The sequence below is a fragment of the Streptomyces sp. ADI96-02 genome (assembly GCF_003846185.1).
Classification (GTDB): Bacteria; Actinomycetota; Actinomycetes; order Streptomycetales; family Streptomycetaceae; genus Streptomyces.
This window is the reverse complement of the sequence record NZ_ML123034.1, coordinates 4,626,250-4,679,414: the sequence shown is the minus strand read 5'-3', so window position 1 is coordinate 4,679,414 and position 53,165 is coordinate 4,626,250. Positions and strand designations below refer to the sequence as shown.

General features: G+C 73.6%; 41 protein-coding genes, 1 tRNA gene and 1 pseudogene. 26 read left to right on the top strand and 17 right to left on the bottom strand.

All coding sequences use genetic code 11. The features are described from left to right. Positions 1-337: 337 nt before the first annotated feature. From thrC to EES43_RS20770, 5 genes are all read right to left on the bottom strand, one after another. Positions 338-1,408, bottom strand: coding sequence for a threonine synthase (gene thrC, locus EES43_RS20790; protein WP_124270102.1), 1,071 nt, complete (start codon positions 1,406-1,408; stop codon positions 338-340). 7 nt (positions 1,409-1,415) lie between these two features. Next, positions 1,416-2,717, bottom strand: coding sequence for a homoserine dehydrogenase (locus EES43_RS20785; RefSeq protein WP_206430092.1), 1,302 nt, complete (start codon positions 2,715-2,717; stop codon positions 1,416-1,418). A gap of 96 nt (positions 2,718-2,813) precedes the next feature. Next, a complete protein-coding gene (gene lysA / locus EES43_RS20780) occupies positions 2,814-4,205 on the bottom strand; it encodes a diaminopimelate decarboxylase (RefSeq protein WP_124270101.1) in 1,392 nt (463 codons plus the stop codon). Positions 4,206-4,227: 22 nt separating this feature from the next. Then, positions 4,228-5,376 carry an ArgS-related anticodon-binding protein NrtL gene (gene nrtL / locus EES43_RS20775; RefSeq protein ID WP_124270100.1) on the bottom strand — a complete coding sequence of 383 codons (1,149 nt, stop codon included), beginning with the start codon at positions 5,374-5,376 and terminating at the stop codon, positions 4,228-4,230. Positions 5,377-5,431: 55 nt separating this feature from the next. Continuing rightward, complete coding sequence (locus EES43_RS20770; RefSeq protein ID WP_124270099.1) at positions 5,432-5,845, bottom strand: response regulator; 414 nt, start codon at positions 5,843-5,845, stop codon at positions 5,432-5,434. Between the two features lie 209 nt (positions 5,846-6,054). Here EES43_RS20770 and EES43_RS20765 point away from each other — a divergent pair. From EES43_RS20765 to EES43_RS20760, 3 genes and pseudogenes are all read left to right on the top strand, one after another. Then, positions 6,055-6,126 (top strand) — tRNA-Arg (locus EES43_RS20765). A gap of 60 nt (positions 6,127-6,186) precedes the next feature. Further along, a pseudogene (locus EES43_RS31475) lies at positions 6,187-6,396 on the top strand (hypothetical protein); the annotation flags it as partial. A gap of 395 nt (positions 6,397-6,791) precedes the next feature. Beyond that, the gene (locus tag EES43_RS20760) at positions 6,792-8,303 is read left to right on the top strand and encodes a hypothetical protein (protein ID WP_124272084.1); all 1,512 of its coding nucleotides are present in this window, start codon (positions 6,792-6,794) and stop codon (positions 8,301-8,303) included. 20 nt (positions 8,304-8,323) lie between these two features. Here EES43_RS20760 and EES43_RS20755 read toward each other — a convergent pair whose 3' ends face one another. After that, complete coding sequence (locus EES43_RS20755; protein ID WP_124270098.1) at positions 8,324-9,976, bottom strand: serine/threonine-protein kinase; 1,653 nt, start codon at positions 9,974-9,976, stop codon at positions 8,324-8,326. A 263-nt stretch (positions 9,977-10,239) separates the two neighbouring features. Next, complete coding sequence (locus tag EES43_RS20750) at positions 10,240-11,472, bottom strand: non-homologous end joining protein Ku (protein WP_124270097.1); 1,233 nt, start codon at positions 11,470-11,472, stop codon at positions 10,240-10,242. A gap of 78 nt (positions 11,473-11,550) precedes the next feature. On the opposite strand from EES43_RS20750, the gene ligD reads away from it, so the two are divergent. From ligD to EES43_RS20705, 9 genes are all read left to right on the top strand, one after another. Continuing rightward, on the top strand, positions 11,551-12,441 hold the full coding sequence (gene ligD, locus EES43_RS20745; protein WP_124270096.1) for a non-homologous end-joining DNA ligase: 891 nt from the start codon (positions 11,551-11,553) through the stop codon (positions 12,439-12,441). A 277-nt stretch (positions 12,442-12,718) separates the two neighbouring features. Next, entirely contained in the window at positions 12,719-14,887 is a 2,169-nt protein-coding gene (locus EES43_RS20740) for a HEAT repeat domain-containing protein (protein WP_124270095.1), read from the top strand. Next, entirely contained in the window at positions 14,884-15,186 is a 303-nt protein-coding gene (locus EES43_RS20735; RefSeq protein WP_124270094.1) for a zinc-ribbon domain-containing protein, read from the top strand. Before EES43_RS20740 ends, EES43_RS20735 begins: the two co-directional genes overlap by 4 nt. 130 nt (positions 15,187-15,316) lie before the next feature. Beyond that, a complete protein-coding gene (locus tag EES43_RS20730) occupies positions 15,317-16,027 on the top strand; it encodes a hypothetical protein (protein WP_124270093.1) in 711 nt (236 codons plus the stop codon). Further along, complete coding sequence (locus tag EES43_RS20725; protein ID WP_124270092.1) at positions 16,024-17,394, top strand: sensor histidine kinase; 1,371 nt, start codon at positions 16,024-16,026, stop codon at positions 17,392-17,394. The genes EES43_RS20730 and EES43_RS20725 overlap by 4 nt, the downstream gene beginning before the upstream one ends. 116 nt (positions 17,395-17,510) lie before the next feature. After that, positions 17,511-18,008: an SH3 domain-containing protein gene (locus EES43_RS20720; protein WP_124270091.1), complete on the top strand. Its 498-nt coding sequence runs from the start codon at positions 17,511-17,513 to the stop codon at positions 18,006-18,008. A gap of 134 nt (positions 18,009-18,142) precedes the next feature. Continuing rightward, complete coding sequence (locus tag EES43_RS20715) at positions 18,143-19,522, top strand: FtsW/RodA/SpoVE family cell cycle protein (protein WP_124270090.1); 1,380 nt, start codon at positions 18,143-18,145, stop codon at positions 19,520-19,522. Next, positions 19,519-20,976 (top strand): penicillin-binding transpeptidase domain-containing protein, encoded by a 1,458-nt coding sequence (locus EES43_RS20710; RefSeq protein ID WP_124270089.1) that lies wholly within the window; start codon positions 19,519-19,521, stop codon positions 20,974-20,976. Before EES43_RS20715 ends, EES43_RS20710 begins: the two co-directional genes overlap by 4 nt. A gap of 41 nt (positions 20,977-21,017) precedes the next feature. Next, complete coding sequence (locus tag EES43_RS20705) at positions 21,018-22,145, top strand: amidase family protein (protein ID WP_124270088.1); 1,128 nt, start codon at positions 21,018-21,020, stop codon at positions 22,143-22,145. Between the two features lie 24 nt (positions 22,146-22,169). Here EES43_RS20705 and EES43_RS20700 read toward each other — a convergent pair whose 3' ends face one another. Then, a complete protein-coding gene (locus tag EES43_RS20700; RefSeq protein ID WP_124270087.1) occupies positions 22,170-23,276 on the bottom strand; it encodes a ferritin-like domain-containing protein in 1,107 nt (368 codons plus the stop codon). A gap of 307 nt (positions 23,277-23,583) precedes the next feature. Between EES43_RS20700 and EES43_RS20695 the strand changes: the two genes are divergently transcribed. The 5 genes from EES43_RS20695 (at position 23,584) to EES43_RS20675 (ending at position 30,000) form a co-directional block, all read left to right on the top strand. Next, the gene (locus EES43_RS20695) at positions 23,584-24,519 is read left to right on the top strand and encodes an AurF N-oxygenase family protein (RefSeq protein ID WP_124272083.1); all 936 of its coding nucleotides are present in this window, start codon (positions 23,584-23,586) and stop codon (positions 24,517-24,519) included. 51 nt (positions 24,520-24,570) lie between these two features. Beyond that, positions 24,571-25,347, top strand: a complete 777-nt coding sequence (locus tag EES43_RS20690; RefSeq protein WP_124270086.1) for a TetR/AcrR family transcriptional regulator — start codon at positions 24,571-24,573, stop codon at positions 25,345-25,347. Between the two features lie 4 nt (positions 25,348-25,351). After that, on the top strand, positions 25,352-25,627 hold the full coding sequence (locus EES43_RS20685) for a hypothetical protein (protein ID WP_124270085.1): 276 nt from the start codon (positions 25,352-25,354) through the stop codon (positions 25,625-25,627). Between the two features lie 87 nt (positions 25,628-25,714). Continuing rightward, positions 25,715-28,453 (top strand): outer membrane protein assembly factor BamB family protein, encoded by a 2,739-nt coding sequence (locus EES43_RS20680; protein ID WP_124270084.1) that lies wholly within the window; start codon positions 25,715-25,717, stop codon positions 28,451-28,453. Between the two features lie 209 nt (positions 28,454-28,662). Beyond that, the gene (locus tag EES43_RS20675; RefSeq protein WP_124270083.1) at positions 28,663-30,000 is read left to right on the top strand and encodes a C40 family peptidase; all 1,338 of its coding nucleotides are present in this window, start codon (positions 28,663-28,665) and stop codon (positions 29,998-30,000) included. A 70-nt stretch (positions 30,001-30,070) separates the two neighbouring features. Here the strand turns inward: EES43_RS20675 and EES43_RS20670 are convergent, their stop codons facing one another. The 5 genes from EES43_RS20670 to EES43_RS20650 are packed head-to-tail and all read right to left on the bottom strand — an operon-like array spanning position 30,071 to position 36,053. Next, positions 30,071-31,306 carry a styrene monooxygenase/indole monooxygenase family protein gene (locus EES43_RS20670; RefSeq protein ID WP_124270082.1) on the bottom strand — a complete coding sequence of 412 codons (1,236 nt, stop codon included), beginning with the start codon at positions 31,304-31,306 and terminating at the stop codon, positions 30,071-30,073. Positions 31,307-31,329: 23 nt separating this feature from the next. Further along, on the bottom strand, positions 31,330-31,980 hold the full coding sequence (locus EES43_RS20665) for a GTP-binding protein (protein WP_124270081.1): 651 nt from the start codon (positions 31,978-31,980) through the stop codon (positions 31,330-31,332). Beyond that, entirely contained in the window at positions 31,961-32,377 is a 417-nt protein-coding gene (locus EES43_RS20660) for a DUF742 domain-containing protein (protein ID WP_015611323.1), read from the bottom strand. The genes EES43_RS20665 and EES43_RS20660 overlap by 20 nt, the downstream gene beginning before the upstream one ends. Then, positions 32,374-32,853: a roadblock/LC7 domain-containing protein gene (locus EES43_RS20655; RefSeq protein WP_124270080.1), complete on the bottom strand. Its 480-nt coding sequence runs from the start codon at positions 32,851-32,853 to the stop codon at positions 32,374-32,376. The genes EES43_RS20660 and EES43_RS20655 overlap by 4 nt, the downstream gene beginning before the upstream one ends. Beyond that, a complete protein-coding gene (locus EES43_RS20650) occupies positions 32,850-36,053 on the bottom strand; it encodes a sensor histidine kinase (protein WP_124270079.1) in 3,204 nt (1,067 codons plus the stop codon). Before EES43_RS20650 ends, EES43_RS20655 begins: the two co-directional genes overlap by 4 nt. 364 nt (positions 36,054-36,417) lie before the next feature. On the opposite strand from EES43_RS20650, the gene EES43_RS20645 reads away from it, so the two are divergent. Next, positions 36,418-37,209 (top strand): hypothetical protein, encoded by a 792-nt coding sequence (locus tag EES43_RS20645; RefSeq protein WP_124270078.1) that lies wholly within the window; start codon positions 36,418-36,420, stop codon positions 37,207-37,209. 70 nt (positions 37,210-37,279) lie between these two features. Here the strand turns inward: EES43_RS20645 and EES43_RS20640 are convergent, their stop codons facing one another. Further along, on the bottom strand, positions 37,280-37,762 hold the full coding sequence (locus EES43_RS20640) for a MarR family winged helix-turn-helix transcriptional regulator (RefSeq protein WP_124270077.1): 483 nt from the start codon (positions 37,760-37,762) through the stop codon (positions 37,280-37,282). A 256-nt stretch (positions 37,763-38,018) separates the two neighbouring features. On the opposite strand from EES43_RS20640, the gene EES43_RS20635 reads away from it, so the two are divergent. After that, entirely contained in the window at positions 38,019-38,783 is a 765-nt protein-coding gene (locus EES43_RS20635; RefSeq protein ID WP_124270076.1) for a polysaccharide deacetylase family protein, read from the top strand. A gap of 170 nt (positions 38,784-38,953) precedes the next feature. On the opposite strand, the gene lon is transcribed toward EES43_RS20635, so the two are convergent. After that, a complete protein-coding gene (gene lon / locus EES43_RS20630) occupies positions 38,954-41,374 on the bottom strand; it encodes an endopeptidase La (RefSeq protein WP_124270075.1) in 2,421 nt (806 codons plus the stop codon). Positions 41,375-41,824: 450 nt separating this feature from the next. Here lon and EES43_RS20625 point away from each other — a divergent pair, with 450 nt between their 5' ends. From EES43_RS20625 to EES43_RS20600, 5 genes are all read left to right on the top strand, one after another. Beyond that, on the top strand, positions 41,825-42,541 hold the full coding sequence (locus EES43_RS20625) for a spermidine synthase family protein (RefSeq protein WP_124270074.1): 717 nt from the start codon (positions 41,825-41,827) through the stop codon (positions 42,539-42,541). A gap of 231 nt (positions 42,542-42,772) precedes the next feature. Beyond that, positions 42,773-43,510, top strand: coding sequence for a response regulator transcription factor (locus EES43_RS20620; RefSeq protein WP_124270073.1), 738 nt, complete (start codon positions 42,773-42,775; stop codon positions 43,508-43,510). Beyond that, positions 43,507-44,583 (top strand): HAMP domain-containing sensor histidine kinase, encoded by a 1,077-nt coding sequence (locus EES43_RS20615; protein ID WP_124270072.1) that lies wholly within the window; start codon positions 43,507-43,509, stop codon positions 44,581-44,583. The genes EES43_RS20620 and EES43_RS20615 overlap by 4 nt, the downstream gene beginning before the upstream one ends. Before the next feature lie 270 nt (positions 44,584-44,853). Continuing rightward, entirely contained in the window at positions 44,854-48,690 is a 3,837-nt protein-coding gene (locus EES43_RS20605) for a multifunctional oxoglutarate decarboxylase/oxoglutarate dehydrogenase thiamine pyrophosphate-binding subunit/dihydrolipoyllysine-residue succinyltransferase subunit (protein WP_124270070.1), read from the top strand. A gap of 101 nt (positions 48,691-48,791) precedes the next feature. Beyond that, complete coding sequence (locus EES43_RS20600) at positions 48,792-48,974, top strand: DUF6104 family protein (RefSeq protein ID WP_005312030.1); 183 nt, start codon at positions 48,792-48,794, stop codon at positions 48,972-48,974. A gap of 79 nt (positions 48,975-49,053) precedes the next feature. On the opposite strand, the gene EES43_RS20595 is transcribed toward EES43_RS20600, so the two are convergent. Beyond that, complete coding sequence (locus EES43_RS20595; protein ID WP_124270069.1) at positions 49,054-49,932, bottom strand: hypothetical protein; 879 nt, start codon at positions 49,930-49,932, stop codon at positions 49,054-49,056. A 153-nt stretch (positions 49,933-50,085) separates the two neighbouring features. Between EES43_RS20595 and EES43_RS20590 the strand changes: the two genes are divergently transcribed. Beyond that, complete coding sequence (locus EES43_RS20590; protein WP_164493213.1) at positions 50,086-50,940, top strand: DUF4097 family beta strand repeat-containing protein; 855 nt, start codon at positions 50,086-50,088, stop codon at positions 50,938-50,940. 1 nt (position 50,941) lies between these two features. Next, positions 50,942-51,979, top strand: a complete 1,038-nt coding sequence (locus EES43_RS20585) for a PadR family transcriptional regulator (RefSeq protein WP_124270068.1) — start codon at positions 50,942-50,944, stop codon at positions 51,977-51,979. Between the two features lie 111 nt (positions 51,980-52,090). Here EES43_RS20585 and EES43_RS20580 read toward each other — a convergent pair whose 3' ends face one another. Continuing rightward, entirely contained in the window at positions 52,091-53,059 is a 969-nt protein-coding gene (locus EES43_RS20580) for a zinc-binding dehydrogenase (RefSeq protein WP_124270067.1), read from the bottom strand. Positions 53,060-53,165 lie beyond the last annotated feature (106 nt).

Sequence of the window (53,165 nt, the reverse complement as noted above, 5' to 3'; positions counted from 1 at the left end):
ATACGTGGGGGCGGGCGGGCAAGGGGTGCGGGGGCGTGGCGCGCGGGACGCTCCGGAGGCGCGGAGGTCCGTGGCCGGCCCGATGGCCTCGGCGGCGACCATGCCGCGGCGGCCCCCTCGGGCGGACGTCGGGCGGGCAGGTACCCAGCTTATCGAAGGAAGGTTCTGTGGCGACATAGGGCGCACAGGAGGCGCACGATGCGTGTCGCCCGCCTCCTATGCGCTCTCCGCCCCGAAAAGGGCTGGTTGAGCCGGTTGTCGCGATCCTTCGGACCGGTCGGAATCCCTCGGACCCGCCGGAACCCTTCGGAGGACCCGTCGGAACCCTTCGGACCGGTCAGACGAGTCCGAGCTTCCGCGCGGCGGCGGCCGAGTCGACCGGGACCGTCACCGGCTGCGGGGCGCCCGCGACGGCCCAGTCGGGGTCCTTGAGGCCGTTGCCGGTGACCGTGCAGACGATCCGCTGGCCGGGATCGACCCTGCCCTCCTCGGCGGCCTTGAGCAGACCGGCGACGGAGGCGGCCGAGGCTGGCTCCACGAACACGCCCTCCTGCGAGGCCAACAGGCGGTAGGCGGACAGGATCTGCCGGTCCGTCACCTCGTCGATGGACCCGCCGGACTCGTCGCGCGCGGCGAGCGCGTAGTTCCAGGAGGCCGGGTTGCCGATCCGGATCGCGGTGGCGATGGTCGAGGGGTCCTTGACGACCTCGCCGCGGACGATGGGCGCGGAGCCGGACGCCTGGAAGCCCCACATGCGCGGGGTGCGCGTCGAGACGCCGTCGCCCGCGTACTCGGTGTAGCCCTTCCAGTACGCGGTGATGTTGCCCGCGTTGCCGACCGGCAGGACGTGGATGTCGGGGGCGTCGCCGAGCGCGTCGACGATCTCGAACGCGGCGGTCTTCTGGCCCTCGATCCGGACCGGGTTCACCGAATTGACCAGCGCCACCGGGTAGTTGTCGGAGAGCGAGCGGGCCAGCGTCAGGCAGTCGTCGAAGTTGCCGTCGACCTGGAGGATCTTGGCGCCGTGCACGAGCGCCTGGCCCATCTTGCCGAGCGCGATCTTGCCCTGCGGCACGAGGACGGCGCAGACCATGCCCGCGCGCACCGCGTACGCCGCGGCGGAGGCGGAGGTGTTGCCGGTGGAGGCGCAGATGACGGCCTTGGCGCCCTCCTCCTTGGCCCGGGTGATGGCCATGGTCATCCCGCGGTCCTTGAACGAACCCGTGGGATTGGCGCCCTCGACCTTGAGGTGCACCTCGCAGCCCGTGCGCTCGGAGAGGACCTGCGCCGGGACGAGCGGCGTGCCGCCCTCACGGAGCGTGACGACCGGCGTCGTGCTCGTGACCGGGAGCCGGTCCCGGTACTCCTCGATGATTCCGCGCCACTGGTGGGTGCCCTTGCTGGTCATGGGTCCTTTACTCCCCTTCAACACGCATGATGCTGGCGACACCGCGCACGGTGTCGAGCTTGCGCAGCGCCTCGACGGTCCCGGAGAGGGCGGCGTCGGGCGCGCGGTGGGTGACGACGACGAGGGACGCCTCGCCGTCTCCGTCCGGACGGCCCTGCTGGCGCACCGTGTCGATGGATACGCCCTGCTCGGCGAAGACCGTCGCGACCTGGGCGAGCACGCCCGGCTTGTCGGCCACGTCGAGGCTGATGTGGTAGCGCGTGACGACGTCGCCCATGGGGCTGACGGGCAGGCGCGTGTAGGCGGACTCGCCGGGGCCGGTGGCCTCGCCGAGCTTGTTGCGGCAGACCGCGACCAGGTCGCCGAGGACCGCGGAGGCCGTGGGGGCGCCGCCGGCTCCGGGGCCGTAGAACATCAGCTGGCCGGCGGCCTCCGCCTCGATGAAGACGGCGTTGTACGCCTCGCGGACCGAGGCGAGCGGATGGCTGAGCGGGATCATCGCCGGGTGCACGCGGGCGGTGACGGACCGGCCGTCGGCGGCGCGCTCGCAGATGGCGAGGAGCTTGACGGTGCAGCCCATCCGGCGCGCGGAGGCGATGTCGGCGGCGGTGACCTCGGTGATGCCCTCGCGGTGCACGTCGCCGATCCTCACCCGCGTGTGGAAGGCGATGCCGGCGAGGATCGCGGCCTTCGCGGCGGCGTCGAAGCCTTCGACGTCGGCGGTCGGGTCGGCCTCGGCGTACCCGAGGGCGGTGGCCTCGTCGAGCGCCTCGGAGTAGCCGGCGCCGCTGGTGTCCATCTTGTCGAGGATGAAGTTGGTGGTGCCGTTGACGATGCCGAGCACCCGGTTGACCTTGTCGCCGGCCAGCGACTCGCGCAGCGGTCGCACCAGCGGGATGGCTCCGGCGACGGCGGCCTCGTAGTAGAGGTCGCGGCCGTGTTCCTCGGCCGCCGCGTGGAGGGCCGCGCCGTCCTCGGCGAGCAGCGCCTTGTTGGCGGAGACGACGCTCGCCCCGTGCTCGAAGGCGGTGGTGATGAGCGTGCGGGCGGGCTCGATGCCGCCGATGACCTCGATGACGACGTCGATGTCGCCCCGCCGGACCAGGGCGGTGGCGTCGGTGGTGACCAGTGCGGGGTCGATGCCCTCACGCACCTTGGAGGGGCGGCGCACGGCGACGCCCGCGAGCTCGACCGGCGCGCCGATGCGCGCGGCGAGGTCGTCGGCGTGCGTCGTCATGATGCGCGCCACCTCTGAGCCGACCACTCCACAGCCCAGCAGCGCCACCTTCAGCGGACGCGTACGCATCATCCGACCTCGTTTCTCATCCATGCTCATGTGTGGACCAGTCTCACTCACCGGACGGGGGTTTCTGTCCGTCGTCCGGATCCTGAGACGAATATTTCGTCAGCCGACATCGAGACGCAGAAGATCTTCCTCCGTCTCGCGCCGGACGATGACGCGCGCCTCTCCGTCCCGCACGGCGACGACCGGCGGGCGCAGGGCGTGGTTGTAGTTGCTCGCCATGGACCGGCAGTACGCGCCGGTCGCCGGGACGGCGATGAGGTCGCCGGGGGCCAGGTCCGCGGGCAGGAACGCGTCCTTGACCACGATGTCCCCGCTCTCGCAGTGCTTGCCGACGACCCGGACGAGCATCGGCTCGGCGTCCGAGGTGCGCGAGACGAGCGCCACGCTGTACTCGGCGTCGTACAGGGCGGTGCGGATATTGTCCGACATCCCGCCGTCGACGCTGACATAGGTGCGCAGTCCTTCGAGCGGCTTGATCGTGCCGACCTCGTAGAGCGTGAACGCGGTGGGCCCGACGATGGCCCGGCCCGGCTCGACGGAGATGCGCGGGGTGCGGAGCTTCGCGGCCTGGCACTCGCGGACGACGATGTCGCTGAGCGCCTTGGCGATCTCGTGCGGCTCGCGGGGGTCGTCCTCGGAGGTGTACGCGATGCCGAGGCCGCCGCCGAGGTCGATCTCGGGCAGTTCGACGCCGTGCTCGTCGCGCACCTGGGCGAGCAGCTGGACCACGCGCCGGGCGGAGACCTCGAAGCCGGCCATGTCGAAGATCTGCGAGCCGATGTGCGAGTGGATGCCGACGAGTTCCAGACCGTCGAGCGTGAGGGCGCGGCGCACCGCTTCGGCGGCCTGACCGCCGGCCAGCGCGATCCCGAACTTCTGGTCCTCGTGCGCGGTGGCGATGAACTCGTGCGTGTGCGCCTCCACGCCGACGGTGACCCGGATCTGCACCCGCTGGCGCGTGCCGTGCCGCTGGGCGATGTGGGCGACGCGGACGATCTCCTGGAAGGAGTCGAGCACGATCCGCCCGACGCCCGCCTCGACGGCGCGCTCGATCTCGGCGGCGGTCTTGTTGTTGCCGTGGAAGGCGATGCGCTCGGCGGGCATCCCGGCGTCCAGGGCGGTGGCCAGCTCGCCGCCGGAGCAGACGTCGAGGTTCAGTCCCTCCTCCGCGAGCCAGCGCACGACGGCCCGGGAGAGGAACGCCTTCCCGGCGTAGAAGACGTCGGCGTCCGGCCCGAAGGCTTCGGACCAGGCGCGGCAGCGGGCGCGGAAGTCGCTCTCGTCGAGGAAGTATGCCGGGGTGCCGAACTCCTCGGCGAGCCGCGCGACGGCCATCCCGCCGACGGTGAGGGCGCCGTCCGCGTCGCGGGTGACCGTACGGGACCAGACCTTCGGGTCAAGGGCGTTCAGGTCGGCGGCGGGAGCGGTGTAGTGGCCCTCGGGGAGGACGTCGGCGTAACGGGGGCCGGCGGGGTGAGCGGATCGGCTCATGGTGGTGGTCTCTCGGATTTCGTCAGAGGTGTTCGGGCGCGTCGATACCGAGCAGGGACAGGCCGCCTGCCAGCACCGTCCCGGCGGCTTCGGCGAGGGCCAGCCGGGAACGGTGGGCGGCCGAGGGTTTCTCGTCGCCCGAGGGCAGCGGCGGGCACGCGTCGTGGAAGTCGGAGAAGGCGTGCGCGACGGCTTCCAGGTGCCGGGCGAGCCGGTCGGGCGCGCGGTGGCGGGCGGCGGCGAGGAGGACGCCGGGGTGGTCGGCGATGAGGTCGAGGAGGGGACGGGCGGCGCTGTCGTACGAGACGCGGCCCGCGCCGTACGCAGCCGTACCGGCGGGTCCGTCCACGGCGGAGGCGTCACCGTACGCAGCCGTCCCGGCGGGCTCGGCCGGCTCGGCGGCGAAGCCGAGGAGGCCGGCCCCGCGGGTCAGGGCGCGCACCCTGGCATGGGCGTACCGGACCCGGAAGAGCGTGTTGGCCTCGCCCTGGACGAGCAGCCCGGGACCGAGGTCGGCCCGGTCGTGCCCGGCGGTCCGCAGCAGCCCCCAGCGGGCCGCGTCGGGCCCGAGCCGTTGCAGCAGCTCCCCCGCGGTGGCCCCGGCGGGGACGGGCCGGATCTCGGCGAGCGGGCCGGGGGCGGTGCCGTGCGCGTCGACGGTGACGCCCAGGCGGGCCCAGTCAGGGTCGGACGCGGCTGCCCGGCAGCTGATCCGGACCCGGGCGCCCTGGGCGGCGAGGAGCCGGCGCACGGTCTGAGCGGTGACAGCGGCGCGGACCTCGGACGCGTGCTGGAACTGCAGGACCTCGGCCCGGAGCGCGTCTCCGTGCCCGTACGCGGGGCCCTGCCGCCGTACGGCGTCGAGGAGGGCCCGGTGGCGGTCGGCCGGGGCGCCGAGGGTGAGGCTGAGGAATCCCGGTCCGGTGATCTCGACCCGTCCGATGCCGGGCTCGGCGGCGACGCGCTCCCGCAGGATGCGCGCGACCTCCAGGGCGGGCAGGGCGGCGGGCCCGGCGAGCTGGAGCGCGACGGCGCAGGCGTAGTCGCCGGTGCCGCCGGGCCGTGTCCTCTCCACCCGTACGCGTGCGGGCACGGGCGCGCGCAGCGCATCCTCGTCGACCGCGCGGCGCACGGCGTGCAGCACGGTTCGGGAGAGATCGGCGGGGGTCACGGGACAAGCGTAGGCGAGGCCGGGGGGCACTCCGCGACCCGGTTCCGCCATGCGGTCAGCCGGCCGTGCTGCCCGCCCGTCCGGCCCCCCGGCGGCCCTCCGCCACGGGCCACTCCTCGCCGGTCACCAGCCGGCGCATGATCCGCACCAGCTCGCTCGGCTCGAACGGCTTCGCCAGGAACGCGTCCACCCCGGCGGACACCCCGGCGTCCACCTCGTACGGGGTGCAGGCGCTGATGACGGCGATGGGCAGGCTGCGGGTGCGGGGGTCCGAGCGCAGCCGCGACGCGGTCTGGAGTCCGTCGAGCCGTGGCATCGCGACGTCGAGGGTGATCGCGTCGGGGCGGAACCGGTGGACCAGGTCCAGGCACTCGACGCCGTCGGCCGCGGTCATGACCTCGAACCCCTCAAGTTCGAGATTGACCCTGATCAGCTGCCGGATGACCTTGTTGTCGTCGACAACAAGCACGCGGCCGTACACCCCTGACACCCTTCGAGGGTAGGCGGGCCGCCGCGGTCGCGTCCGGGTTTTGCCCACTTCCGCCCCGGACGGGTGGCCCCCGCTTCCGCCCCCGCCGACCGGGAGGAAACGGCGCGGCGGCGGGGCGGAATACCTGTTCACGGACACCCTGCGGGAGCTGGTAGTGTTTCACCCGTCGCAGAGCAACACCGCGACACGCCCCCGTAGCTCAGGGGATAGAGCATCGGCCTCCGGAGCCGGGTGCGCAGGTTCGAATCCTGCCGGGGGCACTTCGCAAGAAGTGCCATTGAGGCGCTGACCAGCAGAAATGCCGGTCAGCGCCTTTTTTCATGCGAGAAGACGCACTGCCTGTCCGGCTGTTGCGTTTTCCCACGGACCTCCCCGACCCGAGCACCTGGTTTTCACGTGCCCGCTCAGGCGCCCCGGTGAGCGTGATCACCTCTGCCGCCACCCTCGTCGACGTGGTCCACCCCCGCATCGACCGCACGGCACTGGAATGGACGCTCTCCCGACTCGTCATGGAGCCGATCACCGAACCGCACGCCCCGAACCTTCTATGGCGCCGTATCTTCTGGCTTCCCTGAACAGCTCGGCCTCTTCGGAAACGGCCGGAACCTGCGGAGGACGGTGTCGCGATCGCGCGTGAATCGTGACGGAATCGGGCAGAGTCACAGGGACCTTGAGGCTCGACGGTGGGGGGACCGTTATGGAGTCCGGTGATCGGTTCGAGGGCTCGTCGGACAGCGCGGCGGACGGTGGAGCCGCACCCGGAAGTGGCGGGCCGCCCGGGGGCGGGGTGCCCGGGGGCGGGGTGCCCGGGGGCGGGGTGCCCGGGAGCGGGAGGGCTGTTCCGCCGCCTCCGGGAGTCGGTGCGGCCGTTCCGCCGCCTCCCTCGCGGCCACCCGTCGTCGGGCCGCCGCCGACCGGTGCCGCCGTGCGGGCCGTCGGCGTCGCGCTGCTCAACCTCACCGGGCTCGGCCTCGGTTACGCGCTGCTCGGGCGGTGGGCGCGGGCCGCCGTCTGCTGGGCGGCGACGGCGGCGCTGCTGTGGGTCGCGCTGCCCGCCGATCCCGACGGGGTGCCCGGCGGTCTGCTCGCCGGGTATCTGATCGTGCTCGGCCTCGCCGCCGCCGACGGGGCCCGGATCGCCCGCCGTTCGCCGAGGGCCCGGGCGTGGCGGCCGGCCGTGGCGGTCGGGCTGGGGGTGGTGCTGCTGGCCGTTCCGGTCGGCGGGGCCGCGTTCTACGTCTCGGCGCGGGCCGAGGCGCGGGAGCAGATGCTCCTGGACCGGCTGGAGTCCGGTGACGAGCGGGTCGCCGCCGCGTCGCTCCGGCCGTTCGGCTCGGCCCGGGGCGCGTACGCGTCCGCGCTCGGCGTGTACCGCGGGCTGGCCGAGGACCATCCCGGCTCGCGGGCGGCCCGGCTCGTTCCGGACCGGCTGAAGGCGTACTACGACGCGGTGGCCGCTCCGTACCGGAAGAAGCAACTCTGCGAGGCCGTCGCGCCGTTGACCTATCTGCGGACTCTTCCCGGCACCGTCGGCCGCAAGCTGCTGGGCCGCCTCGCCGACTGGCCGGACGAGCCGCTGGCCGAGTCGCTGTACGGCTGTGGCGTCTCGCGGCTCGGCGGCGTGGGCGGGGGCGGCGAGGAGTTGGGCGAACTGCTGCGCACATTCCCCGAGTCGGCTTCCGCGCGGCGGGTCGGGCCGGCGATCAGCGAGCGGATCGCGGACCAGGTCGCGGCGGTGAAGGGCGACGAGCCGTGCGCCGCCATGGACGTGCTGCGCGGTCTCGGCGCCACGGCCTCGGCGCTCCCCGCCGCCGACGTCTCAGCACTGCGCGCCGACGCGGACCGGGGGGTGCGGGACGGCGTGTACGCCTGCGGGGTCGACCAGTTCGAGGAGAAGAAGTTCACCGAGGCGCGGGAGACCCTGACCCGGTTCGCCCGCGCCTACCGGGGCGACGGGCGGGCGCGGCATGCCCGCGACATAGCCATCGCGGCCGAGATAGCCGACGACCGGCCGTCGGCGGGCAGGCGGCTTCCGCCCTCGGGCCGGCCCGGCGGACCCCGGATGGACCTGGTCATCAGCAACGACGCGCCGAACACGGTCGAGGTGCTGTACACCGGGCCGGTCACCGGCTCCGTCACGCTGAAGGCGTGCGGCGGCTGCGAGCGCTACAGCGCTGCGAGCGGTTCGCGGCTCGCCTGCAAGGCCGGCCGGGACTACCCGAAGGCGCGGCTCCGGCTCCCGGCCGGTTCGTACCACTTCCTCTACAAGCACGGCACCGGCGCGACGGCCCGCGTGGACAGCTACTCCGCGGGGTCGAAGGTCCAGCCGGGCTACTCGTACACCAGTTGCACCTATGTCATCGAGCGCGACCGGTTCGGGCTGGACCTGCCCACGCTGCCGGACGTGTACGAACCGGCGTCGGGCACGCGGGGCTGACGGGGCCCGGCGGCGGGCGGTCAGCCCTTCTCGCGCGGGTTCTTCTCGATGACGCGCCCGTCCAGGTCAGCCGTGAGGAAGGCTCCGCCGTACCGGTCGGAGACGTAGACCCGCAGCACCGGGCGGTCGCCGTGGAAGGGCGAGGAGGGGTCGAGGATGACGTAACGGCTCTCCAGTTGCGGGATGTCGAGCGTCGTGGCCGCCGTCCGCAGCAGGGCGGGCAGGGCGTCCCAGTCGACGTCCTCCAGGTCGACCGGCTTCTCGCCGGAGATGAGCGTGCCGCCCATGTCGTCGTTCTTGGCCATGCCGTCGCGGTAGCTGAAGCGGTCGTACAGGCGGGAGTTGGACTTCAACGGGGCCTGGGCGGAGGCGTGCTCGTCGTAGAGCGTGAAGTCGGTGACCTCGGTGCCGCCCATCAGCGGCTTCAGCGCCTGGACGGCCGCCCGCGCTCCCGCGGGGGTCAACAGGCTCTCGGCAGGGGCGGTTTCCTTCTCGCCCACCGCGTCGCCCGCAGCCCCTCCGGCCGCCGGAGCGGGCGGGGCGGGGGCCGGGCCGAAGCCGTCGGCCGTCGGGTTCGCCGAGGTGCGGCGGTCGTCGTCGGCGCCGCCGCCGAGGGAGAGCGGGCCGACCGCCCACAGGGCGACGCCTGCCAGGACCGCCGCCGCGCCGGCGGACGAGGCGATGGCGAGCCGCCGCGTCGTGCGCCGGGCTGGGCTGCTCCGCCGCTCGCCCTCGCCCTGGTTCTCATTCTCGTTCTCGGCGAGCGTCGGCGGGGTCGGGCTCGCGTACGAGTCCTGCGGGGGACCGGTGGGCGTCGGGGCCGCCCCGTGGACGCCGTTCGCCGCGTCGGCCAGCATCCGCTCCAGTGTCTCCGCGTCGGGACGGGCCGCGAGGTCCCGGGTGAGCAGCGCGGTCAGGACCGGTGCGAGCGCCCCGGCCCGGACCGGCGGCGGGATCTCCTCGTCCAGCACCGCCGCCAGGGTGGCCAGCGTGGTGGCCCGGCGCAGCGGGTGGACGCCCTCGACGGCTACGTACAGCATCATGCCGAGCGACCAGAGGTCGGACGACGGGTCGCCCTCGACGCCGCGGATGCGTTCGGGGGCTATGTAGTCGGGTGAGCCGATGAGCGCGCCGGTCATGGTGAGGCTGGTGGACTCGCGGATCGCGGCGATCCCGAAGTCGGTGAGGACGGGCCGACCGTCGGTGCGCAGCAGCACGTTGGCGGGCTTCACGTCGCGGTGCTGGATACCGCAGGCGTGGGCCGCGCGGAGGGCGCAGAGGATGCCGCGGCCCAGTCCGGCGGCCTCGGCCGGCGCCATGGGGCCTTCGGCCAGCCGGTCGTGGAGGGAGGAGCCGGGCACCAGCTCCATCACGATCCAGGGGTAGGCGTCCTCGCCGGGATCGACGATGTGGTGGACGGTGACCACGTTGGGGTGGTCGAGGCGGGCGAGGGCGCGCGCCTCGCGCAGCACCCGGGCGCGCAGGGTGCGGGCGCCCTCGGGGTCGTAGTCCGCGAGCGCGGGGTCCGGGGGCCGCACCTCCTTGAGGGCGACGTCGCGGTGCAGGGCCAGGTCGCGGGCCCGCCAGACCATGCCCATGCCGCCGCTGCCCAGCCGCTCCACGAGCGTGAAGCGGCCGTCGATGACCCGTTCGGACGGGGTCTGAGCGCTCATGCGCCGTAGCGTACGGGGGGCGTACGACAGCCGACAGGCGGGGCGGCGTCGGCCGGGCCCCGCGCCGATCCGCACCGGGCCTCCGCCGGCCTCGTTCCGCGCGCCGCCGCGCCGCGTCCGTGCGCCGTACGCCAACGCGCGGCGGTGGGGCGGGCGTTCGCCAACGCGCTGCGGAGGAGCGGGCGTTCGCCAACGCGCCCGGCGGGGCGGGCGTTCGGGGTGTGGGCGTCGGGCCGGGGCGCGCGTGCCGGGCGCTTACGGCCTCAGGCGGAGCTGCGTCTGTGGGCGGTGGCCGTCTTCCTGCCGTCACCGCGCCCGGCCGACGACGACGTCCGCTTCCTGCCCGAGGACGACGACGAGGAGGAGGGTGCCGAGGACGACGCGGAGGCGGTCTTCCCTGTCGCGGACTTGCTCGCCGAGGACTTCTTCGCCGTGGACTTCTTCGCCGTCGCGTTCTTCGCTGTCGCCTTCTTGGCCGTGGACTTCTTGGCCGTGGACTTCTTCGCCGTGCTCGTCCTGGCCGGAGACTTCGCGGACGCGGTCTTCTTGGCCGTGCTCCTTCTCCCCGGCGCCTTCCCCGGCGCCTTCGCCGACGACCTCCCGGGCGCGGTCTCCTTCCTGATGGGGTGCACGTCAGCCATGCCGCCGTCGCCGTCCCCACCGTCGGCCCCGTCCTTCGCGCTCTTGGCGCTCTTCGCGCTCTTCCCCCGCCCGCCGCCCCGGGACTTCTCCGCCGCCCGGACGCTGTTCTCCAGGGCCGCGAGCAGGTCGATGACCTGGCCGCCCTCGGAGTCGTCGGACGCGGCACGGTCCGGTTCCTCTCCCGCGGCCTTCGCGGCGACGAGCTCCTCCACCGCAGCGCGGTAGTCGTCGTGCAGGCCGTCGACATCGACGTCGCCCAGCGTGTTCATCAAGGCGTCCGCCAGGTCGAGTTCGGCGTCGCGGACCGTGACCCCGGCGTCCGGGGCGACGCCTTCGGGGGCCCGGATCTCGTCCGGCCACAGGAGCGCGTGCATGGCGATCACCTGGTCGACGACCCGGAGCATCCCGAGCCGTTCGCGCCCGCGCAGCGCGTACTTCGCGACGGCGACCCTGTCGCTCCGCCTCAGCGCCTCGCGCAGCAGCGTGTACGGCTTGGCCGCCGGAACGCCGTTGGCGGACAGGTAGTACGCCGCGTCCATCTGGAGCGGATCGATCGCGCCGGCGGGCACGAAGGCGACGATCTCGATCGTCTTGGCGGTGGGGAGCGGGAGCTGGGCCAGGTCCTCGTCGGTGATCGGGATCATCGTCCCGTCCGCGTCCTCGTACGCCTTGCCGACCTCGGCCCCGCCCACCTCCTCCTCGTCCAGTTCACAGACCTTGCGGTAGCGGATACGGCCGCCGTCGGCGAGGTGGATCTGCCGGAAGCTCACCGCGTGGTTCTCCGTGGCGTTGATCAGCTTGACCGGAATGCTCACCAGCCCGAAGGAGATCGCGCCGTTCCATATGGACCTCACCGTTCACCCCTTTTGGACGCTCAGGAAACTTTGGGACGCTCAAGGCGCTTAGGGAGAATTTCGTGTGATTCTTATCGTATGACGCCCATCACGGAGGTGGAGGGGCGACGCCTGTCGCTCAGCAACCTCGACAAGGTGCTGTATCCGGCCACCGGGACCACCAAGGGCGAGGTGCTGCACTACTACGCGGCCGTCGCGGCCGGAGCGATCCTGGACCACCTCCGGCACCGCCCGGTGTCGTTCCTGCGCTACCCGGACGGGCCCGGAGGACTGCGCTTCTTCACGAAGAATCCGCCACCGGGTACGCCCGCCTGGGTGGAGACCGCGGTGATGCCCCGGCACGAGGAGGAGGAGACCCGGCAGGTGGTCGTCCAGGACCTGGCGTCGCTGGTGTGGGCGGCCAACCTGGTGGTGGAATTCCACACGCCGCAGTGGCGCACGGACACCCCGGAGGTCGCCGACCGGATGGTGTTCGACCTGGACCCCGGTGCTCCCGCCACCGCCGTGGAGTGCTGCGCGGTGGCGCTCTGGCTGCGGGAGCGGCTGGCGGCGGACGGGCTGACCGCCTGCGCGAAGACCTCCGGGGCCAAGGGACTGCATCTGCTCGTCCCGCTGGAGCCGACGCCGTCCGCCCGGGTCTCCGCGTACGCGAAGCGGCTCGCGGCGGAGGCGCGGGGCGCGCTGCCGGAGCTGGCCCTGGACCGGATGAAACGGGCCCTGCGCCCTGGGAAGGTCTTCGTGGACTTCAGCCAGAACGCCGCCGCGAAGACCACCGCCACCCCGTACACCCTGCGGGCCGCCGCCGAGCCGACCGTGTCCGCGCCCGTCACGTGGGACGAGGTGGCGGCCTGCCGGAGCCCGGCGGACCTGGTGTTCCGTGCGGACGGCATGGCGGCCCGGCTGGACCGGTACGGCGATCTGCTCGGCCCGCTGCTCGACCGCCGCAGGGCCCGTCCGCTGCCGGCCTGAGGCGGAGTCCGCCGTCGTCCCGCGTACGGGTCCCGGGCGGACGTTTGGCCGGAACACACAGGCTGCTCACAGCTCCCGACCGCCCATCTCGCCATGAGCAGGTCATGAGGTGGTCACGGCGCGAGGAAAGGCCACAAGTGGCGGGTGGATTGTCGGAGCGGTGGTGCACACTCTGCGCAGGCGCTTTCTACGGGGTGCGCCCGCAGGGGTGTGGCGGACCGGCTCGGCGCGAGGGCGGCCGGTCCGGGCGCCGACGTGGTCGTGGGGAGGGGATGGCGTGTTCTCGGGGATCGATGAGGTCGACTGGGCCTCGATGGAGCATGCCTACGGGCCTGCCGACGACGTGCCGGCGCTCCTGCGGGGCCTGGCCTCCGCCGACCCCGCGGAGCGGGAGACCGCACTCGACGGCATGTACGGCGCGGTGCACCACCAGGGCGACGTCTACGCCTGCACGCTCGCGTGCATCCCGTTCCTGTTCGAGCTGGCCGTGCACCCGGGCGTGCAGGACCGGGGCGGCGTCGTCGAGCTGCTGACCAGCATCGGCGGCTTCGACCTGGACGAGGACGACGAGGCCGAGTTCGACGAGGACGAGATCGAGGGCGCCGCGAACTACGCCATGGCGGCGGCGGCCGTCACCGCGGGCGCGGAGGTGTTCTTCGAGCTGATCGCCGATGAGGACCCGGGCGTGCGGCTGGCCGCCCCGCTGGCGCTCGCCACCCTGCACCGGCACCCGGTGCGGGTGCTGGCGCTGCTGCGGGAGCGGCTGCCGGTGGAGCCGGACGAGGAGGTGCGGCTGGCGCTCGTGGAGGCGGCCGGGCGGGTCGCGCTGCGGCACCGCCCGCTGGCGGGCCGGGTGGCGGACTGGCTGAACCGGCTGGCCGCCCAGGCGCACCCGCCGGGCCTGCGGCTCGCCGCCCTGGCCCAATTGGCCCGCTGCTCGCCCGAGGTGCTGCCCGGCGACGTGGTCCCGGTGGTCTCCGGGCTGCTGCGGGAGCTGCGCCGCGCGCCGGGCGGCCCGCCGGAGCACGGCCCGGGGCAGGAACGGGAGCCGGACGCCGACGGCGAGGCGGAGCCGGAGGCCGAGCAGGCCCAGGGCGCCGAGGTCTCCTGCTCCGAGCACGTCGCGGTGGACACGCTCGTCGGGCAGGTGCGGTCGCTGTCCGCCCAGGAGAGCGCGGGGCGCGCCGCGCCCTGGGCCGCCGATCTGCTGCGCACCCTGCACGTCGGGCTCGACGACCGGGTCGGGGACCGTACGGCGCTGCTCATCGACCAGTTGCGCAGCCCCGACTGCGGCCAGCGGGTCGACGCCGTGCGGATGAGCGGCGGGCTGATCCGGGCCTGGCGCGGCCCGTACGAGGAGCTGGTGGCGCTGGTCGGCGATCAGCTCGCCGACCCCGAGCCCCGGCTGGCCGAGGCCGCCTCGCACGTGCTGGAGGAGCTGTTCGGTCTCGCCGCACCGGCCGCGGACGCCCTGGCGGCCCGCCTCGCCGCGGACCCGGGCGGCTGGGTGAAGGCGTGGGCCAGTGGTCCGCCGGGGCTCGGCTCGACCGTGAAGGCGCTGGCCCGGCTGGGAGACGCGCGGGTGGTGCCGGCCCTGGCGGCGGCCCTGGAGTTGCCGGAGGTGCCGCACGACGCGGGGTTCGCCGTCGGGCACCTCGGGGAGGCGGCCCGGCCGCTCGCCGGGGCGCTGCGGCGCAGGCTCGCCGCGGTGGACCTGGACGAGGGGGCGTACGACCGGGCCAATCCGCTGCTCGCCGGGCTGACCGGGCTGCGGGCCGGCGAGGCGGCCCCGGAGGTGCTGCGGGTGCTGCGCGGGGCTCCGGAGTACCGGGGCGAGTGGCTGCGTACGGCGGCGCTGCGGGCGCTGGGGTCGTTCGGGCCGGCCGCGCGGTGCGCGGAGCCGGAGCTGAGGGGCCTGATACGCCGCCCGGGGACGCCGGCGGCGACGGAGGCGGCGGAAGCCCTGTGGGCGGTCTCCGGCGACACGGAGGCGGTGCTTCCGGTACTGCTGGAGGGGCTGGGCTCGGACCAGGTGCACCACCGGCGGGCCGCGGCGACCGCGCTCGGGGCGCTCGGGCCGCGGGCGGCGGCCGTGGCGCCCCGGCTGCGCGGGCTGCTGGCCCACGACGAGCTGTGGCTGCGCGTGGACGCGGCGATCGCCCTGTGGGAGGTGACGGGGCGGGAGCCGGAGAGCACGGAGGTGCTGCTGGCCGCCTGGGAGCAGAGCCGGCACGCGCGCGTCCGGGTGGCACAATGCCTGGCACGGATGGGACCGGTGGGGGCGGGCTCGGCCGCGGCGCGAGCGCTCCGCGTCGAGCTGGCCTCCGTACGCCGTCATAACGCGATGGACGGCGGGTACGGCAGCCACGACACCTACGAGGACGAGAGGCTCCTGGCGCTGTGCCGGGAGGCGCTTCGGGGGACGGCGAAAGGGACCGCGACATGATCATTTTCGGCACCAAGGGCTATCTGCACCAGTTGGCCGTCCTGACGATGGTGTGCGGCTGGTGCGGCAATCCGGCCGCCCACACGCTGCGGAAGAAGGTCACGAAGTTCACGCTGTTCTTCGTGCCGCTCTTCCCGTTCTCGACGAAGTACTCGACGCAGTGCACGTTCTGCGGCGGCGAGCAGAAGATATCCGCGGAGCAGGCGGACCAGTTGCTCGCCCAGCACGCCGGGGGCCGCGACGGCGCTCCGCTCGGGCAGGCTCCGCAGCAGCCGGGGCAGCAGCCCTACCGCCGCTGAGCGCCCCGGGGCCCGTGCGCGCCCGACGCCGCCTCCGTGGCCGCACGGTGACGTAAGGGTACGAAGTGGGCATTGCGCACGGTTGGCGGCTTAGGGTGTAGGCCCCTGTCGTCGAGCAGAAGGGCGAGCCGTGCGTCCGCACCGCGCCCCGACCGCGGCCGGCCCCGCGGCCGTCGTCGCCGCTCTCGCCCTGCTCTGCGGCTGCGGCGCGGCCGGTGGGCTGGAGAGCGCAGGGGACGCGCCGTCGGCCGTCGAGCCGGCCCGCCTGTGGCCCGGTCTGCCGCCCGCCTCGGCCGCCCCGTACGACTACGGCGAGGGCGAGACGGCCCGCATCCCGGTCCGGGCGCCCGGCGGCGACGTGCGCCGGCTGGATCCGGTGGCGGTGGTGCAGGCCGGGCTGACGGCACGGACCGACCGCGACAGCGGCCAGGACGAACTGCCCGCGGCGACCGTCCGGGAGATCCGCGCCTGCCGCACCGCGCCCGGTGACTGCCCGGTGCTCCCGCCGTACTACCGCGACCTGACCGGCGACGGCCGGGAGGAACTGGTCCTCGGCGTCACGCTGCCCGGCCGGCAGCTCTCCGTACGCGCCTACACGCCCCAGCGGGGCGCGCTCACCCGGATCATGTCCACCTCGGACGCCGTGATCAGCGTGGAGCTGGCGGGCCGGGACCTGATCCTGCGCGCGCCCTCGGCGATCGCCGGGTACGAGTACCGAACGGCCTGGTCCTGGGACGCGCGGCAGGGCGCGATGCTGGCCACCCGGGACGAGATCGTGCGGGTGCCCGGCCGGCCCGGGAAGGCGTCGAGTCCTCCTGCTCCGTCGGTGGCGCGGCGATGAGGCGGCGCGGGTTCCGCTTCCGGTTCCGCCTCCCGTCGTGGACCGCGACCCTGACCTGGAAGGCGGCGGTCCTGCTGACCGCGATGTGCTGCACGCTGGCCGCCCTGCTCGGCGTGCTCGTGCACACGGGCGTCACCCGGCAGACGGTCGCGAACGCCCGCGAGAAGGCGCTCGACCGGCTGGAGACGGTCACCGACGCCTACCAGGCCGGGGAGCCGCTGCCGCCGGGCTCCGGCGTCGATCCGGCGGGCCTGCCGGCCTCGCTGCGCGCCCTGGCGGTGGGCGGCGAGCGGGGCACCGTCGTCGCGGACGGACCGCACCGGCCGGGCGACCCGGACGGGCAGGGCGGCCCCGCGATGTGGGCGGCGGGCCCGGCGGACGGGCGGGCGCTGGCCACCTGGACGGACTACAGCCAGAGCGCGCGCACGATCGCCGGACTCGACCGGGCGATCGCCGGATCCTCACTGCTCGCCATCGCCGCCACCCTGGTCGTCGGGCTGTTCGCGGTCGGCCGGGTGACCCGCCGGCTGCACCAGACCGCCCGGGTCGCCCGCCGGATCGGCGCGGGCGACCTCGACGCCCGGGTCGGCGATCCGCGCACCGCGCGCCCGGCCCGCGCCCGGGACGAGGTGGCCACGGTGGCGGGCGCGCTCGACACGATGGCCTCGGCCCTCCAGCGCAAGCTGCAGACGGAGCAGCGGTTCACCGCCGACGTCGCGCACGAGCTGCGCACCCCGCTGACCGGCCTCTCGACCGCCGCCGAACTGCTGCCGCCGGGGCGTCCGACGGAGCTGGTGCGGGACCGGGTGCGGGCGATGCGCGCGCTGACGGAGGACCTGCTGGAGATCTCGCGGCTCGACGCGCGCACCGAGCAGGTCGATCTCGCCGTCCACGATCTGGCCCCGGTGGCCCGCCACGTGGTGCGGGCGCTGGGGACGGAGACCGAGGTGCGCGTCTCGGGCGCGGCGCTCGTCGAGACCGATCTGCGGCGGCTGGAGCGGGTGATCGGCAACCTCGTGACCAACGCCCACCGGCACGGCGGGCCGCCCGTCGTGCTGAGCGTGGAGGGCGCGGTGGTGCGCGTACGCGATCACGGCGCGGGCTTCCCGGCGTACCTGCTGGAGGGCGGCCCGCAGCGCTTTCGCACGGACGGCGCAGGCCGGGGCCACGGATTGGGGCTGACCATCGCGGCGGGCCAGGCGGCGGCGATCGGGGCCCGGCTGGAGTTCCGCAATCCGCCGGACGGCGGGGCGCTCGCCCGGCTGACGCTGCCGGAGTACGTGGATCTGGACGACGGCGACGCGGGCCGGAACACGGGCTCGGAGGACCCCGAGGGCACACATACGGGCGATCATCACACAAAGTGAGACGTTGCGGACCCCGGGTGGCGAACCTAGCGTGAGCCGGGCGAGCTCGGCCCCGCCCGCGAGCCGGGTGAGCCAGCCTCGCGCCCCCACCGCCCTTCCCTTCCCCTGGAGGAAGCATGTCCCCCCTCTCCCGCCCCTCGCGGCTCCGCCGGATCGGTCTCTGCGTCGCCACCGGCGCCCTCGCGGCGTTCACGGCCGTCTCCCCGGCCCTGGCCGCCGACCCGCAGCCCGTCGGGCCGGCCGCTGACCAGCAGGCCGAGGCCGCCGCCCCGGACCCGTCGCCCGAGAACCTCTCCGCCTCCGAGATGCAGCGCGAGCACGAGGCGCGCCTGGAGGCCGAGGCGCAGGGGCAGACCGACGCCCAGGCGGAGCGGCGCGAGTACCGGGGACGGGTCGTCGCCGACCCGTACCTGTACCTGCGCGACAGGCCGACCCGCAGCAGCAGGATCGTCGGCAAGGTCTGGAAGGGCGAGTACGTCTCGATCTTCTGCAAGGTGGACAGCGACGACGTCGTCGACGGCAACCCCCGCTGGTACCTGCTGACCGACGGCACCTGGGCGTGGGGCTCGGCCCGCTACATCGAGAACATCGGCAGGGCGCCGCGCTTCTGCTGACCGCCCCGCCCCGCATGACGCGTCCGCCCGTGGAGTCCGGCCCGCCGCCGGTGGCTCCGCGGGCGGACGCGCTGGGACGGGGACGCGCTATGACATAAGGGAAATAGGGCCTGCCTCTTGCTACGTTGCGGGGCATGACCGGATCGACGGCGGACGCTCCCCCGCCCGAGCTGCGCCTGCCCAAGCGGCGCGGGGTGGAGCTCTCGCTCCTCGTCGGGGCCGTGCTCATCTCCGTCTACGGTTACGCGGCCGTCGGCCTGACCCGCAACGGGGAGGTGCCCCCGGACGTCGCCGGTTACGGCGGGGGGCTCGGCATGCTGGCGCTGCTCGCCCACGTCGCGGTCCGCTTCCGGGCCGCGTACGCCGATCCGCTGCTGCTGCCGATCGCCGTCCTGCTCAACGGCCTGGGCCTGGTGCTGATCTACCGGCTCGACCTGGAGACCCCGAGGGACCAGGCCGCCCCCACCCAGCTGATCTGGTCGACCCTCGGCGTCGCACTGTTCACCGTCGTCGTCGTACTGCTGCGCGACCACCGGGTGCTCCAGCGGTACGCCTACCTCTCGGTGGCCACTGCCCTGGTCCTGTTGATCGTGCCCATCTTCTTCCCGGCGGTGAACGGGGCCAAGATCTGGATCAGGGTCGGCGGGCTCTCCTTCCAGCCGGGCGAGTTCGCCAAGATCCTGCTCGCGGTGTTCTTCGCCGCGTATTTGGCCGCCAACCGCGACGCGCTCGCCCACACCGGCCGCACGGTCGGCAGGCTCCAGTTGCCGGCCGGCCGCGTGCTCGGCCCGATCGTGGCGATCTGGCTGCTGAGCGTGGGCGTCCTGGTCCTGGAGCGCGACCTGGGCACCTCGCTCCTCTTCTTCGGACTGTTCGTCATCATGCTGTACGTGGCGACCGGGCGGACCGGCTGGATCGCGGTCGGGCTGCTGCTGGCCGCCGTCGGGGCGTTCGCCGTCGGCTCCCTCGAACCGCATGTGCACAGCCGGGTGCAGGACTGGCTGGACCCGTTCGCCACGATCGAGGCGGGGCAGGGGCCGAGCCAGCTCGCCCAGTCGCTGTTCGCGTTCGCCGCGGGCGGCATGCTGGGCACCGGGCTCGGCGCCGGACACTCCGTCCTGATCGGTTTCGCCGCCAAGTCGGACTTCATCCTGGCGACGGCGGGCGAGGAGTTGGGGCTGACCGGGCTCACCGCCGTCTTCCTGCTCTACGCGCTGCTGGTGGCCCGCGGCTACCGGGCCGGGCTGGCGCTGCGCGACCCGTTCGGGCGGCTGCTGGCCATCGGGCTCGCCTCGATCCTGGCGCTCCAGGTGTTCGTGATCGCGGGCGGGGTGATGGGGCTGATTCCGCTGACCGGCATGGCGATGCCGTTCCTGGCGCAGGGCGGCTCGTCCGTCGTGACCAACTGGATCATCGTGGCGCTGCTGATCCGGGTCAGCGACGTCTCGCGCAGACCCGCCCCCGAGCGGGTGGAGACGGGTGTCGTCGCGGCGGTCGCGGAGGAGGAGCGGTGATCCGGTACATCCGGCGGGCCGCCGCGCTGCTCCTCCTGCTGCTGGTGGCGCTGCTCGTCAACGCCGCCCGCATCCAGGTCTTCCAGGCCGACGAACTGGACGACAATCCGGCCAACCGCCGCAACAGCATCGCCCGTTACGACCAGCCGCGGGGCGAGATCCTGGTCGGCGACCGCCCCGTCACCGGCAACCGGGACAGCGGCGAGCAGCTCACCTTCGAGCGCACCTACCTGCACGGCCCGCTGTACGCGCCGGTCACCGGGTACGCCTCGCAGACGTACGGCACCACGCTCGTCGAGAACGCCGAGGACCCGGTCCTCTCCGGCACCGACCCGCTCCTCGCGCCGCTGCCCTTCTGGAACGAGTTCACGCACGGCCGGCAGCCGGGCGGCGATGTGGCCACCACCGTCGTGGAGTCCATGCAGCGGGCCGCGTACGACGGCCTCGGCGGGCGGCGGGGCGCGGTCGCCGCGCTCGATCCGACGACCGGGAAGATCCTGGCCCTCGTCTCCACCCCGTCCTACGACCCCGAACGGCTGTCGGGAACCGGTTCGGCGGTCGCCGACGCCTGGGCCCGGCTCAACGCGTCCACGAGCCGCCCGATGCTGAACCGGGCGATCCGGCAAACCTATCCGCCGGGCTCCGCCTTCAAGATCGTGACGGCCGCCGCGGCGCTGGACGCGCGGGTGGTGACCGACGCCGACGCCGCCACGGACACCCCCTCGCCCTACGTCCTGCCCGGGACGACCACCACGCTGCCCGACGAGGCGAGCGGCTGCGGCAAGGCGTCGCTGGCCGAGGCGATCCGGGTCTCCTGCAACACGGTGATGGCCCATCTGGGCGTGGAGACCGGGCTGCGGAGGATGGTGGAGACGGCGGAGCGGTTCGGGTTCAACGACACCGGGCTGCGCATCCCGTCGGGGGTGGCGAAGAGCAACTTCGACACGGAGATGAGCGACGACCAGCTGGCGCTCTCCTCGATCGGCCAGTTCGACACGACCGCGACCCCGCTCCAGATGGCGATGGTCGCCGCGGCGGTGGCCAACGGCGGCGACCTGCGCCGCCCGTACCTCGTCGACCGGGTGGCCACGCACGACGGCGACACGGTCAGCCGGCGGCAACCGGAGTCCTACGACCGGCCCATGAGCCCGTCGACGGCCGTGCAGCTCCAGCGGATGATGGTCGACGCCGTCGAGGACGGCACCGGCGCGAACGCGGCGATCGACGGTGCGAGGGTCGGCGGCAAGACGGGGACCGCGCAGCACGGCCTCGACAACTCCGGTACGCCCTACGCCTGGTTCATCGCCTGGGCGCAGGCGCGGGACTCCGGCCGCCCGGCGGTGGCGGTCGCGGTCGTCGTGGAGGACGCCTCGGCGGACCGTACGGACATCAGCGGCGGCGGCAGCGCCGCCCCGATCGCACGGTCGGTGATGGAGGCGGCGCTCGACCGCTGAGAACGGGCCCGCCGCACCGGGGGACTTGGGAGACTGGGCCCATGGAGAGGACCGGTGGGACGGGGGACGGGAGCGGCGCGCCGTCCGCGGTGGCGCGGGCCCTGGAGCGGATCGACCGGCTGGACCCGTCGCTCGGTGCGTTCGTCGAGGTCTGGCACGCGCAGGCGTCGGCCCGCGAACCCGGGGCGCGCGGGCTGCCGCTGGCCGGGTTGCCGTTCGCGGTGAAGGGGCCGGCCGGGATCCGCTCGTTCGCGGCCCGCCGGCTGATCGCCGCGGGCGGCGTCCCGGTCGGCTCGACCGCCGTACCCGGCCCGGGGACGGTCTGGCAGACGTGGGGGCAGGGCGCGCACCGCCGCACCGTCAACCCGTGGCGTGCGGACCGGACGCCGGGCGGCTCGTCCGCGGGTTCGGCGGTGGCGGTCGCGGCGGACCTGGTCGAGCTGGCGACGGGCAGCGACGGGGCCGGATCGGTGCGGATTCCGGCCGCCTGGTGCGGGGTGTTCGGGCTGAAGACGACGAACGGGCTGCTCCCTTCGCCGGACCGGTCCGGGCTGGCCTCGGCCGGAGTGCTGGCCCGGTCGGCGGCGGGCGCGGAACGGTATCTGCGGCACGTGCTGGACGGTTTCGCGCCGGCCGCCCCGCCCGCGCTGCCGCTGCCCGCCGTGTACAGCCCGGAGCTCGGCTTCGCGGACGTGGATCCGCAGGTGGCGCGGGTGGTTCGGGCGGCGGTGGACCGGCTGGTGGCGGCGGGAGCCGTGCGGCTGGTGAGGGACGCGTGTGTGCTCCTGGATCCGGCGCGGGCGTGGCTCGCCGTACGGGGCGGGGCGGCGCACGACCCGCGGGTGCGGGCGGTCCGGCGGGCGAACGACGGCCGGCTCGACGCACTGCTGGCCCGTACGCCCCTGCTGCTGACCCCGACCACGCCCAACCGGCCGCACGGCCACGAGGGCCCGGGTACCGGCTACTCGACGGCGCTGACCTGGGCGTTCAACCTGAGCGGACATCCGGCGGCGAGCGTGCCGGCCGGGTTCACCCCGGACGGCTGCCCGGTCGGCCTCCAACTGGTGGCGGCCCGCGGCGCGGACGTCCCGCTGCTCGCCATGGCCCGCGCGGTGGAGGCGGCGCTGCCCGCCGTACGCCTGCCGACCGGAGGCGGTCCGCTCCGGTGACGGGCCGCGCGGGCGGGCAGACCGTCAGGCCGCGTCCCCCTGCCGGATCGCCTCGGCCACCTCGGCGACCCGCGCCCGCTCCTCCACGGCGAAGCGGTCGCGGTCCAACTGCTCGGCCACCTCCTCGTCCTGGGACATGAGCAGGTCGAGGTCGGTGTCGCCCAGCTCCAGGACGCCCATGTCGACGTACGCCTTCTGGAGCCGCGGCCCCCACAGGCCGATGTCCTTGACGCACGGGACGATCCGGCTGAACAGGAGCCTGCGGAAGAGCTGGAGGAACTCCGAGTGCTCGGAGAGCTCCTTGGCCTCCCGTGTGCCGATGCCGAAGTTCTCCAGGACCTCGACCCCGCTGAGCCGGTCGCGCATCAGGTGGCAGCCCTCGATGACGAAGTCCTCGCGCTCGCGCAGTTCGGCGCCGCTGAGCTGCTTGTAGTAGTCGCGCAGCGCCATCCGCCCGAAGGCCACGTGCCGGGCCTCGTCCTGCATGACGTACGCCAGGATCTGCTTGGGCAGCGGCTTGGTGGTGGTGTCCCGGATCATCCCGAAGGCGGCCAGCGCCAGTCCCTCTATCAGGACCTGCATCCCCAGGTAGGGCATGTCCCAGCGGGAGTCGCGCAGGGTGTCGCCGAGAAGTCCCTGGAGGTTGTCGTTGACCGGGTAGAGCATGCCGATCTTCTCGTGCAGGAAGCGTCCGTATATCTCGGCGTGCCGGGCCTCGTCCATGGTCTGGGTGGCCGAGTAGAACTTGGCGTCCAGGTCGGGCACGGACTCCACGATCCGGGCGGCGCAGACCATCGCGCCCTGTTCGCCGTGGAGGAACTGGCTGAACTGCCAGGAGGTGTAGTGCTTGCGCAGCTCGCCCCGGTCCCGCTCGGTCATCTTGTCCCAGTGCGGTGTCCCGTAGAGGGTGAGGGCTTCGTCGGGGGTGCCGAGCGGGTCGGTGGGGTCGACCTCCTGCGACCAGTCGATGCGCTTGTTGCCGTCCCACTGCTTGTCCTTGCCCTTCTGGTAGAGGGCGAGGAGGCGTTCGCGGCCGTCGTCGTACTCCCAGCTGAACCGGGCCGCTCCGGTGGCGGGCACCTGCCAGAGCGGTTCCTGGGGCGCGGTGGTGTAGAGGTCATGTGTCGACACGGACGTCTCCTTCGCCTCGGCCGGGATCGACAAGTTCCTTGCCACCGGCACTGGTTGGGCGTGTGCGCTGCCTGCCTGTCTGCCTCCCCGGCAGGTTCACACGTTGGTAGACGGCGGGTCAACAAGTCGTGCGCAAGGGATTGACGGCCTTGCTGACGAGCAGTCTCATAAGAGGCGACCACCGGTAACCCCGCGTTCCCGGTATCCCGTCCCTGACATCCCGTTCTCGGAATCCCGTTCCCGGAATCCCCGTTCCCGGCGACTCCGTTCCCGGCGACCCAGCGTGAGGTGCCCCGCCATGACGACCGTGACGACCGTGACCGATCGCGACGCGACCCTGCTCCGCGACGCACTCGGGCCGCTCCGCGACCGCGAGCAGACCGCCGCCCGGCTGCTCGAATCGTCGGCCAAGCACTCCTTCGACCCCGACACCGAACTCGACTGGGACGCGGCGGTCGAGGAGGGCAGGTGGTTCTGGCCGCCGGAGCTGGTCTCGCTCTACGACACCCCGATGTGGCACCGCATGTCCGAGGAGCAGCGGCTCGACCTGTCGCGGCACGAGGGGGCCGCACTCGCCTCCCTCGGCATCTGGTTCGAGATCATCCTGATGCAGTTGCTGGTCCGGCACGTCTACGACAAACCGGTGACCAGCAACCACGTGCGCTACGCCCTCACCGAGATAGCCGACGAGTGCCGGCACTCGATGATGTTCGGCCGCATGATCGAGTGGGGCGGCGCACCCACCTACCCGGTGCCGCGCGTCTACCACAACCTGGCCCGGGTGCTGAAGTCCGTTTCCACCACGCCCGGTTCGTTCGCCGCGACGCTGCTCGGCGAGGAGATCCTCGACTGGATGCAGCGGCTGACCTTCCCGGACGAGCGGGTCCAGACCCTGGTGCGGGGCGTGACCCGGATCCACGTCGTCGAGGAGGCGCGGCACGTCCGGTACGCCCGCGAGGAGCTGCGCCGCCAGATGGTGACGGCCCCCCGCTGGGAGCGCGAGCTGACCCGCGTCAGCTGCGGCGAGTCGGCCCGGGTCTTCGCCACCTGCTTCGTCAACCCGCTGGTGTACGAGAACGTGGGCCTCGACCGCCGCGAGGCCGTCGCACAGGTGCGGGCGAGCGGCCACCGCACCGAGGTCATGCAGTCCGGGGCGAAACGGCTGACCGACTTCTTCGACGACATCGGCATGCTGAACGGGGTGGGCCGCAGGCTGTGGCGGAGCTCCGGACTGCTGGCCTGAGGCGGCGCTCGTGCGACGCCCCCTGACGGGACGCCCCCTAAGCTCGGTGCCATGACCTCCACCGCCGCAGCCCCGCCGCCGCACCGCGCGTACCGCAGGCTCAGTGTCGAGGAGCGCCGCGCCCAACTCCTCGTCGCGGCGCTCGGCCTCTTCGCCCACCGGGCCCCCGACGAGGTCTCGCTCGACGAGGTGGCGGTGGCGGCCGGGGTGTCCCGGCCGCTCGTCTACCGCTACTTCCCGGGCGGACGGCAGCAGTTGTACGAGGCGGCGCTCGGTTCGGCGGCCGACGAGCTGAAGCTGTGCTTCACCGAACCGCCGCAGGGCCCGCCGACCGAGCGGGTCGGCCGGGTCCTGGACCGCTACCTCCGCTTCGTCGACGAGCACGACACCGGGTTCAGCGCCCTGCTGCGCGGCGGCAGCGTCGTGGAGACGTCCCGTACGACGACGATCGTGGACGGCGTCCGGCGGGCGGCGGCCGAGGAGATCCTGCGCCACCTCGGCCGGATCGGCCCGCCCGGCGAGCGGCCCGCCGGCCCCCGGCTGCGGATGATGGTGCGCAGTTGGATCGCGGCGGTCGAGGCGGCCTCGCTGATCTGGCTGGACGAGCGGAAGCAGCCCCCGGCCGACGAACTGCGCGGCTGGCTGGTCGACCACCTCGTCGCGCTCCTCGCCGCCACCGCCGCGACCGACCCGGAGACGGCGTCGGTGATGGCGGACCTGCTCGCCCTGGAGTCCGCCGACGGACCGGCGGGACGGCTGGCGGAGCGGGTGATCCCGGTCGTCGCGGAGGCGGCGCACCTGCTCCCTGGACCCGCTGCGGCAGACTGACCGGGTGAAGAGCGAGAACACCCCCTTCCGGGGCGGCCCCCTGGACGGCCGCGTGCTGCCCGTACTGCTCGGGCTCACCGGCCATCCGCCGAAGTGGTACGAGGTCCCCGTCCCCTCCCCCGACGGCGCGCCCGCCACCGTGCACACCTACGAGCGGGTCCCGGCCGGCTATACGAAGCGGCTCGGCCTGCAACGGGGCTGGGTGTACGCCTACGTGCCCGGCGGCAGGCCCCGCCGCACCCTCAAGTGGCCCTGGAGCAAGCCCGCGAGCGGCGGCTGAGCGGAGCGGAGGACCGGGGCCCGGCCGGCGTGGCACCCCCTAAGATCGACGCTCAGGTGCCGAGGACGGTCACAAGGGGGGTGCGCCATGGAGGCGCTGCGTCAGGACGATCCACGCCGCTTCGGCCGCTTCACCGCGCTGGCCCGCCTCCACGAGAGCGCGAGCGCCGTACGGTACGCGGCGCGGGACTCCCGCACCGGCGAACCCGCCGTGGTCACCGCGGCGCGCCCCGCGCTCGCCGCCGTACCGGCCTTCCGGCGTCGCTTCCTGGCGGAGGCCCGCATCGCCGAGCGGCTGGCGGGCGGCTGGGTGGCGTCGCCCCTGGACACCGGCGACGGCCCGGAGGCGGGCGCGGCCGAGGACGGTCCGGGCCCGTTGTGGACCGCGACCGCCTACGTGCCCGCGCTGCCGCTGGCCGAGGCCGTCCGGATCGCCGGTCCGCTGCCCGAGCGCCCGCTGCGGATACTGGGCGCGGGCGTCGCCGAGATCCTGGCCCGGGTGCACGCCGCCGGATCCGTGCTCCAGGGCCTCGCCCCGGACACGGTGCTGCTCGCCGCGGACGGCCCCCGGCTCACCGCGTTCGGGCCGCTGGGGGCGGCAGCGGCGGCGGAGGCGAAGCCGGGCGGACAGCTCTCGGTGCGCCTCGGCTATCTGACGCCGGAGCAGATCGAGGGCAGGGAGGTCGGCACGCCGTCCGATCTCTTCGTGCTGGGGCTGCTGCTGGCGTACGCGGCGACCGGGACGACGCCGTTCACGGGCGGCCCGGCCGAGGAGGCCGCCCGCCGGATCGCCCGGGACGAGCCCGGACTGGACGCCGTACCGGACGCGTTGCGGGCGTTGATCGCCGGCTGCCTGGCCAAGGACCCGGCCGCGCGGCCGACCGCCGGCACGGTCGCCGCCGAACTCGCCCTGGAGGGTGCGGCGGGCCTGGCCCGGGGCGGGTGGCTGCCCGACCGGCTGGCCGCCGCGGTGGCGGACCAGGAGGCGCGGGTCCTGGCCCTGGAGACGCCTCGGGAGACGCCTCGGGAGGCGGTGGACGGCGGCGGTTCGCCGGGCGCGAGCGCCCCCGGCGAAGGCGGGGACGCCACCCGCTTCCTCGCCACGGGCCTCCAGCCGCCCCGGACCGACCGCGCGACGACGCAGCTCGCCCTGCCGCACGAGCCCGCCCCGTCCCCGGACGGCGGGCCCGCCGTGCTGGTCCCGGGACAGTTCACCCCGCCGCGCGAGCCCGCCGCCGCCCCCGGCGGGGAGTCCGCCGCACTGGTCCCGGCCCGCTCCGCGCCGCCTGTCCCCCTCGCGGCCCCGGCGGGCAGCGCCGTGGCGGCGAACACCGCCGCGGTGCCGCACCAGGGCCACGGCGGCCCGGCCCCCTATCCGGCGGCAGCCCTGCCGGCCGCGACCGGCCCGAGCGCGGGCGGCGCGGGCGGGCCAGGAGGACCGGGAGGACCGGCAGCCGGGCCGATGGTGTCGCTGCCGCTGCCGCCCGCCCCCGCGCCGGTCCCCGATCCGGCGGCCGGTCGCCGGGCCCTGCTGATCACCGGCGCGGCGGCGGTCGGCGGGCTGATCGTCGGCGGCGGCGCGGTCGCCGCGCTCGGTTCGGGCGACACGGCGGCGGCCACCGCCGAACGCCCCGCCCCGAAGCCGCGCCGCACCTTGCCCGGCCAGGCCCCCGAGCCGCGCTGGATCCACCGGCACCCGGCGTCCGAGGCTCCCCCGCTCACCACCGCGCTGTGGCAGGACAGGCTGCTGATCGTGACGAGCGAGAGCCGGGCGAGCGCGATCGACCTGCGGACCGGCGAGCGGGTGTGGCAGCGCGCCGACGCCGCCGGTGGCCAGGCAGCCCTGGCGGCGGGCGGCGCGCTGTGCTTCGTGGCGAGCCCGACGGAGTTCCTGTGGCTGTCGCCGAAGGACGGGACGGTCACGCGCCGGGTGCGGTACGCGGACGGGTTCGCCGATCTGCCGGGCCTGCGGGTCGGGCGGGTGGCGGGGCAGTCCGGGCCCGTCGTCTGGTTCACCGGCTCGCACACGGTGACCGTGAAGGCCCCGAAGCCCGAGAAGGGCAAGAAGCGCGGCAAGGACCAAGAGGTCGTGCGGGCGTACTTCTTCGCCTACGACATCGTCCGCCGCCGGGAGCTGTGGCGTACGCGGGTGCCCGCGGGCCGGGCTCCCGGCACGCCGGCCTACAGCCTGGTCGCGGAGCGCTCCGGCGACCTCCTCGTACGGCAGGAGGCGGCGACCCTCACGGCGGCGGACGTCCGGGCGGCCAAGGGGAAGGGCTCCATCCGCTCGTTCGACCAGAAGACCGGCAAGCCGCTGTGGACCGAGCGGTACGGCAGGGTCTCCCCCGCCGCCGGGATCACGGGCGACGAGGACGGCCGGCTGTACGGGGCCGTGGGCGCGGATCTCCAGGCGTTCGAGGCGGACACGGCCAAGCCGCTGTGGCGGGTCGAAGGCTCCGAGGGCTCGGTCTTCGGACGCCCGGTGGTGGCCGGCCCCCTGATCCACACGACCGAGAGCGGCCAGCGGGTCGGCGCGGTGGAACGGAAGAGCGGGCGGGTCATCTGGCGGCGCTCCACGGAGGTTCCGGGCCCCGGCAACGCCCCCTCCATCACCCTGAGCGCGGGCGGGAAGACGCTGTTCGCCGCCGACGCCACACAGGTCACCGCCTTCGCCGCAGCCGACGGGCGGCGGCTGTGGAAGTTCCAGGACATCGGGGCGGCCGAGCCGGCCGGGGCCACGGTGAGCGCTCCGTACCGCGTGCTGACGGTCGGCACGACGGTCGTCGTCCAGCGGGACCGCTCCTTCTACGCCTTCCCGGCGGCCTGAGGACCCGGCGGCCCGCAGGGCCGGCCGGAGGGCCCGCCCGGAGGGGACGCCCGGAGAGGGGATCGGTCGCGCGCCGTCCGGGCGACAGCGCGCACGGCGCGCGCTACGGTCCTTGCATCGCGCGAGACCACGTGACCGGATTAATCAGATTCGCATATTTACATTCGGATCTGTTCCCCGGGTTCCCTCCCGGTCACGGAGGTGATGTCGTGTCAGGCAGGCTCCTGCGCGCGGTCTGCACGACCGCGCTGGCCGCGGTTCTCTCGGTCTCCCCGGCGACGGCCGCCCCCGCCCCCGCCGAACCGGGCCCCGTACCGCCCGGCGGCTCCGCGACGGCCGGCGATCCGGTCCTGCCCGCCGACGAAGGCCCCCGAGCCCCGGCAGGAACCGGGGAGACCGGCCCGGCGGCGGCACAGGACACCGGCAGCGACCCGGCGGGAACGGAGGAGATCGACGCCTCGACCGCCCTCGCGGCTCCCGGGGCCCCCGAGGGCCCCCAGGGCGTCGCCACCCTCCTGCGCAGGCTCCAGACGGTCTACCGGGAGGCCGAGGAGGCGAGCGAGACGTACAACGCCACGGCGGAGGAGCTGAAGAAGCAGACGGCCCGCGCGAAGAGGCTCGGCAACGGCCTGACCGAGGCCCGCAGGGCGCTGGACCTCAGCCGCGGCGAGGCCGGCCGACTGGCCCGGGAGCAGTACCGGGGTCGCACCGAGTTCTCCGCGTACCTGCGCCTCCTCCTCGCCCGCGACCCGCTGCGCGCCCTGGACCAGAGCCACGTCGTCGAACGGCTCGCCGCGTCCCGCGCCGCGACGGTGGACCGGCTGGCCGGCGACGCCCGCCGCGCCGACACCCTCTCCGCCGCCTCGCGCAAGGCGCTGGAGCGGCAGCGGAGGCTGGCCGCGCGGCAGAAGAAGCAGCGCGACGCGGTCCGCGCCAAGCTCAGGAACGTCGAAGGGCTGCTGGCCACGCTCTCGGCCGAGCAACTGGCCGAGGTGGCCGGGCTGGAGCGGCGGGGCGTGGACCGGGCGCAGCGGGAGCTGGTGGCGTCCGGAGCGCTCAGTTCGACCCGGCCGCCGTCACGGCGGGGCGCGGACGCCGTGACGTACGCGGTCCGGCAGATCGGCAAGCCGTACGTCTGGGGAGCCGAGGGCCCGGACACGTTCGACTGCTCCGGGCTCACGTCGCAGGCGTGGTCGGCGGCCGGACGGACGATCCCTCGGACCTCGCAGGAGCAGTGGCGGCGACTGCCGAAGGTGGAGATCGCCTCGCTGCGCCCCGGCGACCTGGTGGTCTACTTCCCGAAGGCCACCCACGTGGCGCTGTACATCGGCGACGGCAGGGTGGTGCAGGCGCCCCGGCCCGGCGCGACCGTGAAGGTCTCCCCGCTGGCGGCCAACCCGCTGCTGGGGGCGGTCCGGCCCGATCCGGAGGGCGCACCGCTGACCTCGTACACACCGCCGGAACTGCCCGACGGCGCGACGGACGGCTCGGACACCGGATACAGCCCCGCCACGGCCCCCGGGGAGACACCCGCTCCGGCCCCGTGACGCTCCACGGCACCCGAGGACGTCGCGGGCGGCCGGCCCGGCACAGCCCGGTACGACCGCCCGCCGCGCCTCAGGCTCCGGAGACCGAGGCCAGGTAAGCGTTCGTCTTCTCCGGCTCGTAGAAGAAGTTCTCGAAGTCCGCCGGGTTGTTGAACCCGTTGGCGAAGCGGTCCGCGACCGGCTGGAGCAGGCCGGCGGCGCCGATCAGGTTCAGCACGTGCTCCGGCGGGGCGCCCAGCATGGCGTTGGTCCACTTCGTGACGTGCTGCGCCGTCTCCCAGTAACGGTCGAACGTGGACTGCATCCACGCCGCGTCGAACTCCCTCTCGCCGTGCTCGATGATCGATTCCAGGTACGCGTCGGCGCACTTGGAGGCCGAGTTGGAGCCCTGGCCGGTGATCGGGTCGTTGGCCACGACGACGTCCGCCACGCCGAGGACCAGGCCGCCGCCCGGCAGCCGGCCGATCGGGTTGCGGACGGTGGGCGCGTAACGGCCCGCCAGTGTGCCGTTGGCGTCGGTCAGTTCGACCTTGGTGGCGCGCGCGTACTCCCACGGCGTGAACCGCTCCATCAGCTCCAGCGTCTTGGCCAGGTGCTCGGAGGGGTCCTTGATGCCCTGGAACGCGTCCAGCGGGCCGCCCGGGACGCCCTCCCAGAACAGGATGTCGGCCCGCCCCGAGATGGTCAGGGTCGGCATGACGAAGAGTTCGCCGACGCCGGGCACCAGGTTGCAGCGGACCGCGTCGAACTCCGGGTGCTCGGGCCGCGGGCCCATGCCGTGCACGTAGGCGACGGCCAGCGCCCGCTGCGGGGCGTCGTACGGGGAACGGGACGCGTCCCGGCCGAACATGGAGACCAGTTCGCCCTTGCCGGCCGAGACCAGCACCAGGTCGTAGGTGCGGGAGAAGTAGTCCAGGTCGGAGACGGCCGCGCCGTGGATGACGAGCTGGCCGCCGCGCTGGGCGAACGTCTCCATCCAGCCGGCCATCTTCACGCGCTGGTCGACGGACTGGGCGAACCCGTCCAGCCGGCCCACCCAGTCGACGGCGCGCGAGGAGTCGGGGGCGGCGACGGAGACTCCGAGGCCCTCGATTCTGGGGGCCTGCGACTCCCAGAAGTTCAGCTGGTAGTCCCGCTCGTGCTGGAGCGCGGTGTGGAACATGCACTGCGTGGACATGACCCGGCCGGTGCGGATCTCGTCGGCCGTGCGGTTGGACATCAGGGTGACTTCGTAGCCTCTGGACTGGAGGCCCAGGGCGAGCTGGAGACCGGACTGACCGGCTCCGACTATGAGTATCTTCCGCATCGCGGTTCTCCGTTGTGAGTGATCTATGCGGGGGTGACGTCGAGGGCGTGGCCGACCAGGGCCAGCAGCGACTCGACGACCGTGATCCTGTTACGCGCGTCCATGATCACAACAGGTACGTGCGGGGGAACGGTCAGGGCTTCCCTGACGTCCTCGGCCTCGTAACCGGGAGTCCCCTCGAAGTGGTTGACGGCCACGATGTACGGGAGTCCGCAGCTCTCGAAGTAGTCGAGGGCCGGGAAGCAGTCGGCGAGCCGGCGGGTGTCGGCGAGGACCACCGCGCCGATCGCCCCGCGCACCAGGTCGTCCCACATGAACCAGAACCGCTGCTGCCCGGGGGTGCCGAAGACGTAGAGGACGAGGTCGTCGTCCAGGGTCAGCCGGCCGAAGTCCATCGCCACGGTGGTGGTGGTCTTCTCGGGCGTGGCGGTGAGGTCGTCCGTCTCCTCGCTGGCCTGGGTCATCAGCGCTTCGGTCTTCAGCGGCGTGATCTCGGAGACCGAGCCGACGAACGTCGTCTTGCCGACGCCGAAGCCGCCCGCCACCACGATCTTGGTGGCGGTGGGGGCCCGGGTGTGGTCGAGCTGCCAGGGCTGGAGGGTTTCCTCCGCCTGGTCGGCGGGGCCCGGCTGACGCGGGGCGAAGAGCGGCGCCTCAGAGACGGCGGAGTCCATTGAGCACCCTTTCGAGCAGTGCGCGGTCGGGCTGGCCGGTGCCGTGACCGGTCCCGTACACGCGGATCTTTCCCTGGTCGGCCAAGTCGCTGAGCAGCACTCGGACCACACCGAGCGGCATCTTCAACAGGGCCGAGATCTCCGCGACCGTACGCATCCGGCGGCAGATTTCGACGATGGCCTGGAGCTCGGGCATCACCCGCGAGGCGAGGTTGCCGTTGGTCAGCTCACGGCGCTCCTCGGGCGCTTCGAGGGCCGCGACGAAGGTCTCGACGAGCAGCACGTGCCCGAAGCGGGTCCGGCCGCCGGTGAGGGAGTACGGGCGGACGCGGGCGGGGCGCTTGTCGGCGCCGCGGACGGGGAGCCTCGGGGAGGGTTCGGCGGCGGCGGTCGTCACTGGGCGCTCTCCATCGATTTGCGCAGCTCACTGCGGAGTTCGGGGGTGAGGACGTGTCCGGCCCGGCCGACGAAGAGGGCCATGTGGTACGCGACGACGCTCATGTCGCAGTCGGGGGTGGCGTGCACCCCGAGCAGGGAGCCGTCGCTGATCGACATGACGAAGACGCTGCCCTCGTCCATCGCGACCATCGTCTGCTTGACCCCGCCGCCGTCCATCAGCTTCGCCGCGCCGATGGTCAGCGAGCCGATGCCGGAGACGATGGTCGCCAGGTCGGCGCTGGACCCCTTGGGTCCGTCCGACGTGCCGGTCGCCCGCGCGGTCAGATGTCCGGGGTCGGAGGAGAGCAGCATGAGTCCGTCGGACGAGACGACGGTGACCGAGTGGACCCCTGGCACCTCCTCCACGAGATTGCTCAGCAACCAGTGAAGGTTCCGGGCCTCGGTACTCAGCCCGAATGTGCTGGGCGCAGTCAACTGCGTGCCTCCTCGACTGTGTCCCCCGTCTCATCGTTGCGGCCTTCGGTACGGCCACCGGTCCGGTCGGTAGGTGTGTCGTGTGCGGTGCGCCCGGTGCTCACGCCCTCGTGGTCGTCGACGGCGACGTGTCCGGTGGACCCGGCGATCTCGGCCTCGACGTCGCGCCGTCCCTCCTTGGCCGCCTGGTGGAAGCTGCCGAGGCGGCGGCGCAGGTCGTCCTTGTCCAGGCTGCCCTTGCGCTCCGCGGTCGGGGCGCTGTCGGGCCGGACCACCTTGGGGGTGCGCTTCGGCAGCCCCTTGTCGGTGATCCGCTCGGCCTCCGGCCGACGGGGTCCGGGCACGGTGTCGGCGGCGGGGTGCGGCTGGGGGTCGGCCGGGGCGGCGGGCGCGGTCTCGGTCTCAACCGGGCGCTCGTGGCGGTCGGGGCCGATGGCGTAGGGATCGGCCTGCGGCGGCACCGCGGGGACGGCCGGCGACGGCTGGTCCGCCGGGACCTGCCGCGGGGCGGGCCCGCCCGCGGGCGCTTCCGGGGACGCTTCCCGGGGCGCTTCCCCGGGGACCTTCGGCAGACGGACCTGAAGCGTGACCTCGGACGCGGACTCGACGTCGGACGCGGACTCGACGTCGGACGCGGACCTGGCGCCCGGCGCCTCGTCCTCGGGCGCCCGCGGCGCGGGCTCCGGGGCCGCACCGTGCACCGGGGCCGTCGCCTCGGTCCCGGCCTCGCGGATCGTGCGCTCGGCCGCCGCGATCAGCGGGTCCTCGGCGGGCGCGGCCTCGGCACCGGGCGCCTCGACACCGGGCGCCTCGTCCTCGTACGCCTGAGGCGCCGGCTCCGGGGCGGCGTCGGCGGAGGGCGCCGCGTCCGGGGCCGTCCGGAGCGGGGCCTGCTCCGGGGTGTCCGCCTGCTGGGTGAGGGGTTCCCGCTGCCCGGGGGCCGCCTGCTGTCCCGGGGCCGCCTGCTGCCCGGCGGGGGCGGGCAGGGCAGCGGAACGGCTCGGCAGGGCATGGGAGTTCGCCTCGGCGACGGAGCCCGGCAGGTTGAGCGACGGCGTCACGCCGGGCAGCTGCACCGGTGGCGGGGAGGCGGTGGGCAGGGAGTTGGGCAGCAGGGACTGCGGCAGTACGACGACGGCCGTCACTCCACTTCCCTTCTGCTCCCGCAACTGGACCCGCACTCCGTGCCGGGCGGCGAGCAGAGAGGTGACCTGGAGACCGAGTCCCGCGCCGTCGGCGTTCTGCTCACCCGCCTCGAACGAGGCCGGGTCCGCCAGCCTCGCATTGAGCTCGCCCATCCGGACCGTCGACATGCCGATGCCCGCGTCCTGCACGGAGAGCATCACCTCGCCGGTCTCCAGCAGCCAGCCGGAGAGCTCGACATGGGAGTCCGGCGGCGAGAAGGAGGTCGCGTTCTCCAGGAGTTCGGCGAGCAGGTGGCTGAGGTCGTCGGCGGCGAACCCGGCGATCTGGGCGTGCGGCGGCAGGGACTGGATGGTGACCCGCTCGTACCGCTCGATCTCGCTGACGGCCGCGCGCGCGACGTCGACCAGCGGGATCGGGCCGGGGTGGCTGTGACCGTGCTCCGCGCCCGCGAGGACCAGCATGTTCTCGCTGTGGCGGCGCATGACGGTGGCCATGTGGTCGAGCTTGAAGAGGGTGGACAGCCGCTCGGGGTCCTGTTCGCGCTCCTCCAGGCCCTCGATGACGCCGAGCTGGCGGTCGACCAGACCGAGCGTGCGCAGGGAGAGGTTGACGAACGTGTGGTGGACCGTGTTCTTCAGCTGCTCCAACTGGGTGGCCAGCTCGGCCGTCCGCACCTGGAGTTCCGCGCGCTGGAGGGTGAGGGCTTCGCGGCCCGCGATCAGCTCGGCCCGCTCGGCGCTCAGGCTCTCGACGCGGCCGGTGAAGTCCTGGTGCAGGGCGACCAGTTTGCCGTGCAGCGTGTTCATCGACCGGACGACCTGGGCGAACTCGTCGTTGCGGCCGGTGTAGCGGACCGGTTCGGCGCTCTCGGGTTCCTCCGCGAGGCGCTTCGCGCCGATCCGCAGGACGGCGAGCGGCTGGGTCAGGGTGCGGGCGACGGCGGTGGAGACGCCGACGACGATCAGGAAGCAGCCGCCGAGCAGGGCGATGCTCAGTTCGAGGGCCGTGACGTCGTCGTCGCGCAGCGCCTCCAACTGCTCGACCTGGCTGGTGCCGAGGGCGGACTCGACACTGCGCATCCGGTCGATACGGGCCGAGAGCGCGGCCTCCAGCTTCCGGGGGTCGGCCCGGCGCTCCGCCTCGGAAAGCTCCGGGCTGTCGGTGAGGCGCGTGAGGTACTTCTCGGCGCTGTTGACCTCCGGCCCGGTGACGGTGGCGGAGAACTTGTCGCGGGCGACCGGGTCGGCGGCCTGGTCGAAGTCGGCGAGCGAGGCCGCCTCGCGTACCCGGGCCTGCTGGGCGGCGGCGCTCAGCTCGTTCCGGTCGCGCGTCGCGCGGGTGGCGCCCTCGCCCTCGGCCTGGACGGGCAGGCCGGTGAACGGATCGGTCTGCGGGGGCGTCGGCTCGGGGCCGGACACCGCGAGCGCGGCGAGCAGGAGCCCGCGCGTCGCGGACGCCTGCTCGGCGGCTCCGCCGAGCGCGAGCGGGGCTCGGGTGGCGTCGGCGGCGCGCGGCGGCGTCCGGGCGGCCAGCTCGGCGGCGATGCCGCGCAGCTTGGCGATGACCTCGGAGTACGCGTGGTGCGCCTCCAGGGCCGATCCCTTGCCGGTGAGCGCCTCGCGGCGCAGGGAGGGCACGGTGGACAGGTCGCGGCGCAGGGCGGCGGAGGCAGCCGCGTGGATCTCGTCGATCTGCTGGTCGACCCGGGTGGTGCGGGTGCGGCGGCTGTCGGCGCCGTTCTCGTCGTCCTCGGCCCGGCCGCCGGCGATGTACGCGGTGACCGCGTCGCGTTCGTCGGCGAGCGAGTGCGCGAGGGTGACGGCCTGTCGGTTCAGCTCGGCGAGGGTGACCAGCCGCTGGGACTCGGTCAGGTCCGAGGAGGCCCCGAGCGCGGCGGGAGCGCCCGCCGCGATGACGGTGATGCCGACGACGGCGACGCCGGCTACCAGCCGGCTGCGCACCCGTACGGTCCGCTTCTCGGCGCCCGGCGCCGGAGGCGTCGCCCCGGAACCGTCACGCGTGCTGCCCTTGCTCCGCGGCCGCTTCTTCTGCACCGGTGCTCGCAATCTTGATTCGTCCACCCTTGAAGCAGAGGTGACGCGGGGTCACACGGAAGGTCGCCCCTGCTCCTGGTACGGCTTCCGACCATTCCAGCGCTTTTGAGAGGGGGGCGCGCATCAACCGCTCCGCCACTCGAACGAGTGAACCGCACTCCTGAGTTGGCGAACAAGTCTCCCCACGCGCGCCCGGGAGCATGCGCGGGCCGCGAGCTGGAAGTTCCGGTCAGGCTTTGGCAAGATGCCCGCCCGCATCCGCCGCACGGGCTTCGCGCATCGCCTCGGAGCTGCTGTGACCTGCTGCGACGACCCAACCGCGCTCTCGTGCGGGCCCCGTGAAGACGTCGTGCAGACTGGCGCCATGCGCATCGAGCTCGCCTCCGTTCCCGGCAGTCCCGAACGCCCCAACGAGGACTGGGCGTCGGCAGCCGTTCCCGCCTCCGGCCAGGGCGGGACACTGGTTCTCCTGGACGGCGTCACCCCGCCGCCGGGGGACGACGGCTGCGTGCACTCCGTCCCCTGGTTCACGGCACGGCTGGGGGGCGCTCTGGTGGAACTCGCGGGTTCGCGAAGGGATCTGAGCCTCGCGGAGATCCTGGCCGAGTCCATCCGGCGCACGTCCGCGGCCCACGCGGGCACCTGTGACCTTTCTCACGTTCGAACGCCCCAGGCGACCGTGGTCCTCGCGCGCTGGGACGAACAGGCGATCGACCATCTGGTGCTCTCCGACTCGGCGCTCCTGCTGGAGGCGGCGGACGGCGCCGTCCGCGCGGTCCTCGACGACCGGCTGGACCGGCTCCCGCCCGGCTCGCTCGGCTCCGCGGCGGAGGTGGACTCTCGGCTGCGGAACAAGGAGGGCGGCTTCTTCACGGCGGCGGCCGACCCCGGCGTCGTGGCGCGTGCGGTGACCGGCCGGACCCCGGTCGCCGAGGTGCGCGCCCTGGCCGCGCTGACGGACGGGGCGAGCCGCTGGACGGAGGTGTTCCACCAGGGCGACTGGACGGCCGCGCTGGGGCTGTTGCGGAAGGCGGGGCCGCGGGGCCTGGTGGAGCGGGTGCGGGAGCTGGAGGAGGCCGACGAGGCCGCCGGGCGCGTACGGCTGGGCCGCGCCAAGACGCACGACGACGCGACGGCGGTGCTCGTGGAGCTGTAGGGGCTGCCCCGTCACCCTGCGGGCACGCCTCGCCGTTTCGACCCGGGCCGAAGCCCCGCGCGCGCCCGCGTCAGTCCTCGGCGCGGGCGTTGAGGTGGTGCAGCAGCCGGGCCAGTTCGGCCACCTCGGCCCGGTCCCAGTCCGCCAGTTTGCGGACGTAGCGCCCGCGCCGGGCGTCGCGGACGCTGCGGAAGCGGGCCAGCCCCTCGTCGGTGAGGTGGACGAGCCAGGCGCGGCCGTCCGCCGGATCGGGTTCGCGGGCGACCAGCCCGAGGCCCTCCAGGGCCCGGAGCTGCCGGCTCACCGTGGCCTTGCCGACGCCGAAGTAGGCCGCCAGCTCGGTGGCCCGCTGCCGGCCGGCCGACTCCAGGCGTACGAGGAGCCCGTAGGCCGCCGGCTCCAGTTCGGGATGGACCTCGCGGGCCATCTCGCCCGAGCTGGCGCGCGCCCGGCGCAGGAAGACCGCCAACTCCCGCTCCAGCGCGAGAAAGGCGTGGTCCACGCCGGCTCCCGCCGTCGCGTCCGGTTCAGGCGCGCTGTGGCTCCCGTGCACGTCGGTACCCCTCGTACGGTTTCCTGCCGATGAAAGTCTCCGCCGCGGCCGGTCAACGCCGCGGCTCGGCCAGTATTTCGCAGGCGTAGGCCGACGACGGCCTCCCGACCCGCTTCCGCGGCCCGGCCCACCGAGGCTTCCCGCCACCCCGTACAACTACCCACTCCATGTATACGCACGACGTATACACTCTGTGTATAGTCCTCTGAGTGCCGCATGCCTGTGCGGAGATTTCCACAGGAGGAGTGATTTCGCCGTGCCCAGACAGACGCTGCTGCCCGGATTCGCGTTGACCGCCGCACTGGTGACGGCGCTCACACTGACGCTGGGCGGGTGCGGCATGGACACCACCGCTCCCGCCTCGGCGCGGCGGGACGCGGCGTCCGACGCCAAGGGATCGTTCGGGGCCGCCGACTGCCGCCGGGCGAAGTGCATCGCCCTCACGTTCGACGCGGGGCCGGGCGAGGACACGCCGGAGCTGCTGGACATCCTCAAGGAGAAGAAGGTGCGCGCCACCTTCTTCCTGCTGGGCAGGGACCACGTGGTCAAGCACCCCGACACCGTGCGGCGCATCGCGGACGAGGGCCACGAGGTGGCCAACCACACCTGGACGCACAAGATCCTGACCGACCGGGAGCCGGAGGAGATACGCGCCGAGCTGGAGAAGACCCAGCGGGCAATCGAGGAGATCACCGGCGAGCGGCCCCGGCTGATGCGCCCGCCGCAGGGCCGCACCGACGACACGGTCTCGGAGATCAGCAAGGAGCTGGGGCTGTCCCAGATCCTGTGGAGCGCCACCGCCAAGGACTTCTCGACGAACGACTCCGCGCTGATCCGGAAGCGGATCCTGGACCAGGCGGGCAGGGACGGCGTCATCCTGCTGCACGACATCTACGACGGCACCGTGCCCGCCGTGCCCGGGATCATCGACGCGCTCCGCGAGGACGGCTACACCTTCGTGACCGTGCCCGAGCTGATGGCCCCCGCCGAGCCGGAGCCGGGCACGGTATACCGCCCCTGACCACGGAGGTGGGGACGAATGACCACGGGAGGAACGGATCGCCCGGGACGGGGCGGACACGGAACGGCCCGTCCCCGTCGAGGCGGGGGCGGGCCGTCCGTACCGGTCGCGCACCCGGGACCTCTCACCTGGCGAGAGGCCGCTGCGCCGCGCCCGTCACAACGCGGCGGTCAGGCGGCGGCCGGGATCCTCTCCCCGTCCCGGGCCTCGGCCGGGGCGAGGGCGATGTCCAGCACCTGGCGGACGTCGGTGACCGGGCGGACGTCCAGCTTCTCCAGCACCTCGGCCGGGACGTCGTCCAGATCGGCCTCGTTGCGCTGCGGGATCACCACGGTCGTGATGCCGGCCCGGTGGGCGGCCAGCAGCTTCTGCTTCAGACCGCCGATCGGCAGCACCCGTCCGGTCAGCGACACCTCTCCGGTCATCGCCACGTCCGTACGGACCAGCCGTCCGGAGAGCAGCGAGGCCAGGGCCGTCGTCAGGGTGATGCCGGCGCTCGGGCCGTCCTTGGGGACCGCGCCCGCCGGGAAGTGGATGTGCACGCCCCGGTCCTTGAGGTCGGCGACCGGCAGCTCCAGCTCCGCGCCGTGCGACCGCAGGAAGCTCAGCGCGATCTGCGCCGACTCCTTCATCACGTCTCCGAGCTGACCGGTCAGGGTCAGTCCGGACGCCCCGGTCTCCGGGTCGGCCAGCGACGCCTCGACGAAGAGGACGTCACCGCCCGCGCCGGTCACCGCGAGCCCGGTCGCCACGCCGGGCACCGCGGTGCGGCGCTCGGCCGGGTCCTGGGCGGACTCGGGCACGTGGTGCGGACGGCCGATCAGACCGCGCAGGTCGGTGTCGGCCACCGTGAACGGCAGCTCGCGGTCGCCCAGCTCGTGCTGGGCCGCCACCTTGCGCAGCAGCCGGGCGACGGCCCGCTCCAGGTTCCGTACGCCCGCCTCGCGGGTGTACTCGCCGGCCAGCCGGCGCAGCGCCGACTCCTCCAGCGTCACCTCTTCCTTCTCCAGGCCCGCCCGCTCCAGCTGGCGCGGGAGCAGGTGGTCCCGGGCGATGACGACCTTCTCGTCCTCGGTGTAGCCGTCGAGGCGGACCAGCTCCATGCGGTCGAGCAGGGCCTCCGGGATGGCTTCGAGGACGTTGGCGGTGGCGAGGAAGACGACGTCGCTGAGGTCGAGCTCGACCTCCAGGTAGTGGTCGCGGAAGGTGTGGTTCTGTGCCGGGTCGAGGACTTCGAGGAGGGCGGCGGCCGGGTCGCCCCGGAAGTCGGAGCCGACCTTGTCGATCTCGTCGAGCAGGACGACCGGGTTCATCGAGCCGGCCTCCTTGATCGCCCGCACGACGCGTCCGGGCAGCGCGCCCACGTACGTACGCCGGTGGCCCCGGATCTCCGCCTCGTCCCGGACACCGCCGAGCGCGACGCGGACGAACTCGCGGCCCATGGCGTGCGCGACCGACTCGCCGAGCGAGGTCTTGCCGACGCCGGGCGGGCCGACGAGGGCCAGCACCGCGCCGCCGCGCCGCCCGCCGACGACGCCGAGCCCGCGGTCCGCGCGCCGCTTGCGCACCGCGAGGTACTCGGTGATGCGTTCCTTCACGTCCGCGAGGCCCGCGTGCTCGGCGTCCAGGACCTCCCGGGCGCCGCGGATGTCGTAGGCGTCCTCGGTGCGCTCGTTCCAGGGCAGTTCGAGGACGGTGTCCAGCCAGGTGCGGATCCAGGAGCCCTCGGGCGACTGGTCGCTCGCGCGCTCCAGCTTCTCGACCTCCTTGAGCGCGGCCTCGCGGACGTGCTCGGGCAGGTCGGCGGCCTCGACGCGGGACCGGTAGTCGTCGGACTCGTCCTCCGGGTCGCCGTTCAGCTCGGCCAGCTCCTTGCGCACGGCCTCCATCTGGCGGCGCAGCAGGAACTCGCGCTGCTGCTTGTCGACGCCCTCCTGGACGTCCTTGGCGATGGATTCGGCCACGTCCTGCTCGGCCAGGTGCTCCCCGAGCCACTGGACGGCGAGCTTCAGCCGGGCGACCGGGTCGACGGTCTCCAGGAGCTGGACCTTCTGCGCGGTGGTGAGGAACGGCGAGTACCCGGAGTTGTCCGCGAGCGCGGAGATGTCGTCGATCTGCTGGACGCGGTCCACGACCTGCCACGCGCCGCGCTTCTTCAGCCAGCTGGTGGCGAGGGCCTTGTACTCCGTGACCAGTTCGGCGACCGAGCCGGGCAGCGGGTCGGGGACGACGGTGTCGAGCACGGTCCCCTCGACCCAGAGCGCGCGGCCCGGCCCGCTGGTCCCGGCCCCGATGCGCACCCGGTCCCGGGCGCGGATCAGGGCGCCGGGGTCGCCGTCCGAGAGGCGTCCGACCTGCTCGACGGTGCCGAGGACTCCGGTCCCCGTGTACGTCCCGTCGATCCTCGGCACCAGCAGCACCTCGGGCTTGCCGCCGCCGGTCCGGGCCGCGGCCTGCGCGGCCTCGACGGCGGCGCGCACCTCGGCGTCCGAGAGGTCGAGCGGCACCACCATGCCGGGCAGGACGACCTCGTCGTCCAGCGGCAGCACGGGCAGATCGATCGGTGTGAACGCCTTGGACTCGTTAGTCATGATCTCCCCTTCGGCAGGCAAGTTGAGCTATGTGGGCTCAATGCTCGTGAGCCGCCGAATGTTCCCCGGGAGGTGTTCGCTGTGAGCGATCACTGAGCCGTCCGGCCCTGGGCGACGACAGAGCCGGCCGCGCGCGGCGTCCGGCCCGGCCCCCGACGTCCAGCCCCGGCCCCCGGCGTCCGGCCCCGCGCCGGTCCGGGCCCGCTCCCGGGACGGCGCCCCCGGCCGCGCGGAGCGCCTTTCACGGGAGCGCCCCGGGCCCGACGGCTATTCCCGCCGGGACCAGGGCCGGGAGGCCGTACCGTGCGGCGGCCCTCGGCCGTACGCCTTGAAGGAGGCGGCCGTACGCCCGGAGGAGTGGGCCCCGGGAATGCGGTGGCCCCGGGCGCCGCCCGGGCGCCAGGATGGACGGGCACCGACCGCCACGCCCGGAGACCGGAGAGCCCCGCCATGTCCGCGATGTCCACCGCCCCGTCCCCGCCGCCCGCACCCGCGCCCGCCGACGGCCCCGTCACCCTGGACCGCCGCGACGGGCCGTTCGGCGAGGTCGTTCTGCGCGGGCGCGGTGAGCATTTCGAGATCATCGCCAACGGCTGCTTCCTGATGGACACCTCCGACGGGCGCTCCGAGCGGCTGCTGATCGACGCCGCGCTGGCCGCGCTCCCGGCGGACCGGACGGGCCCCGGCGTCCTCATCGGCGGGCTGGGCGTCGGCTTCTCGCTCGTACGCGCCGCCGGGCAGGAGCGCTGGGGGCGCATCGCCGTCGTGGAACGGGAGGAGGCGATCGTCGACTGGCACCGCACCGGCCCGCTGGCCCGGATCTCCGCCGGAGCGCTCGCCGACCCGCGGACCGAGATCCTGCACACGGACCTCCTGGCCCACCTCAGGACGACCACGGAACGTTACGACGCGCTGTGCCTGGACATCGACAACGGACCCGACTGGACGGTCACGGAGGACAACGGAACCCTCTATTCCGCCACCGGACTGGCGCTCTGCAAGGAGCGGCTGACGCCGGGCGGCGTGCTCGCCGTCTGGTCCGCGCAGCCGTCGCCGGATTTCGAACAGGCGTTGCGGAATGCCGGATTCAGTGAGGTTGGGACGGAAGAGGTGCAGGTTGCCCGAGGTGTGCCGGACGTGGTCCATCTCGCACGGCGCGCCGTCTGAGCCCCCTGCGCACGCGACCGGGCCCGCTCGTCCCGGGCATCCGTCACAAGGCCGACGATCCGCCTCCCGCCCGGCCGCACTCGGTCCGCTCGCGGCAACACCCTGCGTAGCCGGATGACCTCCGCTGCCTTTACGCTGCTGACCGGCACACACGGGATCACCCACGAAAACCACGAGCGAAGACCGTCCTGCGGGAGATTGCCTCCCGCGAGAACGGGCAGGGGCGGGGCGATGGAACAGACACACACCACCCACAACGGCGTCGCGGCCACTCCGGGGGCGCAGCGCCGGGTGCTGGTGGTCGAGGACGACGCGACGATCGTGGACGCCGTCTCCGCCCGGCTGCGGGCCGAGGGCTTCCTGGTGCAGACCGCGCTGGACGGCCCGGCGGCGGTCGACGCGGCCGAGGCGTGGCAGCCCGACCTGATGGTGCTCGACATCATGCTTCCCGGCTTCGACGGCCTGGAGGTCTGCCGCCGAGTGCAGGCGCAGCGTCCGGTTCCGGTGCTGATGCTGACGGCGCGCGACGACGAGACGGACATGCTGGTCGGGCTCGGGGTCGGCGCCGACGACTACATGACGAAGCCGTTCTCGATGCGCGAGCTGGCCGCCCGGGTGCACGTGCTGCTGCGCCGGGTGGAGCGGGCCGCCCTGGCCGCCGTCACCCCGCGCAGCGGCATACTGCGCCTCGGAGAGCTGGAGATCGACCACGCGCAGCGCCGGGTGCGGGTCCGCGCCGAGGACGTCCATCTCACGCCGACCGAGTTCGACCTGCTGGTCTGCCTGGCCAACACCCCGCGCGCGGTGCTCTCCCGCGAGCAGCTGCTGGCGGAGGTGTGGGACTGGGCGGACGCCTCGGGCACCCGTACCGTCGACAGCCACATCAAGGCGCTGCGCCGGAAGATCGGCGCGGAGCGGATCCGTACCGTGCACGGCGTCGGCTACGCCCTGGAGACTCCGGCCCCATGAGCCGGCCGGGGTCCGGGCTGCGCCCCTTCTCCATCAAGGCCAAGCTGGGCACGCTCGTCGTGGTCTCGGTGCTCATCACGACGGGGCTGCTGATCGTCGCGTTGCGCACCCGGACCGAGTTCCAGTTCATCACCGTGTTCTCGGTGATCGCGACGCTGCTGATCACCCAGTTCGTGGCACACGGCCTGACCGCGCCGCTGGACGAGATGCGGGCCGTGGCCCGGTCCATCTCGCACGGCGACTACACGCGGCGGGTGAGCGGGGCCGGCCGGCGGGACGAGCTGGGCGACCTGGCGCAGACGATCAACCGCATGGCGGACGACCTGGAGGCCGAGGACCTGCACCGCAAGGAGCTGGTCGCCAACGTCTCCCACGAGCTGCGCACCCCCATCGCGGCGCTGCGCGCGGTCCTGGAGAACGTGGTGGACGGGGTGTCCGCCGCCGACCCGGAGACGATGCGCACGGCGCTGAAGCAGACGGAACGGCTCGGCCGGCTGGTGGAGACGCTGCTGGACCTGTCGCGGCTGGACAACGGGGTGGTGGCGCTCAAGGCCCGCCGCTTCGAGGTCTGGCCCTATCTGTCGGGCGTGCTGAAGGAGGCCAACCTCGCCGCCTCGCACCGCCGGCTCTCCTCGGGCTCCGGCAACCACTCCCGTACGGACGTCCATCTGCACCTGGACGTCTCGCCGCCGGAGCTGACCGCGCACGCGGACGCGGAGCGGCTGCACCAGGTGGTCGCCAACCTGATCGACAACGCGGTCAAGCACAGCCCGCCGCACGGCCGGGTCACGGTGCTGGCGCGGCGCGGGTCGTATCCGGAGTCGCTGGAGCTGGAGGTCGTCGACGAGGGCCCCGGCATTCCGGAGGCGGAGCGCCACCGCGTCTTCGAGCGGTTCAACCGGGGCCAGGCCCCCTCGGCGCACGGTCCGGGCAACGACGGCGGTACGGGTCTGGGCCTCGCGATCGCCCGCTGGGCGGTGGATCTGCACGGCGGCCGGATCGGCGTGGCCGAATCCGAACGCGGCTGCCGCATCCAGGTCACTCTTCCGGGAATGTCCACGCCACGCGGTTGACATAGGGTTCGAACCGGAAGGGCACGTTCTCCGTGTCTTCCCCGATGGGGATCACCCAGGGATACGGTCGCAGGGCCGTATCCACGGCCCTGCGTACCCGAAGTGCAGTGGAACCTCGCTTGTTTCCCGCCATTTCCTGTGCCGAAACCCGCCTTCCGATGTGATGTGCACGACGAAGCACCGGCCCGGCCTGCAAGGAATGGTTTGGGGGGCGTAGCCTTGATTTCCGCTGTCCATCACCTTGTGAAGCGGAAGAGGGCGGTTGCCGCCGTGTCGTCTCAGTCCCCCAGTAACTCGAGCATCTCGACCGACCAAGCCAGCCCGGGTACGAACCCGGCCGCCGCTTTCGGCGCCAACGAGTGGCTCGTCGACGAGATCTACCAGCAGTACCTCCAGGATCCCAGCTCGGTCGATCGCGCCTGGTGGGACTTCTTCGCCGACTACAAGCCGGGTGCCTCCGGCACGGCGGACAAGCCCGTCCCCGACGCCGCAGCCTCGGGGGCTGCGGCGGCCGAGGCCCCGGCCGCCACCCCTCCGGCCCGGCCCGCGGCCCCCGCCGCGGCTCCGGCTCCGGCTCCGGCTCCGGCTCCGGTCAAGCCCGCCCCCGCCGCTGCCCCGGCAGCACCGGCGCAGGCGGCTCCGGCCGAGCCCAAGGCCGCTCCGGCCCCGGCGAAGCAGGAGGCGAAGCCCGCCGCCGCGGCGCCCGCCAAGGCCGCCGCGGAGACGGAGGCCCCGGCCGGCCCCGAGTACGTGACGCTGCGCGGCCCGTCGGCCGCCGTCGCGAAGAACATGAACGCCTCGCTGGAGCTGCCGACGGCCACGTCCGTCCGCGCGGTCCCGGTGAAGCTGCTCTTCGACAACCGCATCGTCATCAACAACCACCTCAAGCGCGCCCGCGGCGGGAAGATCTCCTTCACGCACCTCATCGGGTACGCGATGGTGCAGGCCCTCAAGGCCATGCCGTCGATGAACCACTCCTTCGCGGAGAAGGACGGCAAGCCGACCCTGGTCAAGCCGGAGCACGTCAACCTCGGCCTCGCCATCGACCTGGTGAAGCCGAACGGCGACCGCCAGCTGGTCGTCGCGGCCATCAAGAAGGCCGAGACGCTCAACTTCTTCGAGTTCTGGCAGGCGTACGAGGACATCGTCCGCCGCGCCCGCATCGGCAAGCTCGGCATGGACGACTTCACCGGCGTCACCGCGTCGCTGACCAACCCCGGCGGCATCGGCACCGTCCACTCGGTGCCCCGCCTGATGCCCGGTCAGGGCCTCATCATGGGCGTCGGCGCGATGGACTACCCGGCGGAGTTCCAGGGCACCTCGCAGGACACCCTCAACAAGCTCGGCATCTCGAAGGTCATGACGCTGACCTCGACGTACGACCACCGGGTCATCCAGGGCGCCGCGTCCGGCGAGTTCCTGCGCGTCCTGAGCCAGCTGCTGCTCGGCCAGAACGACTTCTACGACGAGATCTTCAAGGCGCTGCGCATCCCGTACGAGCCGGTCCGCTGGCTCACGGACATCGACGCCTCGCACGACAACGACGTCACCAAGGCCGCCCGCGTCTTCGAGCTCATCCACTCCTACCGGGTGCGCGGCCACGTCATGGCCGACACGGACCCGCTGGAGTACCGCCAGCGCAAGCACCCCGACCTCGACATCACCGAGCACGGCCTCACCCTGTGGGACCTGGAGCGGGACTTCGCGGTCGGCGGCTTCGCCGGCAAGTCGATGATGAAGCTCCGCGACATCCTCGGCGTGCTGCGCGAGTCGTACTGCCGCACCACCGGCATCGAGTTCATGCACATCCAGGACCCGAAGCAGCGCAAGTGGCTTCAGGACCGGGTGGAGCGCCCGCGCGCCCAGCAGCCCGAGCGCGAGGAGCAGCTGCGCATCCTGCGCCGGCTGAACGCCGCCGAGGCGTTCGAGACGTTCCTTCAGACCAAGTACGTCGGCCAGAAGAGGTTCTCGCTGGAGGGCGGCGAGTCCGTCATCCCGCTGCTCGACGCGGTCATCGACTCCGCCGCCGAGGCGCGGCTCGACGAGGTCGTCATCGGCATGGCCCACCGCGGCCGGCTGAACGTCCTGGCCAACATCGTCGGCAAGTCGTACGCGCAGATCTTCCGGGAGTTCGAGGGCAACCTCGACCCGCGCTCGATGCACGGCTCCGGCGACGTCAAGTACCACCTGGGCGCCGAGGGCACCTTCACCGGTCTGGACGGCGAGCAGATCAAGGTCTCGCTGGCCGCCAACCCCTCCCACCTGGAGGCGGTCGACCCGGTCCTGGAGGGCATCGCCCGCGCCAAGCAGGACATCATCAACAAGGGCGGCACGGACTTCACGGTGCTGCCCGTCGCGCTCCACGGCGACGCGGCCTTCGCGGGCCAGGGCGTCGTCGCCGAGACGCTCAACATGTCGCAGCTGCGCGGCTACCGCACCGGCGGCACCGTGCACGTGGTGATCAACAACCAGGTCGGCTTCACCGCCGCCCCGGAGTCCTCGCGCTCCTCGATGTACGCCACCGACGTGGCGCGCATGATCGAGGCGCCGATCATCCACGTCAACGGCGACGACCCGGAGGCCGTGGTCCGCGTGGCGCGGCTCGCCTTCGAGTTCCGGCAGGCGTTCAACAAGGACGTCGTGATCGACCTCATCTGCTACCGCCGCCGCGGTCACAACGAGGGCGACAACCCGGAGTTCACCAACCCGCAGATGTACACCCTGATCGACAAGAAGCGCTCGGTGCGCAAGCTCTACACCGAGTCCCTGATCGGTCGCGGCGACATCACGCTGGAAGAGGCCGAACAGGCGCTCCAGGACTTCCAGGGCCAGCTGGAGAAGGTGTTCGCGGAGGTCCGCGAGGCCACCTCGCAGCCGTCCGCCCCGCACATCGCGGAGCCGCAGGCGGCGTTCCCGGTGGCCGTCGAGACGGCGGTCTCCTCGGAGGTCGTCAAGCGGATCGCCGAGTCCCAGGTCAACATCCCCGAGCAGATCACCGTCCACCCCCGTCTGATGCCGCAGATGCAGCGCCGCGCGGCCTCGGTGGAGAACGGCACGATCGACTGGGGCATGGGCGAGACGCTGGCCATCGGTTCGCTGCTGATGGAGGGCACCCCGGTCCGGCTCGCCGGCCAGGACACCCGCCGCGGCACGTTCGGCCAGCGCCACGCGGTGCTGGTCGACCAGGTGACCGGCGAGGACTACACCCCGCTGCTCTACCTCACCGAGGAGCAGGCCCGGTACAACGTCTACGACTCGCTGCTCTCCGAGTACGCGGCGATGGGCTTCGAGTACGGCTACTCGCTGGCCCGTCCGGAGTCGCTGGTCATCTGGGAGGCCCAGTTCGGCGACTTCGTCAACGGCGCGCAGACCGTCGTGGACGAGTTCATCTCCTCGGCCGAGCAGAAGTGGGGCCAGACCTCCGGCGTCACGCTGCTGCTGCCGCACGGCTACGAGGGCCAGGGCCCGGACCACAGCTCCGCCCGTCCGGAGCGCTTCCTCCAGATGTGCGCGCAGGACAACATGACGGTCGCGATGCCGACCCTGCCGTCGAACTACTTCCACCTGCTGCGCTGGCAGGTCCACAACCCGCACCACAAGCCGCTGATCGTCTTCACCCCGAAGTCGATGCTGCGTCTGAAGGCCGCGGCGTCGAAGATCGAGGAGTTCACCACCGGCGGCTTCCGCCCGGTGATCGGCGACGAGTCGGTCAAGGCCGAGGACGTCCGCAAGGTCGTCTTCTGCGCCGGCAAGCTGTACTACGACCTGGACGCCGAGCGGGAGAAGCGCGGCGACACGGAGACGGCGATCATCCGGCTGGAGCGCCTGTACCCGCTGCCGGGTGCGGAGGTCCAGGCCGAGATCGCGAAGTACCCGAACGCCGAGAAGTACCTCTGGGCCCAGGAGGAGCCGGCCAACCAGGGTGCGTGGCCGTTCATCGCGCTCAACCTGATCGACCACCTGGACCTGGCCGTCGGCGCGGACGTGCCGCACGGCGAGCGCCTGCGCCGCATCTCGCGTCCGCACGGCTCGTCCCCGGCGGTCGGCTCGGCCAAGCGCCACCAGGCCGAGCAGACGCAGCTGGTCAGCGAGGTCTTCGAAGCCTGAGGACATCGGCTGTGCGACTGGTTCGCACACCTCGGGGACCCGGTTCCGCGCTTGTCGCGGGGCCGGGTCTCCGGCGTCCGGGGCCTCGTTATTCTGGTCGCATGTACTTCACGGACCGCGGTATCGAGGAACTGGAGAAGCGGCGCGGCGAGGAGGAGGTCACCTTCGAGTGGCTCGCCGAGCAGTTGCGCACGTTCGTCGATCTCAACCCCGACTTCGAGGTGCCGGTGGAGCGCCTGGCGACCTGGCTGGCCCGCCTCGACGACGAGGACGACGAGGAGTAGCCGCTCCCCTCGGGCCGGCGCGCCGGGGAGTGGTGGCCGCGCCCGGCGGGGCAGGCCGACCAGGAGTCGGGCCCGCCCGTCAGGGCAGCCGGACCGGCTCGCTCCGGACGCCCGCCCTGACCCGGTGGTACGCGAGTCCCAGCGCGCCCTGGAGCAGGAGCGCCGCCCCCGCGGCGGCCCATCCCCCGCTGCGCCGCCGCGCGCCGCGGACCAGCAGCGGCAGCCCGACCGCGAGCTGGACGGCGGCCAGGGCGCGGGCCCGGGGGCCGCGTACCCAGGGGCCGAGGCCGCTGTTCTCGACCGCGTCCAGTTCGACCCGTACGGCGTCGCGCCACCCGGCCCACTCGACACGCTCGGCCCCGCGCTGCACGGCCGCGACGCTGCGCAGCCGGTCGGCGCTCTCGCCCGGTCCGAGGCCCGGCGGCAGGATCAGCCCGGTCCGGGTCAGGACGGCGAGCAGGCCGCGCAGCCGGGCGGCGGCGTCCGCGTCGGGGTCGGGGCGGGTGAGCGTCTCCAGCTCCTGGAGGTCCAGGACCGGATCGAGGCCGAGCCGGGCGGCCAGGGTGCGCATCGCCTCGTCCTCGCCCGCCGGAGTGCCGTCCGCCAGCCAGACGTAGGCCACGGGCCGCCGGAAACCGGCCGCGAGCGAGCAGCCCGCCCGGTCCGCGTCCCACCACAGGGCGATGACCGGCCAGGTGGAGGCGACGGCGAGGGCGGTGGCCCAGCCGCCGAGGATCCGGTCGACGGGTTCGGTACCGCCGCCCGGGGCGTTCGCGTCCACCGTGCCGTACGCACCGCCGTCCGGGCCGCGCCAGGGCTTGCCCTCCGGGACGAGCGCGCTCCACCCTTCGCCCGCGCGGGTCAGCAGCATCCGTTCGCGCAGGAGGTGCGCGAGGGGCCGTACGGTCTCGGGATCGGCCCGGCACAGCAGGAGCGCCCCCGTGGATGTCGCGTTCATGGCTCACACGCTAGGGCAATTTGCCACACCATGACGCACTTCGGGCGGTCGGAGCGGTCGTGGATCGCGCTTGACTTCCCCGATCCGCGATATATCGTGTTCTCCATCAGACGCGATATGTTGCGTCACCGCGCACTCCGGGAGGTCACATCCATGCCTGTGTCGACGTGGACCATCGCCGAGCCGCAGAAGCTCACGTTCGACGGCCCGGTGACGGCGCTCCAGGTGCGCGTCGTGAGCGGCGCGGTCAACGTGGTCGGGACCGACGAGCCCGGGGCCCGCCTGGAGATCTCCTCCGTCAAGGGCCCGCCGCTGGTCGTGACGCAGGAGGGCGGACTGATCACCGTGACGTACGAGGACCTGCCCTGGCAGGGCCTCCTGCGCTGGTTCGACCCCGCGCGACGCCACCGCAACGCCGTCGTCTCGCTGACCGTGCCCTCCGCCGCCTCGGTGGAGGTGGGCGTGGTCGACGCCGGGGCCGTCGTCTCCGGCATCAGCGGGCCGACTCAGGTGCGCGGCGTCTCCGGCGACTCCACGCTCGTCGGGCTGACCGGCACGGTCCACGGGGAGTCCGTCTCGGGCAGCCTGGAGGCCCAGGGCGTCACCGGCGACCTCCGCTTCCAGTCGGTCTCCGGCGACCTGACCGTCGTCGACGGCGCGGGCTCCTCGGTGCGGGCCGAGTCGGTCAGCGGCGCCATGGTCCTCGACGTGGACCCGTCCGGGAAGCCGACGGACATCCGGCTCACCACGGTCTCCGGCGAGATCGCGATCAGGCTGCCGCATCCGGCCGACGCCACGGTCGAGGCGAACACCGCGAGCGGAGCCGTCTCCAACGCCTTCGAGGACCTGCGCGTCGGCGGGCAGTGGGGGGCGAAGAAGATCACCGGCACCCTGGGGGCCGGGACCGGCGCCCTGAGGGCGACGACCCTGTCCGGCTCGATCGCCCTGCTGCGCCGGCCGGCCGAGGACGACGCGCACGACACCGCACCGACCGGAAAGGTTCTCTGACATGCCCCCCGTATTCGCCCACGGCCGCCTGCGCCTGTACCTGCTCAAGCTGCTGGACGAGGCCCCCCGCCACGGCTACGAGGTGATCCGCCTGCTGGAGGAGCGCTTCCAGGGCCTGTACGCACCGTCGGCGGGCACCGTCTACCCGCGGCTCGCGAAGCTGGAGGCCGAGGGCCTGGTCACCCACGCCACCGAGGGCGGCCGGAAGGTCTACTCGATCACGGACGCCGGCCGCGCCGAGTTGGCGGGCCGCGGCGGCGAACTGGCCGACCTGGAGCTGGAGATCCGCGAATCGGTCTCCGAACTCGCCGCCGAGATCCGCGACGACGTGCGCGGCGCGGCGGGCCGGCTGCGCAACGACATGCGGGCGGCGGCCGCGGCGTCGCGGCACGGCACCGGGACCGGCGCGGGGACCGGCACCGGCCGGGGCGAGCCGTCCTCCCCGTTCGGTGACCTCGGCGACCTCGGCGACCTGGCCGACAGCGAGGCGTGGCGCACGGCCAAGGAGGAGCTGCGCCGGGCCAAGGAGGAGTGGAAGGAGCAGGCCCGCCGGGCGAAGGACGAGTCGCGTCGGGCGCGCGAGGACGCCCAGCAGGCCCGCCGCCAGGCCAAGGAGGCCCACGAGAAGGCGCGGGAGCAGATGCAGACGGCCGCGCGTCAGGTGCAGGAGCACTTCGCGCGGGGCGACTGGCCCTCCGGCGTACGGGAGGGGCTGGCCGAGATCACCGGCCAGCTCGGCGGATTCGCCCGCTCCGGGATCTGGCCGCCGTTCGGCAGGGCGGAGGAGGAGCGGGAGGCCGGCACGGCGGGCGGGCCGCCCGGCGACGCCGCCGCCGACTGGGGCGCGGACGTGCCGTCCACGGGCGACCCGGCGCGCGATCTGGACCGCCTGCTGGACCGGTTCCGCGACACCGTCCGCGACGCGGCGCGCGACCACGGCGTCACGGAGGACCGGCTGGCCGAGGCCCGCGGCCAGCTGGGCGCCGCCGCCGCCCGCATCGAGGCGCTGCTGAAGGCGGAGGACGGTCCGAAGTCCTGAGCCGCGCCGGGGAGTCGGGACGGCACTGGACGTTTTTCGGTCAAGGAAACGGTGGCCTCGTCAGCAGAGCTGACGAGGCCACCGCCTGAGGAGCGCGGCTCGGGGCGGGCTTCAGGCCGTCGGCGTGAGGACGATCTTCCCGAAGAGGTCGCCGGACTCCAGCCGCGCGACCCCCTCGCGGGCCCGGTCCAGCGGCAGCACCTCGTCGATGACCGGCCGCACGCCGGTGGCGGCGCAGAACGCGAGCAGGTCCTCCAGCTCGTCCTTGGAGCCCATCGTGGAGCCGACGACCTTCAGCTCCAGGAAGAAGATCCGGGTCAGCTCGGCGTGCGAGGGCCGGTCGCCGCTGGTGGCGCCGGAGATGACCAGGGTGCCGCCGGGGCGCAGCGACTTGACGGAGTGGGACCAGGTGGCGGCGCCGACGGTCTCGATGACGGCGTCCACCCGCTGCGGGAGCCGCGCGCCGCTCTCGTACGCCTCCACCGCGCCGAGTTCGACGGCCCGCCTGCGCTTGGCCTCGTCCCGGCTGGTGGCGAAGACCCGCAGCCCGGCGGCCTTCCCGAGCACGATCGCGGCGGTGGCGACCCCGCCGCCCGCGCCCTGGACGAGCACCGAGTCGCCCGGCCGGACACCGGCGTTGGTGAACAGCATGCGGTACGCGGTGAGCCAGGCGGTCGGCAGGCAGGCGGCCTCCTCGAAGGTCAGCTCCTTCGGCTTGGGCAGCACGTTCCAGGTGGGGACGGCGACCTGTTCGGCGAAGGTGCCCTGGTAGCGCTCGGTGAGGATGGAGCGCGGCTCCTTCGGCCCGACGCCGTGTCCGCTCTGGCCGATGACGGAGTGCAGGACGACCTCGTTGCCGTCCTCGTCGACGCCCGCGGCGTCGCAGCCGAGGATCATCGGGAGCTTGTCCTCGGAGAGGCCCACGCCTCGCAGGGACCACAGGTCGTGGTGGTTGAGGGAGGCGGCGCGGACGGTGACGGTGCTCCATCCGGTACGCGGCTCGGGGGCCGGGCGTTCGCCCAGCTCCAGGCCGTCGAGGGGGCGGTCGGGGTCGATGCGTGCTGCGTAGGCGGCGAACATGGCTCGACGATAGGCCGGGGCGGGGCGGAGGCGTAACCGCCGGCCCGTGTGACGCGCGCCAACCGGGGCCGCTCCGGGGGCCGCACGCGTCCGGGACAGCGCGCCC

What these genes read in the sequence shown, in the direction of transcription:
- thrC (WP_124270102.1), bottom strand. Translation starts at nt 1,408, where the DNA reads ATGACCAGCAAGGGCACCCACCAGTGGCGCGGAATCATCGAGGAGTAC.
- EES43_RS20785 (WP_206430092.1), bottom strand. Translation starts at nt 2,717, where the DNA reads ATGATGCGTACGCGTCCGCTGAAGGTGGCGCTGCTGGGCTGTGGAGTG.
- lysA (WP_124270101.1), bottom strand. Translation starts at nt 4,205, where the DNA reads ATGAGCCGATCCGCTCACCCCGCCGGCCCCCGTTACGCCGACGTCCTC.
- EES43_RS20755 (WP_124270098.1), bottom strand. Translation starts at nt 9,976, where the DNA reads ATGAGCGCTCAGACCCCGTCCGAACGGGTCATCGACGGCCGCTTCACG.
- ligD (WP_124270096.1), top strand. Translation starts at nt 11,551, where the DNA reads ATGACGCCCATCACGGAGGTGGAGGGGCGACGCCTGTCGCTCAGCAAC.
- EES43_RS20735 (WP_124270094.1), top strand. Translation starts at nt 14,884, where the DNA reads ATGATCATTTTCGGCACCAAGGGCTATCTGCACCAGTTGGCCGTCCTG.
- EES43_RS20725 (WP_124270092.1), top strand. Translation starts at nt 16,024, where the DNA reads ATGAGGCGGCGCGGGTTCCGCTTCCGGTTCCGCCTCCCGTCGTGGACC.
- EES43_RS20720 (WP_124270091.1), top strand. Translation starts at nt 17,511, where the DNA reads ATGTCCCCCCTCTCCCGCCCCTCGCGGCTCCGCCGGATCGGTCTCTGC.
- EES43_RS20715 (WP_124270090.1), top strand. Translation starts at nt 18,143, where the DNA reads ATGACCGGATCGACGGCGGACGCTCCCCCGCCCGAGCTGCGCCTGCCC.
- EES43_RS20705 (WP_124270088.1), top strand. Translation starts at nt 21,018, where the DNA reads ATGGAGAGGACCGGTGGGACGGGGGACGGGAGCGGCGCGCCGTCCGCG.
- EES43_RS20690 (WP_124270086.1), top strand. Translation starts at nt 24,571, where the DNA reads ATGACCTCCACCGCCGCAGCCCCGCCGCCGCACCGCGCGTACCGCAGG.
- EES43_RS20680 (WP_124270084.1), top strand. Translation starts at nt 25,715, where the DNA reads ATGGAGGCGCTGCGTCAGGACGATCCACGCCGCTTCGGCCGCTTCACC.
- EES43_RS20670 (WP_124270082.1), bottom strand. Translation starts at nt 31,306, where the DNA reads ATGCGGAAGATACTCATAGTCGGAGCCGGTCAGTCCGGTCTCCAGCTC.
- EES43_RS20665 (WP_124270081.1), bottom strand. Translation starts at nt 31,980, where the DNA reads ATGGACTCCGCCGTCTCTGAGGCGCCGCTCTTCGCCCCGCGTCAGCCG.
- EES43_RS20645 (WP_124270078.1), top strand. Translation starts at nt 36,418, where the DNA reads ATGCGCATCGAGCTCGCCTCCGTTCCCGGCAGTCCCGAACGCCCCAAC.
- lon (WP_124270075.1), bottom strand. Translation starts at nt 41,374, where the DNA reads ATGACTAACGAGTCCAAGGCGTTCACACCGATCGATCTGCCCGTGCTG.
- EES43_RS20625 (WP_124270074.1), top strand. Translation starts at nt 41,825, where the DNA reads ATGTCCGCGATGTCCACCGCCCCGTCCCCGCCGCCCGCACCCGCGCCC.
- EES43_RS20620 (WP_124270073.1), top strand. Translation starts at nt 42,773, where the DNA reads ATGGAACAGACACACACCACCCACAACGGCGTCGCGGCCACTCCGGGG.
- EES43_RS20615 (WP_124270072.1), top strand. Translation starts at nt 43,507, where the DNA reads ATGAGCCGGCCGGGGTCCGGGCTGCGCCCCTTCTCCATCAAGGCCAAG.
- EES43_RS20600 (WP_005312030.1), top strand. Translation starts at nt 48,792, where the DNA reads ATGTACTTCACGGACCGCGGTATCGAGGAACTGGAGAAGCGGCGCGGC.
- EES43_RS20595 (WP_124270069.1), bottom strand. Translation starts at nt 49,932, where the DNA reads ATGAACGCGACATCCACGGGGGCGCTCCTGCTGTGCCGGGCCGATCCC.
- EES43_RS20590 (WP_164493213.1), top strand. Translation starts at nt 50,086, where the DNA reads ATGCCTGTGTCGACGTGGACCATCGCCGAGCCGCAGAAGCTCACGTTC.
- EES43_RS20585 (WP_124270068.1), top strand. Translation starts at nt 50,942, where the DNA reads ATGCCCCCCGTATTCGCCCACGGCCGCCTGCGCCTGTACCTGCTCAAG.
- EES43_RS20580 (WP_124270067.1), bottom strand. Translation starts at nt 53,059, where the DNA reads ATGTTCGCCGCCTACGCAGCACGCATCGACCCCGACCGCCCCCTCGAC.